Source organism: Enterobacter sp. JBIWA005 (assembly GCF_019968805.1).
GTDB classification, from domain to species: domain Bacteria; phylum Pseudomonadota; class Gammaproteobacteria; order Enterobacterales; family Enterobacteriaceae; genus Enterobacter; species Enterobacter vonholyi.
Genome location: NZ_CP074159.1, coordinates 4,549,447 through 4,606,720, shown reverse-complemented (window position 1 = coordinate 4,606,720; position 57,274 = coordinate 4,549,447). Strand labels below are relative to the sequence as shown.

52 protein-coding genes (2 of these 52 running past the window's edge) are annotated in these 57,274 nt (G+C 56.2%); 26 read left to right on the top strand and 26 right to left on the bottom strand.

Annotation, left to right across the window (positions count from 1 at the left end; all coding sequences use genetic code 11):
• From KGP22_RS21925 to yiiM, 4 genes are all read left to right on the top strand, one after another.
• Positions 1-478: the final stretch of an alpha-galactosidase gene (locus KGP22_RS21925; protein ID WP_223580777.1), read on the top strand. Its footprint begins 1,646 nt before the window's first position; only the last 478 of its 2,124 coding nucleotides appear in the window; its start codon lies off the left edge, out of view; its stop codon occupies positions 476-478.
• Positions 479-522: 44 nt separating this feature from the next.
• Positions 523-1,788, top strand: coding sequence for an MFS transporter (locus KGP22_RS21920; protein ID WP_223580775.1), 1,266 nt, complete (start codon positions 523-525; stop codon positions 1,786-1,788).
• A 162-nt stretch (positions 1,789-1,950) separates the two neighbouring features.
• The gene (sodA, locus tag KGP22_RS21915; RefSeq protein ID WP_003861999.1) at positions 1,951-2,571 is read left to right on the top strand and encodes a superoxide dismutase [Mn]; all 621 of its coding nucleotides are present in this window, start codon (positions 1,951-1,953) and stop codon (positions 2,569-2,571) included.
• Between the two features lie 71 nt (positions 2,572-2,642).
• Positions 2,643-3,317, top strand: coding sequence for a 6-hydroxyaminopurine reductase (yiiM, locus tag KGP22_RS21910; protein WP_149367368.1), 675 nt, complete (start codon positions 2,643-2,645; stop codon positions 3,315-3,317).
• Positions 3,318-3,369: 52 nt separating this feature from the next.
• On the opposite strand, the gene cpxA is transcribed toward yiiM, so the two are convergent.
• A complete protein-coding gene (cpxA, locus tag KGP22_RS21905; protein WP_045329509.1) occupies positions 3,370-4,743 on the bottom strand; it encodes an envelope stress sensor histidine kinase CpxA in 1,374 nt (457 codons plus the stop codon).
• Complete coding sequence (cpxR, locus tag KGP22_RS21900) at positions 4,740-5,438, bottom strand: envelope stress response regulator transcription factor CpxR (RefSeq protein ID WP_006179159.1); 699 nt, start codon at positions 5,436-5,438, stop codon at positions 4,740-4,742. Before cpxR ends, cpxA begins: the two co-directional genes overlap by 4 nt.
• 151 nt (positions 5,439-5,589) lie before the next feature.
• Here cpxR and cpxP point away from each other — a divergent pair, with 151 nt between their 5' ends.
• From cpxP to KGP22_RS21870, 6 genes are all read left to right on the top strand, one after another.
• Complete coding sequence (gene cpxP / locus KGP22_RS21895) at positions 5,590-6,096, top strand: cell-envelope stress modulator CpxP (protein ID WP_111963954.1); 507 nt, start codon at positions 5,590-5,592, stop codon at positions 6,094-6,096.
• Positions 6,097-6,249: 153 nt separating this feature from the next.
• Positions 6,250-7,143 carry a CDF family cation-efflux transporter FieF gene (fieF, locus tag KGP22_RS21890; protein ID WP_023309697.1) on the top strand — a complete coding sequence of 298 codons (894 nt, stop codon included), beginning with the start codon at positions 6,250-6,252 and terminating at the stop codon, positions 7,141-7,143.
• A 174-nt stretch (positions 7,144-7,317) separates the two neighbouring features.
• Positions 7,318-8,280, top strand: coding sequence for a 6-phosphofructokinase (gene pfkA / locus KGP22_RS21885; RefSeq protein ID WP_023309696.1), 963 nt, complete (start codon positions 7,318-7,320; stop codon positions 8,278-8,280).
• 234 nt (positions 8,281-8,514) lie between these two features.
• Positions 8,515-9,504 (top strand): sulfate ABC transporter substrate-binding protein, encoded by a 990-nt coding sequence (locus tag KGP22_RS21880; RefSeq protein WP_029741703.1) that lies wholly within the window; start codon positions 8,515-8,517, stop codon positions 9,502-9,504.
• A 107-nt stretch (positions 9,505-9,611) separates the two neighbouring features.
• A complete protein-coding gene (locus KGP22_RS21875; RefSeq protein WP_111963956.1) occupies positions 9,612-10,355 on the top strand; it encodes a CDP-diacylglycerol diphosphatase in 744 nt (247 codons plus the stop codon).
• Positions 10,356-10,428: 73 nt separating this feature from the next.
• Positions 10,429-11,733: an SLC13 family permease gene (locus KGP22_RS21870; RefSeq protein ID WP_223580773.1), complete on the top strand. Its 1,305-nt coding sequence runs from the start codon at positions 10,429-10,431 to the stop codon at positions 11,731-11,733.
• 81 nt (positions 11,734-11,814) lie between these two features.
• Here KGP22_RS21870 and tpiA read toward each other — a convergent pair whose 3' ends face one another.
• Both tpiA and KGP22_RS21860 read right to left on the bottom strand, forming a co-directional pair.
• Positions 11,815-12,582: a triose-phosphate isomerase gene (tpiA, locus tag KGP22_RS21865; protein ID WP_223580771.1), complete on the bottom strand. Its 768-nt coding sequence runs from the start codon at positions 12,580-12,582 to the stop codon at positions 11,815-11,817.
• Between the two features lie 111 nt (positions 12,583-12,693).
• Positions 12,694-13,290, bottom strand: a complete 597-nt coding sequence (locus tag KGP22_RS21860) for a DUF1454 family protein (RefSeq protein WP_111963958.1) — start codon at positions 13,288-13,290, stop codon at positions 12,694-12,696.
• 112 nt (positions 13,291-13,402) lie between these two features.
• Between KGP22_RS21860 and KGP22_RS21855 the strand changes: the two genes are divergently transcribed.
• Positions 13,403-13,822 (top strand): DUF805 domain-containing protein, encoded by a 420-nt coding sequence (locus KGP22_RS21855; RefSeq protein WP_023293600.1) that lies wholly within the window; start codon positions 13,403-13,405, stop codon positions 13,820-13,822.
• Here KGP22_RS21855 and fpr read toward each other — a convergent pair whose 3' ends face one another.
• The 4 genes from fpr to KGP22_RS21835 all read right to left on the bottom strand — a co-directional run bounded on the left by fpr (position 13,823) and on the right by KGP22_RS21835 (position 18,166).
• Positions 13,823-14,569 (bottom strand): ferredoxin--NADP(+) reductase, encoded by a 747-nt coding sequence (fpr, locus tag KGP22_RS21850; RefSeq protein WP_149367356.1) that lies wholly within the window; start codon positions 14,567-14,569, stop codon positions 13,823-13,825.
• Between the two features lie 96 nt (positions 14,570-14,665).
• Positions 14,666-15,676 carry a class II fructose-bisphosphatase gene (glpX, locus tag KGP22_RS21845; protein ID WP_115876985.1) on the bottom strand — a complete coding sequence of 337 codons (1,011 nt, stop codon included), beginning with the start codon at positions 15,674-15,676 and terminating at the stop codon, positions 14,666-14,668.
• Positions 15,677-15,790: 114 nt separating this feature from the next.
• Positions 15,791-17,299 (bottom strand): glycerol kinase GlpK, encoded by a 1,509-nt coding sequence (glpK, locus tag KGP22_RS21840; RefSeq protein WP_223580769.1) that lies wholly within the window; start codon positions 17,297-17,299, stop codon positions 15,791-15,793.
• Between the two features lie 21 nt (positions 17,300-17,320).
• Positions 17,321-18,166, bottom strand: coding sequence for an MIP/aquaporin family protein (locus KGP22_RS21835; RefSeq protein WP_047174104.1), 846 nt, complete (start codon positions 18,164-18,166; stop codon positions 17,321-17,323).
• Between the two features lie 410 nt (positions 18,167-18,576).
• Here KGP22_RS21835 and zapB point away from each other — a divergent pair, with 410 nt between their 5' ends.
• Positions 18,577-18,816, top strand: coding sequence for a septal ring assembly protein ZapB (gene zapB / locus KGP22_RS21830; RefSeq protein ID WP_010436935.1), 240 nt, complete (start codon positions 18,577-18,579; stop codon positions 18,814-18,816).
• Positions 18,817-18,897: 81 nt separating this feature from the next.
• Here zapB and rraA read toward each other — a convergent pair whose 3' ends face one another.
• From rraA to priA, 7 genes are all read right to left on the bottom strand, one after another.
• Complete coding sequence (rraA, locus tag KGP22_RS21825; protein WP_023309687.1) at positions 18,898-19,383, bottom strand: ribonuclease E activity regulator RraA; 486 nt, start codon at positions 19,381-19,383, stop codon at positions 18,898-18,900.
• A gap of 92 nt (positions 19,384-19,475) precedes the next feature.
• A complete protein-coding gene (gene menA, locus KGP22_RS21820) occupies positions 19,476-20,396 on the bottom strand; it encodes a 1,4-dihydroxy-2-naphthoate polyprenyltransferase (RefSeq protein WP_033146936.1) in 921 nt (306 codons plus the stop codon).
• Positions 20,397-20,464: 68 nt separating this feature from the next.
• Positions 20,465-21,799, bottom strand: a complete 1,335-nt coding sequence (gene hslU, locus KGP22_RS21815) for an HslU--HslV peptidase ATPase subunit (RefSeq protein WP_023309685.1) — start codon at positions 21,797-21,799, stop codon at positions 20,465-20,467.
• Positions 21,800-21,808: 9 nt separating this feature from the next.
• Positions 21,809-22,339 carry an ATP-dependent protease subunit HslV gene (gene hslV / locus KGP22_RS21810; protein ID WP_008501802.1) on the bottom strand — a complete coding sequence of 177 codons (531 nt, stop codon included), beginning with the start codon at positions 22,337-22,339 and terminating at the stop codon, positions 21,809-21,811.
• Between the two features lie 94 nt (positions 22,340-22,433).
• A complete protein-coding gene (ftsN, locus tag KGP22_RS21805) occupies positions 22,434-23,429 on the bottom strand; it encodes a cell division protein FtsN (protein WP_111963962.1) in 996 nt (331 codons plus the stop codon).
• A gap of 93 nt (positions 23,430-23,522) precedes the next feature.
• Positions 23,523-24,548 carry a DNA-binding transcriptional regulator CytR gene (gene cytR, locus KGP22_RS21800; RefSeq protein WP_024909190.1) on the bottom strand — a complete coding sequence of 342 codons (1,026 nt, stop codon included), beginning with the start codon at positions 24,546-24,548 and terminating at the stop codon, positions 23,523-23,525.
• A gap of 119 nt (positions 24,549-24,667) precedes the next feature.
• Positions 24,668-26,863, bottom strand: a complete 2,196-nt coding sequence (gene priA / locus KGP22_RS21795; protein ID WP_223580767.1) for a primosomal protein N' — start codon at positions 26,861-26,863, stop codon at positions 24,668-24,670.
• A 200-nt stretch (positions 26,864-27,063) separates the two neighbouring features.
• On the opposite strand from priA, the gene rpmE reads away from it, so the two are divergent.
• On the top strand, positions 27,064-27,276 hold the full coding sequence (gene rpmE / locus KGP22_RS21790; RefSeq protein ID WP_003862040.1) for a 50S ribosomal protein L31: 213 nt from the start codon (positions 27,064-27,066) through the stop codon (positions 27,274-27,276).
• A 48-nt stretch (positions 27,277-27,324) separates the two neighbouring features.
• Here the strand turns inward: rpmE and metJ are convergent, their stop codons facing one another.
• Complete coding sequence (metJ, locus tag KGP22_RS21785) at positions 27,325-27,642, bottom strand: met regulon transcriptional regulator MetJ (RefSeq protein WP_015966498.1); 318 nt, start codon at positions 27,640-27,642, stop codon at positions 27,325-27,327.
• 276 nt (positions 27,643-27,918) lie between these two features.
• Between metJ and metB the strand changes: the two genes are divergently transcribed.
• The gene (gene metB / locus KGP22_RS21780; RefSeq protein ID WP_045909121.1) at positions 27,919-29,079 is read left to right on the top strand and encodes a cystathionine gamma-synthase; all 1,161 of its coding nucleotides are present in this window, start codon (positions 27,919-27,921) and stop codon (positions 29,077-29,079) included.
• 2 nt (positions 29,080-29,081) lie between these two features.
• Positions 29,082-31,514 carry a bifunctional aspartate kinase/homoserine dehydrogenase II gene (locus tag KGP22_RS21775; RefSeq protein WP_223580765.1) on the top strand — a complete coding sequence of 811 codons (2,433 nt, stop codon included), beginning with the start codon at positions 29,082-29,084 and terminating at the stop codon, positions 31,512-31,514.
• 55 nt (positions 31,515-31,569) lie between these two features.
• Here KGP22_RS21775 and argH read toward each other — a convergent pair whose 3' ends face one another.
• The 3 genes from argH to argC all read right to left on the bottom strand — a co-directional run bounded on the left by argH (position 31,570) and on the right by argC (position 34,808).
• Entirely contained in the window at positions 31,570-32,943 is a 1,374-nt protein-coding gene (argH, locus tag KGP22_RS21770) for an argininosuccinate lyase (RefSeq protein ID WP_223580763.1), read from the bottom strand.
• Positions 32,944-33,020: 77 nt separating this feature from the next.
• Positions 33,021-33,797, bottom strand: a complete 777-nt coding sequence (gene argB / locus KGP22_RS21765) for an acetylglutamate kinase (protein WP_090420882.1) — start codon at positions 33,795-33,797, stop codon at positions 33,021-33,023.
• A 6-nt stretch (positions 33,798-33,803) separates the two neighbouring features.
• Positions 33,804-34,808: an N-acetyl-gamma-glutamyl-phosphate reductase gene (argC, locus tag KGP22_RS21760; RefSeq protein WP_111963965.1), complete on the bottom strand. Its 1,005-nt coding sequence runs from the start codon at positions 34,806-34,808 to the stop codon at positions 33,804-33,806.
• Positions 34,809-34,896: 88 nt separating this feature from the next.
• Here argC and argE point away from each other — a divergent pair, with 88 nt between their 5' ends.
• The 3 genes from argE to katG all read left to right on the top strand — a co-directional run bounded on the left by argE (position 34,897) and on the right by katG (position 39,526).
• On the top strand, positions 34,897-36,048 hold the full coding sequence (gene argE / locus KGP22_RS21755; protein WP_223580762.1) for an acetylornithine deacetylase: 1,152 nt from the start codon (positions 34,897-34,899) through the stop codon (positions 36,046-36,048).
• Positions 36,049-36,310: 262 nt separating this feature from the next.
• Positions 36,311-37,198 (top strand): methylenetetrahydrofolate reductase, encoded by an 888-nt coding sequence (gene metF / locus KGP22_RS21750; RefSeq protein ID WP_023309676.1) that lies wholly within the window; start codon positions 36,311-36,313, stop codon positions 37,196-37,198.
• Positions 37,199-37,345: 147 nt separating this feature from the next.
• Positions 37,346-39,526 (top strand): catalase/peroxidase HPI, encoded by a 2,181-nt coding sequence (gene katG, locus KGP22_RS21745; RefSeq protein ID WP_223580761.1) that lies wholly within the window; start codon positions 37,346-37,348, stop codon positions 39,524-39,526.
• 84 nt (positions 39,527-39,610) lie between these two features.
• On the opposite strand, the gene KGP22_RS21740 is transcribed toward katG, so the two are convergent.
• The 3 genes from KGP22_RS21740 to ptsP are packed head-to-tail and all read right to left on the bottom strand — an operon-like array spanning position 39,611 to position 43,905.
• Complete coding sequence (locus KGP22_RS21740) at positions 39,611-40,714, bottom strand: glycerol dehydrogenase (protein WP_111963968.1); 1,104 nt, start codon at positions 40,712-40,714, stop codon at positions 39,611-39,613.
• Between the two features lie 12 nt (positions 40,715-40,726).
• The gene (gene fsa, locus KGP22_RS21735) at positions 40,727-41,389 is read right to left on the bottom strand and encodes a fructose-6-phosphate aldolase (RefSeq protein WP_223580757.1); all 663 of its coding nucleotides are present in this window, start codon (positions 41,387-41,389) and stop codon (positions 40,727-40,729) included.
• A 14-nt stretch (positions 41,390-41,403) separates the two neighbouring features.
• Complete coding sequence (gene ptsP, locus KGP22_RS21730) at positions 41,404-43,905, bottom strand: phosphoenolpyruvate--protein phosphotransferase (protein WP_223580755.1); 2,502 nt, start codon at positions 43,903-43,905, stop codon at positions 41,404-41,406.
• A 305-nt stretch (positions 43,906-44,210) separates the two neighbouring features.
• On the opposite strand from ptsP, the gene KGP22_RS21725 reads away from it, so the two are divergent.
• The 5 genes from KGP22_RS21725 to KGP22_RS21705 are packed head-to-tail and all read left to right on the top strand — an operon-like array spanning position 44,211 to position 49,174.
• Positions 44,211-45,290, top strand: a complete 1,080-nt coding sequence (locus tag KGP22_RS21725) for a PTS fructose transporter subunit EIIC (protein WP_149367362.1) — start codon at positions 44,211-44,213, stop codon at positions 45,288-45,290.
• A 14-nt stretch (positions 45,291-45,304) separates the two neighbouring features.
• Complete coding sequence (locus tag KGP22_RS21720) at positions 45,305-45,625, top strand: PTS fructose-like transporter subunit IIB (protein WP_111963972.1); 321 nt, start codon at positions 45,305-45,307, stop codon at positions 45,623-45,625.
• A 51-nt stretch (positions 45,626-45,676) separates the two neighbouring features.
• Positions 45,677-47,974, top strand: a complete 2,298-nt coding sequence (locus KGP22_RS21715) for a formate C-acetyltransferase (protein WP_223580753.1) — start codon at positions 45,677-45,679, stop codon at positions 47,972-47,974.
• A complete protein-coding gene (locus KGP22_RS21710) occupies positions 47,940-48,815 on the top strand; it encodes a [formate-C-acetyltransferase]-activating enzyme (RefSeq protein WP_223580751.1) in 876 nt (291 codons plus the stop codon). The genes KGP22_RS21715 and KGP22_RS21710 overlap by 35 nt, the downstream gene beginning before the upstream one ends.
• A gap of 2 nt (positions 48,816-48,817) precedes the next feature.
• Complete coding sequence (locus tag KGP22_RS21705) at positions 48,818-49,174, top strand: PTS fructose-like transporter subunit IIB (RefSeq protein ID WP_223580749.1); 357 nt, start codon at positions 48,818-48,820, stop codon at positions 49,172-49,174.
• Here the strand turns inward: KGP22_RS21705 and KGP22_RS21700 are convergent.
• Together KGP22_RS21700 and ppc are read right to left on the bottom strand one after the other, a co-directional pair.
• The gene (locus KGP22_RS21700; RefSeq protein ID WP_223580747.1) at positions 49,161-50,009 is read right to left on the bottom strand and encodes an AraC family transcriptional regulator; all 849 of its coding nucleotides are present in this window, start codon (positions 50,007-50,009) and stop codon (positions 49,161-49,163) included. The genes KGP22_RS21705 and KGP22_RS21700 overlap by 14 nt on opposite strands.
• Before the next feature lie 94 nt (positions 50,010-50,103).
• Positions 50,104-52,755, bottom strand: a complete 2,652-nt coding sequence (ppc, locus tag KGP22_RS21695) for a phosphoenolpyruvate carboxylase (protein WP_047653049.1) — start codon at positions 52,753-52,755, stop codon at positions 50,104-50,106.
• 489 nt (positions 52,756-53,244) lie between these two features.
• On the opposite strand from ppc, the gene oxyR reads away from it, so the two are divergent.
• A complete protein-coding gene (gene oxyR / locus KGP22_RS21690; RefSeq protein WP_133295340.1) occupies positions 53,245-54,162 on the top strand; it encodes a DNA-binding transcriptional regulator OxyR in 918 nt (305 codons plus the stop codon).
• On the opposite strand, the gene sthA is transcribed toward oxyR, so the two are convergent.
• On the bottom strand, positions 54,145-55,545 hold the full coding sequence (gene sthA / locus KGP22_RS21685; RefSeq protein ID WP_008501785.1) for a Si-specific NAD(P)(+) transhydrogenase: 1,401 nt from the start codon (positions 55,543-55,545) through the stop codon (positions 54,145-54,147). The genes oxyR and sthA overlap by 18 nt on opposite strands.
• 196 nt (positions 55,546-55,741) lie before the next feature.
• Between sthA and fabR the strand changes: the two genes are divergently transcribed.
• Together fabR and KGP22_RS21675 are read left to right on the top strand one after the other, a co-directional pair.
• The gene (gene fabR, locus KGP22_RS21680) at positions 55,742-56,380 is read left to right on the top strand and encodes an HTH-type transcriptional repressor FabR (protein WP_008501784.1); all 639 of its coding nucleotides are present in this window, start codon (positions 55,742-55,744) and stop codon (positions 56,378-56,380) included.
• 9 nt (positions 56,381-56,389) lie between these two features.
• On the top strand, positions 56,390-56,749 hold the full coding sequence (locus tag KGP22_RS21675) for a YijD family membrane protein (protein ID WP_008501783.1): 360 nt from the start codon (positions 56,390-56,392) through the stop codon (positions 56,747-56,749).
• A gap of 53 nt (positions 56,750-56,802) precedes the next feature.
• Here the strand turns inward: KGP22_RS21675 and trmA are convergent, their stop codons facing one another.
• Positions 56,803-57,274, bottom strand: the end of a protein-coding gene (gene trmA / locus KGP22_RS21670; RefSeq protein WP_111963978.1) for a tRNA (uridine(54)-C5)-methyltransferase TrmA. The gene runs 629 nt beyond the window's last position; the window shows 472 of its 1,101 coding nt (coding positions 630-1,101); its start codon lies beyond the right edge, outside the window; the stop codon is at positions 56,803-56,805.

The following is a 57,274-nucleotide window of genomic DNA, read 5'->3' as shown; positions in this document are numbered from 1 at the left end:
CGGTCTGACGGCGCTGTTTGGCCATATGGGGCTGGAACTTGACCCCCTCACCGTCGATGAGAAGGAGCGCGAAGGCTATCGCCGTTACGCCGCGCTGTACAGGCAGTGGCGCGAGGTTATTCATCAGGGCACACAATGGCGCGTGGATATGCCGGATGCCAGTACGCTGGCACAGGGTATTGTGAGCGAAGATAAAACGCAGGGGCTGTTTATCGTCAGCCAGCTCGCCATGCCGGACTACACGCTGATGATGCCGCTGCGCATGCCGGGGCTTGAGCCCAGCGCGCAGTATCGTATTTCGCTGCTCGATCACCCTGATATTCACATTACCGGTGAAGGAGGCCATACCATGCGCAAGCTGCCGGCATGGATGGAAACACCGCAAACGGCGAGCGGCGAGTGGCTGATGCAGGCGGGCATTGCGCTGCCGATTCTGGATCCGGAAACCGCCGTTCTGATTGGCGTTGAACGCGTGTAAAGGTGACGGGCCGGACAGCCGGCCCTCCGTTGAGGATAAAAATAATGAACACAACAACCTGTACCCACAAAGACAACCCTAACTTCTGGATCTTCGGGCTGTTCTTCTTTCTCTACTTCTTCATCATGGCCACCTGCTTTCCGTTCCTGCCGATCTGGCTGTCGGATATCATCGGCCTGAACAAAACCCATACCGGCATCGTCTTTTCCTGCATCTCACTCTCGGCCATTGCCTTCCAGCCGGTGCTTGGGGTGATCTCGGATAAACTGGGTCTAAAAAAACACCTGCTGTGGATCATCTCCGTGCTGCTGTTCCTGTTTGCCCCTTTTTTCCTCTACGTCTTCGCGCCGTTACTAAAAGCCAACATCTGGCTGGGCGCGCTGAGCGGCGGCATGTATATCGGCTTTGTCTTTTCGGCGGGCTCAGGGGCCATTGAGGCGTACATTGAACGCGTGAGCCGTAACAGTTTTTTTGAGTACGGTAAGGCGCGCATGTTTGGCTGCCTCGGCTGGGGGCTATGCGCCTCCACGGGCGGGATCCTGTTCGGCATCGATCCGTCGTATGTTTTCTGGATGGGTTCGGCGGCGGCGCTGCTGTTGATGCTATTGCTGGTGGTCGCAAAGCCAAGACCCAACCAGACGGCGCAGGTGATGAATGCGCTGGGTGCCAACCAGCCGCAGATCACCGCGAAAACGGTCTTTAGCCTGTTCCGTCAGCGCAGGATGTGGATGTTTATTCTGTACGTGATTGGCGTGGCCTGCGTCTATGACGTCTTTGACCAGCAGTTTGCTACCTTCTTCAAAACGTTCTTCGCCACGCCGCAGGAGGGCACTCGCGCCTTTGGTTTTGCGACCACTGCCGGGGAAATCTGCAACGCGATCATCATGTTTTGTTCACCGTGGATCATTAACCGCATCGGCGCGAAAAACACGCTGCTCATCGCCGGGGTGATTATGGCGACGCGCATTATCGGCTCGTCGTTTGCCACCACCGCCGTAGAAGTGATTGCCCTGAAGATGCTGCACGCGCTGGAGGTGCCGTTCCTGCTGGTGGGGGCCTTCAAGTACATCACCGGGGTGTTTGATACACGTCTTTCGGCGACTATCTATCTGATTGGATTTCAGTTTTCCAAACAGTTGGCAGCGATTTTTCTCTCCGCGTTTGCCGGAAATATGTATGACCGGATCGGCTTCCAGGAGACGTATCTGATGCTGGGCTGTTTCGTGCTGGCGATTACGGTGGTGTCGGCGTTTACGCTTAGCAGCAGGGAGGAAATTGCGGCAGGCAATAAGGCGCTGGAAGTCCATTAACGCCCTGAACACATTCACTATTCCTGCGTTGGTCTAAAACCGAATAACCTTATAAAAACTACGGCATTGATAATCATTTTCAATATCATTTAATTAACTATAATGAACCAACTGCTTACGCGGCATTAACAGCTGTGCCGCCCGACAATAATGGAGAGGATTATGAGTTATACACTGCCATCCCTGCCGTATGCCTACGACGCACTGGAACCGCATTTCGACAAGCAGACGATGGAAATCCATCACACTAAACACCACCAGACCTATGTGAACAACGCGAACGCCGCGCTGGAAAGCCTGCCAGAGTTCGCTAACCTGCCTGTTGAAGAGCTGATCACCAAGCTGGACCAGCTGCCAGCGGACAAGAAAACCGTGCTGCGTAACAACGCGGGCGGCCACGCAAACCACAGCCTGTTCTGGAAAGGCCTGAAAACCGGTACCACCCTGCAGGGCGACCTGAAAGCGGCTATCGAGCGCGACTTCGGTTCCGTTGACAACTTCAAAGCGGAGTTCGAGAAAGCCGCTGCAACCCGTTTCGGCTCCGGCTGGGCGTGGCTGGTACTGAAAGGTGACAAACTGGCGGTTGTTTCTACTGCTAACCAGGACTCCCCGCTGATGGGTGAAGCGATCTCTGGCGCATCCGGCTTCCCAATCCTGGGTCTGGACGTGTGGGAACACGCTTACTACCTGAAATTCCAGAACCGTCGCCCGGATTACATCAAAGCCTTCTGGGACGTGGTTAACTGGGACGAAGCAGCAGCACGTTTCGCCGCTAAAAAATAAGGTTGCATTGACGCCTGTGAGAAGCGAGTCTGATGGCTCGCTTTTTTTGTATCTGCGTAATGGAGGCAGCGATGCATTATCCGGTGAATGTATTTACAGGCAAGGTAAGGGAGTACGACGGCAGCCGCCCGAGCGCCATCGCCAAAATTCAGGTCGACGGTGAGCTGACGTTAACCGACCTCGGGCTTGCGGGTGACGAGCAGGCAGAAAAGAAAATCCACGGCGGGCTCGAGCGCGCGCTGTGCCACTATCCGCGCGAACACTATCAGTACTGGAAAAACGAGTTCCCCGAACAGGCGGATCTCTTCGTTGCCCCCGCGTTTGGCGAGAATCTCTCCACTGAAGGGCTCACCGAAAAGAACGTGTTTATTGGTGATATCTACCGCTGGGGCGATGCCCTGATCCAGGTGACGCAGCCGCGCTCGCCGTGCTTCAAGCTCAACTTCCATTTCGGTATTCATGACATGTCGGCTCAGATGCAAAGCGTGGGTAAAACCGGCTGGCTGTACCGGGTGGTGCTGGCAGGGCAGGTCTCAGCAGATGCGCAGCTCGAGCTGGTATCACGCCTGAGTGAGGTGTCTGTTTACGACGCCTGCGCCATTGCCTGGCATATGCCGTTTGATGACGAGCAGTATCATCGCCTGCTGTCGGCGGCGGGGCTATCGACCAGCTGGACAAGAACGATGCAGAAGCGACGTTTAAGCAGCAGAATCGAAGATAACTCCCGGAGATTGTGGGGTAAGTAGTGTCCTTCATCCCGGCCCTCTCCCCTTCGGGGAGAGGGTTAGGGTGAGGGGGTTACGAACGCTTGTACAATGGTAGCCACAGCGTTAACCGTAGCCCACCCAGCGGGCTGTCGTCGGCTTTGACCCAGCCGCGGTGCTGTTGCATGGCGGTTTCCACAATCGCCAGACCCAGCCCCGTGCCGCCGGATTCCCGGTCGCGCGCCTCATCGGTACGATAGAACGGACGGAAAATCTGCTCGCGATCTTCCGGGCTGACGCCAGGACCGTCGTCGTCGACAATGACGGTGATCCCGTCTTTATCCACCGAGAACGCCACCTCAATCTTCGTATGCGAGTAGCGCAGGGCGTTACGCACGATATTCTCCAGCGCGCTTTCCAGCGCATTGGGGTTACCGTAGAGCGGCCACGGGCCCGGCGGGAAGTTGACGGTGAAGGATTTGCCCATCTGCTCTGCTTCGAATGCCGCGTTGTCCAGCACCTCGTGCCAGAGGTGATTCGCTTTCACCGTTTCGCTAACCAGCGCGTTTTTCTGCTGATTGCGGGACATGACCAGCAGATCGTTAATCATGCTGTCCAGGCGGTGAGCTTCCGTTTCAATCCGCTCCAGCTCTTTGCTTTCCCCGCTGCGACGGCGCAGCAGCGCGGTGCCAAGCTGTAAGCGCGTAAGCGGGGTACGCAGCTCGTGCGAGATATCCGACAGCAGGCGCTGCTGTGCAGTCATCATGCGATCGAGAGCGCTCACCATCTGGTTAAAACTGGTCCCGGCGGCAAGGAACTCCTGCGGTCCGGCTTCCAGTTCAGGGTGTTGTCGCAGGTTACCCTGTGCCACCTCATCGGCGGCGTTCTTCAGCTTACGCGCCGGTTTTGCCAGGCTCCACGCCAGCCACAACAGCAGCGGCGAGCTGACCAGCATGGTGACAATCAGCAGCAGGAGAGGGCGGTCAAACAGCAGGTTGATGAAGTCGGACTGAGAGCTGCTTGCGGGGCGAATCAGGTAGAGCTGGTAATTATCCTCTCCGTCTCTGACGGAGAAAGGCCCCACCATCTCTACGCGGCCATATTTCTTCTTCTGGGGATGATCGGCGTTATCCGCCTGGCCAATGAAGTTGCGGATAATCTGCATTTCATTACGATCGGCACCAATGACGCGGCCTTCGCTGGTCACCAGCAGCAGGCGTTGTCCGGGCGGGGCCCACTTGTCGATAGCGCGAAACAGCCTGCGCCACCACATTAAATCGTTCGGCGGATCGTTTGCCAGCTCGGCTTCAACATGTTGCTCGATCATCACGCCCTGACGTTGCTCGCTGTCGAGAAGCTCCGTCATCTGGCGTGAGTCAAGTTTTGGCAACATCAGTACGAGCATTAAAACCAGTGCCAGCGTCAGCCAGAAGATGGCGAAGATGCGGGCGGTTAAGCTTCCTATCATGAAGCGGAAACCATCAGATAACCGCGACCACGCAGGGTTTTAAACCATGGGTGACCGTCTTTACGCTCAGGCAGCTTACGGCGCAGGTTAGAGATGTGCATGTCGATGGCGCGGTCAAACGGGGTGAGGCGTTTGCCCAGCACTTCCTGGCTTAGATGTTCACGCGAAACCACCTGGCCGAGGTGCTGCGCCAGCAGATATAGCAGGGTGAACTCCGTGCCGGTTAGTTCCAGCGTCTGGCCATCAAAGCTCGCTTCCTGACGGCCCGGGTTGAGGCTCAGGGAGTCGACTTCTAGAGTAGGTGAGCTGTTGTCGGTATTTTGCTGCTGTTCGCTCCAGTGGGAACGACGCAGGATAGCGCGAATACGGGCAACCAGTTCACGGTCATTAAACGGCTTTGGTAAATAGTCATCCGCGCCCAGCTCAAGGCCGAGTACGCGATCAAGTTCACTGCCGCGCGCGGTCAGCATGATTACGGGAGTCTGGTGTGTCTGGCGAAGTTCTTTCAACGTATCAATACCGTTTTTCTTCGGCATCATCACGTCGAGCAAAAGTAAATCGATGCTGTCGTCAAGGAGACTCAGCGCCTGCTCGCCATCATGGGCAACCAGGACGTTGAAACCTTCCATGTCGAGCAACTCCTTTAAAAGGGATGTGAGCTCTCGGTCATCATCAACTAACAGGATTTTATTCATTGTTTAAATACCTCCGAGGCAGAAATTACGACATCAAGGCTGTCTAATCCATGACTTTACGTTGTTTTACACCCCCTGACGCATGTTTGCAGCCTGAATCGTAGACTGTCTCTCGTTGAATCGCGACACGAAAGATTTTTGGGAGCAAGTGATGCGCAAAGTTACCGCTGCCGTCATGGCCTCAACGCTGGCGTTCAGTGCGTTTAGCCAGGCTGCTGAAGCTATCATCAGCGATAACAGTCCCTTACAAGAGGGCGCAACGCAGAACAGCAGCCAAAGCCATATGTTTGACGGCATAAGTTTAACCGAACATCAGCGTCAACAGATGCGAGATCTGATGCAGAGGGCGAGACACGACCAGCCCCCTGTTAATGTTAGCGAAATGGAGACAATGCATCGCCTTGTCACCGCAGAAAATTTTGATGAAAGCGCTGTGCGCGCTCAGGCCGAAAAAATGGCACAGGAACAGGTTGCCCGCCAGGTAGAGATGGCGAAGGTCCGCAACCAGATGTTCCACCTGCTAACGCCCGAGCAGCAAGCGGTTTTGAATACGAAACATCAGCAGCGAATGGACCAGCTGCGTGAGGTTGCACGGATGCAGCGAAGCTCAGAAACGACGTTTTTCAGTAGCAATAGCAGTACCCGTAGTAACCAGTAAACCCTGTTTTCCTTGCCATAGACACCATCCCTGTCTTCCCCCACATGATGTGGGGGTTTTTTTTTGCCCCGCATCTCGTCTGTTAACCGTTTATTCATCCTTTGACTCCCCATGCTTCCGTTATACTAGCGGCATAACATGACAGGAGCGTTTATGAATCAATCCTATGGAAGACTGGTCAGCCGGGCCGCCATTGCGGCGACCGTCATGGCCTCCAGCCTGTTATTGATTAAAATCTTTGCGTGGTGGTATACCGGCTCGGTCAGTATTCTGGCGGCGCTGGTGGACTCGCTGATGGATATTGCCGCCTCGTTGACCAACCTGCTGGTGGTGCGTTACTCGCTGCAGCCAGCGGACGAAGAGCACACGTTTGGGCACGGCAAAGCGGAGTCGCTGGCCGCGCTGGCGCAAAGTATGTTCATTTCCGGCTCTGCGCTGTTCCTGTTTTTAACCGGCATTCAGCATCTCGTTTCGCCAACACCGATGAACGATCCCGGCGTGGGCGTCGTTGTGACGATAGTCGCGCTTATATGCACCCTTGTTCTGGTAACGTTCCAGCGCTGGGTTGTTCGCAAAACGCAAAGCCAGGCTGTACGGGCGGATATGCTTCATTATCAATCTGATGTTATGATGAATGGGGCTATTCTTATTGCGCTCGGTCTGGCTTGGTATGGCTGGCATCGCGCCGATGCGTTGTTTGCGTTAGGGATTGGTATCTATATTTTATATAGCGCCCTGCGGATGGGGTATGAAGCGGTGCAATCACTGCTTGACCGCGCCCTCCCGGACTCAGAACGTAATGAAATTTTTTCTATCGTGACCTCCTGGCCCGGCGTCAGCGGTGCACACGATCTTCGAACGCGGCAGTCAGGGCCGACCCGCTTTATACAGATTCATATTGAAATGGAAGACAACCTGCCACTGGTACAGGCTCACGTTATTGCTGAGCAGGTCGAGCAGGCGATTTTGCAGCGTTTTCCTGGTTCAGACGTCATCATTCACCAGGATCCCTGCTCGGTTGTACCCGGTCATGTTGGGCTTTCGTAATTCGTTGTAAAAAAGTGAGCCAGGCCAGCATTTTGTGTATAAATTACCGCCGTTTGGTCTGACCTGAATCAATTCAGCTGGAAGGGATTGATATACTATTTGCAGTATTCGTTGGTCGATAAGTTTCTTCCGGCAACAGATTTCAATTTTGCATTCCTAAGTTCAGAGGTAGTCATGATTAAGAAAATCGGTGTGTTGACAAGCGGCGGTGATGCGCCGGGCATGAACGCGGCAATTCGTGGTGTTGTCCGTGCAGCGCTGACGGAAGGCCTGGAAGTTTTTGGCGTTTATGACGGTTATCTGGGCCTGTATGAAGATCGTATGGTTCAGCTCGACCGCTACAGCGTGTCTGACATGATCAACCGTGGCGGTACTTTCCTCGGTTCTGCGCGCTTCCCGGAATTCCGCGACGAACACGTTCGTGAAGTGGCTATCGAAAACATGAAGAAACGTGGTCTGGACGCCCTGGTGGTTATCGGTGGTGACGGTTCCTACATGGGTGCAAAACGTCTGACCGAAATGGGTTTCCCGTGCATCGGTCTGCCTGGCACCATCGACAACGACATCAAAGGCACTGACTACACTATCGGCTTCTTTACTGCACTCGGTACCGTTGTTGAAGCGATTGACCGCCTGCGTGACACCTCGTCTTCTCACCAGCGTATCTCTATCGTTGAAGTGATGGGTCGTTACTGTGGCGACCTGACGCTGGCGGCTGCCATTGCGGGCGGTTGCGAATTTATCGTCGTGCCAGAAGTCGAATTTAGCCGTGAAGATCTGGTGGCTGAAATCAAAGCGGGCATCGCGAAGGGTAAAAAACACGCGATCGTCGCTATCACCGAGCACATCTGTGACGTTGACGAGCTGGCGAAGTACATCGAAGCCGAAACCAAACGCGAAACCCGCGCGACCGTACTGGGTCACATCCAGCGTGGCGGTTCCCCAGGCCCTTACGACCGTATTCTGGCGTCCCGTATGGGCGCGTACGCGATCGATCTGCTGCTGCAGGGCCACGGCGGCCGCTGCGTCGGTATTCAGAACGAAAAACTGGTTCACCACGACATCATCGACGCGATTGAAAACATGAAGCGTCCGTTCAAAGGCGACTGGCTGGACTGCGCGAAAAAACTGTACTGATCGGCTCTGTTGCCCGGTGGCGGCAAGGTAAATGCAAAACGGTAACCCTTGGGTTACCGTTTTTTTTTATGTTTGCTCCCTCTCACGTGGGAGAGGGATGGGGTGAGGGCATCATGCCGCTCATACCCCTCTTTTATTCCACTACGTTATAGCCAATCTTTTTTTATTCTTTAATCCTCGATTCGCTTTCTGGCACGCTGCATTCATCAAAACACTACACAAGAGAGCTGGGCGATGAATAAATGGGGCGTGGGTTTAACATTATTGCTGGCATCGACCAGCGTTCTGGCTAAGGACATTCAGTTATTAAACGTGTCATACGACCCGACGCGTGAACTGTACGAGCAATACAACAAAGCGTTTGCGGCGCACTGGAAGCAGGAAACCGGCGATAATGTCGTAGTTCGCCAGTCTCACGGAGGTTCTGGCAAGCAGGCGACCTCCGTCATCAACGGCATTGAAGCCGACGTGGTGACCCTGGCGCTGGCCTACGATGTCGACGCGATCGCCGAGCGCGGTCGCATCGACAAAAACTGGATCAAACGCCTGCCGGATAACTCCGCACCCTACACCTCGACCATCGTCTTCCTGGTGCGTAAAGGCAACCCGAAACAAATTAAAGACTGGAACGACCTGATCAAACCTGGCGTTTCTGTGATTACCCCGAACCCGAAAAGCTCCGGCGGTGCTCGCTGGAACTACCTGGGCGCATGGGGTTACGCGCTGCATCACAACAACGGCGACCAGGCCAAAGCGCAGGAGTTCGTGAAGGCGCTGTATAAAAACGTTGAGGTGCTGGACTCCGGCGCGCGTGGTGCCACCAACACCTTCGTCGAGCGCGGGATTGGCGACGTGCTGATTGCATGGGAAAACGAAGCGCTGCTGGCGACCAACGAACTGGGTAAAGACAAATTCGAGATCGTGACCCCGAGCGAATCGATTCTGGCTGAGCCGACCGTTTCCGTGGTCGATAAAGTGGTTGAGAAGAAAGATACCAAAGCGGTGGCGGAAGCTTACCTGAAGTATCTCTATTCGCCAGAGGGCCAGGAAATTGCGGCGAAAAACTTCTATCGTCCACGCGATCCGGCTGTTGCGAAGAAATACGAAAGCGTATTCCCTAAACTGAAACTCTTCACCATCGATGACGAGTTCGGCGGCTGGACGAAAGCGCAGAAAGAGCACTTCTCTAATGGCGGTACCTTCGACCAAATCAGCCAGCGCTAACCATTAGCCTGTGACACGGTGACCCGGCGTGAGAAATCCGCCGGGTTTTTTATTTGGTCATCATTTTGCGTTACTCTTTTGCCTCAATCGAAAACAGGGAACGCGTTGTGAAAAAAATTATCTTATTGATCCTCCTTGTCATCGCCCTTGCCGCTGGCGGTGTGTACTGGATGAAGGCGGGTAATCCGAATGCGTTAAGACATATCGTTCTCGACCAGTGTGTGCCGAATCAGATCCAGAATCGTAACCCGGCACCGTGTGCGCAGGTGAAAACGGATGCAGGCTATGTGATATTTAAAGACCGCAACGGGCCGCTGCAATACCTGCTGATGCCGACCTATCGCATCAACGGCACCGAGAGCCCGCTGTTGACCGAAGCGCATACGCCGAACTTTTTCTGGCTGGCGTGGCAGTCGCGCAGCTTTATGACCCTGAAGCGTGGAGCCGAGGTGCCTGACAGCGCCATTTCGCTGACGATTAACTCCCCGACAGGGCGCACGCAGAACCACTTTCATATTCATATCTCCTGCCTTCGCCCGGACGTGCGCGAGAAGCTCAACGCGGCACAGGGAGAAATCAGCACCCAGTGGCTGCCTCTTCCTGGGGGACTGGAAGGACATGAGTATCTTGCTCGTCGGGTGACGGAGAATGAACTGGTCCAGCGCAGCCCGTTTATGATGCTGGCAGAAGAGCTGCCGGAAGCGCGCGACCATATGGGGCGTTTCGCACTGGCGATGGCGCAGCAGTCTGATGGTTCGTTTGTGTTGCTGGCGACCGAGCGTAACCTGCTCACGCTTAACCGCGCGTCTGCGGAGGAACTGCAGGATCATCAATGCGCTATCCTGAAGTAACCCCACCATAAATCGCGTTTACTCGGGCTGCCTGTCACCGTAGACTTGCTGAAAAATTCTACAGGAGACAGGTATGTCGCTCTGGTCAACGTATCCTCTGCTGCTGCCCTCACTGATCGTTGGCGTCACCATCGTGCTGTGGGCGACGTCGCTATTGCCGGAATTCATCACCGCGCTGCTGTTCTTCACGGCGGCAATGACTGCGAAGATCGCCCCGCCGGAGGTCATCTTTGGCGGTTTTGCCTCGTCTGCTTTCTGGCTGGTCTTCAGCGGATTCGTGCTCGGCGTGGCTATCCGTAAAACCGGACTGGCAGACAGGGCCGCCAGGGCGCTGTCGGCAAGGCTCACCGACTCCTGGGTGTTGATGGTGGCGAGCGTGGTGCTGCTGAGCTACGCGCTGGCGTTTGTGATGCCGTCGAATATGGGACGTATTGCGCTACTGATGCCGATTGTCGCCGCGATGGCGAAACGCGCCGGTATCTCAGACGGCTCCCGCGCGTGGTTTGGTCTGGCGCTGGCGGTAGGGTTTGGGACTTTCCAGCTTTCGGCGACGATTCTGCCTGCTAACGTCCCTAACCTGGTGATGAGCGGTGCGGCGGAAGGCTCGTACGGCATCCATCTGAACTATGTCCCTTATCTGCTCCTGCACACGCCGGTGCTGGGCGTTCTCAAAGGCCTGATTCTAATTGGCCTCATCTGCTGGCTATTTCCCGGCAGCCCAAAACCGCCTAAGGAACAGGCGCCGTCTGAGCCTATGGGGCGGGACGAAAAGCGTCTTGCCTGGCTGCTGGCGGTGGTGCTGGGGATGTGGGTTACGGAGAGCTGGCACGGCGTGGGGCCCGCGTGGACGGGGCTGGCGGCGTCGATCATCGTTATGCTGCCGCGCATTGGTTTCATTACCGGGGAAGAGTTTTCTGCGGGGGTGAATATGCGCACCTGTATCTACGTTGCCGGTATTCTGGGGCTGGCGATCGTCGTGACGCAAACCGGTATCGGAACGGCGGTGGGCGAGGCGTTGCTCCGCATTATGCCGCTGGATGCAGACCGACCGTTCACCAGTTTCCTGGCGCTGACCGGTATTACCACCGCACTCAACTTCATTATGACCGCCAACGGCGTTCCGGCGCTGTATACCACTCTGGCGCAGAGTTTTTCGGACGCGACCGGTTTCCCGCTGCTGTCGGTGATCATGATTCAGGTGCTGGGTTATTCCACGCCGCTGTTGCCCTATCAGGCGTCGCCGATTGTGGTGGCGATGGGGTTAGGAAAGGTGCCTGCCAGGGCGGGGATGGTGCTTTGTCTGGCGCTGGCTATTGCAACGTATCTGGTGCTGCTGCCGCTGGATTATCTGTGGTTTAGCCTGCTGGGACGGCTGTAAAAAAGCCCGGTGGCGCTGACGCTTACCGGGCCTACAGAACCGTAGGGCGGGTTAGCGAAGCGCCACCCGCCACAAAGGCAATTACGCCTGTTTAGCCGCTTCTGCCGCTTTAACGATCACCGCGAAAGCGTCCGCTTTCAGGGATGCACCGCCAACCAGCGCGCCATCGATGTCTGGCTGGGTGAACAGCTCAGCAGCGTTGGAAGCGTTAACGGAACCGCCGTACTGGATAATCACTTGCTCAGCGATTTTGGCGTCAGCTTTCGCAATGTGGTCACGAATGAATTTGTGAACAGCCTGAGCCTGTGCAGGGGTTGCTGATTTGCCGGTACCGATCGCCCAGACTGGCTCGTAAGCGATAACCGCGCCTTCGAACGCTGCCGCGCCCTGGGTTTTCAGCACTGCGTCGATCTGACGTGCGCACACTTCTTCAGTTTTGCCCGCTTCGTTTTCTGCTTCGGTTTCACCGATGCACAGAACCGGGATCAGACCCTGCTCTTTCAGCACGGCGAATTTCTTCGCGATGAACTCGTCGGATTCTTTGTGATAGGTGCGACGCTCGGAGTGGCCGATGATGATGTATTTCGCGCCGATATCTTTCAGCATTTCAGCGGAGGTTTCACCGGTGAACGCGCCAGACAGGTTAACGTCAACGTTCTGCGCGCCCAGAATGATGTGGCTGCCGTCAGCGGCACGTTTAGCCAGATCCAGGTACATATCCGGCGGAGCGATAGCAACCGCGCAGCCGGTCACGCCAGCTAGCTCTTTACGCAGGTTCGCAACCAGTTCGTTTACCATGTGGCGGCTGCCGTTCAGTTTCCAGTTACCCATCACTAAAGGATGTCGCATTTCAATTCTCCACGCTAAATAAGCGAATTAAGGAATATGGCCACCCTGTCGGGCAGCATGGTCTGTGAATCAGTATAGAGATTTTCCCTCGAAAGGCTTTGCTTTTTGTCATTAATTCGCCCCGCCGAGAGTGTCAGATAGTGCCAGCTTAATCGGTTCAACAGCGAAGGTCAGTCCTTTTTCGCCGTTGTCCGCCACAACATAGCGGATCGCGCCTTCGGTATCGGCGTAGTAACGCTTGTTTTTCCCGGCGGTAAGGAGTTTCTGCAGCTTTTGCTGGCTTTGCTTTTTCGTCAGTGCCGGGGTAAACGCCTGCAGGACCGCGCTCATATACTCAAGCGCTTTCGCCTTAGCGGCTTTCTGCTCTGGCCCCTGTATCGGCAGCCAGGTGATTTGCATGCTTTTGATTTTTAACGTTCCGCGCTCCAGCGCCGTCGAGGCATACAAATTCTCATTAATCTTGCTTGCCGCACGAGTCAGTGTGGGGGTATCGCGGGAGCCATCAATGGCGCGAAACTCATCCAGCGGCAGCGTGGGGTTGGCCTGATTGAAGGCTTCACGAAACTGGCTGATGGACTGATCGAACGACGGGGCGCCCGCCAGCAGATACGGCGCTGTGGTGGGGGCAGTGGTTTCGGCGGCGTGCAGGGGAAAACCCGCGCTGAGCACCGCTAAACACAGGAAAAGAGAATGTGCCGAACTTTTCATCAACATTGTCCCTGGCCGTAAGTGCTCATGATTAAAACGATATCTGGTCGGCTTGTCAAAAGGTCACAACTCCAGGGTAAAATGCGCGCTATACGATAATAAGGAACCTTACATGACCATACAGCAGTGGCTGTTTTCATTCAAAGGGCGTATTGGACGCCGTGATTTCTGGATCTGGATGGTGACGTGGGTTGTCGCCATGCTGCTTCTGTTTTTCGTTGCTTACAACGCATGGCTGAGCACGCAAACGGCGGCCTTCGCGCTGGTCTGCCTGCTATGGCCAACGGCGGCTGTTGTTGTTAAACGCCTGCACGACCGCGGTCGTTCCGGCGCGTGGGCATTTCTGATTATTCTGGCGTGGATGCTGGTTGCGGGGAACTGGGCGATGCTTCCGTCCATCCTGCCGTGGGTTGTGGGCAGGCTGCTGCCTTCGGTCATCTTCGTGATGATGATTGTCGATCTGGGTGCGTTTATCGGCACCCAGAGCGAAAACAAATACGGTAAAGATACCGTTGAGGTGAAATACCGCTGATCACCAGTAGTGTTCAGCGGTCATATGGCCCGGCCGGCGGCGAAGATGTTTCGTCATCTGCCGGGTATCCTTCAGAAGCTGCTGCGTGTCCCGTACCATCTGCGGGTTGCCACACAGCATGACGTGGCTGGTTTCAGCGTTCAGCGGCAAACCCACCGCCTCTTCCAGGGCTCCACTCTCAATTAACGCCGGCACGCGACCGGTCAGCGTTCCAGCTACGGTTTCGCGGCTGACCACCGTCTGAATCTTTAACTTGCCGCCGTACTGCTGCTCCAGCGCCTGCATCTGCGGCAGGTAGCTCAGGTCTGCAGCGTAGCGCGCAGCGTGCACCAGCACGATGTTTTTAAAGCGCTCCAGATCTTTGCCGTACTGCAAAATAGAGAGATAAGGGCCGATGGCCGTACCGGTTGCCAGCATCCAGAGCGTGTCACAATCCGGGATCTCTTCGAGTACAAAGAAGCCTGCCGCTTCACTCACAATTTGCACGTCGTCGCCGGGCTTAAGGGCGGCAAGGCGCGGGCTGAGTTTACCGTCAGGAACGGTGACCAGATAGAATTCGAGATCCGGGTTATCAGGCGCGTTAACGTAAGAGTAGGCGCGCTGCACGCGCTCTCCGTCGACATCCAGTCCCAGCTTCGCAAATTGCCCGGCTTTAAACGGGTGAACGGGAGCATGTACGGTGAGACTAAATAGCGCATCGGTCCAGAACTGTACCTTTGTGACTTTACCTGTTACCCAGTCCGCCATGATCTTCTCCTGTGCTGTTTCTCTGTTCTATCTTCCGTACTTGTGGTGACAATTTCCAGCCCGCCAGGGCCGGAAAGCTCTATCGATCAAACGGTTTTACAGAATGTGCGTCTGCACGTCCGGGTCTTTGCGGTCGAGATAGTGGATAGACTGGATGCGACGAATGGTGCGTGATTTACCGCGGATCAGCAGCGTTTCGGTGGTCGCCATATTGCCCTTGCGGGTGATGCCGTCCAGCAGATCGCCTTTGGTGATGCCGGTCGCCGAGAAGACCACGTTATCGCTACGGGCCATCTCGTCCAGCGCGAGCACTTTATTGGCCTCGATGCCCATCGCTTCGCAGCGCGCCAGCTCATTTTCTCCGATACGGCGGTTCTCTTCGCTGTCGCCTTTCACCTCGTGGCGGGGCAGCAGACGGGCCTGCATATCGCCATCGAGCGCGCGGATCACTGCCGCAGAGACCACACCTTCCGGTGCGCCGCCGATGCCGTACAGCACGTCTACTTCGCTGTCCGGCATGCAGGTAAGGATCGAGGCGGCAACGTCACCGTCCGGAATGGCAAACACGCGCACGCCGAGCTTTTGCATCTGCGCGATGGTGGCGTCGTGGCGCGGTTTCGCCAGAATCGTCACGGTGAGTTCGCTAAGGGGTTTGCCCAGGGCTTTGGCGACGTTGTGCAGGTTCTCTTCCAGCGGCAGGCTAAGGTCGATTGCGCCTTTCGCGCCAGGACCGACAATCAGCTTTTCCATGTACATATCCGGCGCGTTAAGGAAGCAGCCTTTATCGCCCACGGCCAGCACCGCCAGGGCGTTGGCCTGACCCATTGCGGTCATGCGGGTACCTTCGATCGGGTCGACGGCAATATCCACGGCATCGCCTTTGCCGGTACCGACTTTTTCACCAATATAGAGCATTGGCGCTTCGTCGATCTCGCCTTCGCCGATCACGATGGTGCCGTCGATGTTGACCTGATTAAGTACAATGCGCATGGCATGGACGGCTGCACCGTCTGCGGTATTTTTATCGCCACGACCCAGCCACTTATAGCCTGCAAGGGCTGCCGCTTCGGTGACGCGGGAAAACTCGATAGCAAGTTCACGTTTCATGAGGTACTCGTGCAATCAAAAGGAATTGCACGAAGTTTATCACAGAGTGGGGAGGGGTGTTTTAAGTCCCCTCTCCCCTTTGGGGAGAGGGTTAGGGTGAGGAGAAAGTATGTCTTACTCCTCGTGTTCTTCCCACGCCAGGGCGCGTTTCACCGCTTTCTTCCAGCCGCTGTAGCGGAAGTTACGCTCGGTGGTTTCGATGCCCGGGCGGAACTCGCGTTCGATAACCGCTTTTTCCTGCAGCTCGTCCAGGTTCTGCCAGAAGCCTACCGCCAGACCGGCAAGGTACGCCGCACCCAGCGCCGTCACTTCGCGCACTTCAGGGCGCTCAACGCGGGTGCCCAGAATGTCGGACTGGAACTGCATCAGGAAGTTATTCGCTACCGCACCGCCGTCCACGCGCAGGGCGTGCAGACGAATGCCGGAGTCCGCCTGCATCGCTTCCAGCACGTCTCGGGTCTGGTAGGCGATGGATTCCAGAGTGGCGCGAATAATGTGGTTAGAGTTCACGCCACGCGTCAGTCCGAAAATCGCGCCGCGTGCATACGGATCCCAGTAGGGGGCGCCCAGACCGGTGAATGCAGGCACCACGTACACGCCGTTGGTGTCTTTCACTTTGGTGGCGAAGTACTCGGAGTCGAATGCATCGCTGATCAGCTTCATCTCGTCACGCAGCCACTGGATAGACGCACCGGCCATGAACACAGCACCTTCCAGGGCATAGTTCACTTCGCCGCGCGGGCCGCAGGCGATGGTGGTCAGCAGACCGTTTTCTGATTTCACCGCTTTCTCACCGGTGTTCATCAGCATAAAGCAGCCGGTGCCGTAGGTATTCTTCGCCATCCCTTCCTTGACGCACAGCTGGCCGAACAGCGCCGCCTGCTGGTCACCGGCGATACCGGCAATAGGAATACGGGTGCCACCTTTACCGCCGATGTTGGTCTGGCCGTAAACCTCAGAAGACTTGCGCACTTCAGGCAGCATCGCGCGTGGGATATCCAGCGCGTCCAGCATCTTGTCATCCCACTCCAGGGTGTTGATGTTGAACAGCATGGTACGCGAGGCGTTGGTGTAATCGGTGACGTGGACGCGTCCCTGGGTCATCTTCCAGATAAGCCAGGTGTCAACGGTACCGAACAGCAGCTCGCCGCGTTTTGCACGCTCGCGTGAACCTTCCACGTGGTCGAGGATCCACTTCACTTTGGTGCCGGAGAAGTATGGGTCAACCACCAGGCCGGTGGCGCTGCGCACGTAATCTTCCATACCGTCGCGCTTCAGCTGTTCGCAGATCTCAGAGGTACGGCGGCACTGCCAGACGATGGCGTTGTAAATCGGCTTACCGGTTTCGCGTTCCCAGACGATCGTCGTTTCACGCTGGTTGGTGATACCAATCGCGGCAATCTCGTCGGAACTGATATCGGCTTTCGCCAGCACTTCGACCAGCGTGGAGCTTTGTGACGCCCAAATCTCCATCGGGTCGTGTTCTACCCAGCCTGGACGAGGATAAATTTGCTCAAATTCGCGCTGTGACACGCTGACGATGTTCGCGTCATGATCCATTACGACAGCGCGGGAGCTGGTAGTGCCCTGGTCGAGCGCAACGATATATTTTTTTTCGGTCATGGTATGTGTCCCGTAGTCAGATTACAGCGAAGCTTTTTGTTGTGCGGTAGAAGTCGTTTCCTTCTCATCTTCCACACAGGTGTCGCACGGTAAGTGGCGACCAATTAATTTGCGGTAGCTAAACGCACCCAGCGCAGCCCCGACAACCGGCGCAAACAGCGGCACCAGGAAGTAAGGAATGTCTTTGCCACCTGTGAAGGCGACATCGCCCCAGCCTGCGATAAAGGCGAACGCTTTTGGTCCGATATCACGTGCCGGGTTCATCGCGAAGCCGGTCAGCGGGCCCATGGATGCGCCAATTACCGCAATCAGCAGGCCAATCAGCAGGGGGGCCAGCGGGCCGCGCGGAATGCCGTTTCCGTCGTCGGTCAGCGCCAGGATAACGCCCATCAGAATAGCGGTAATCACCATTTCAACTGCGAACGCCTGCACAAAATTGATGTGCGGGTTTGGATAGGTTGAGAAGATGCCTGCCAGATCCAGACTTTCGACGCTACCGCGCACCATATGATGCGTCTGTTCGAAGTCGATGAAAAGATTGTAATAAAGCCCGTAAACTAACGCCGCTGCGCAAAACGCGCCGGCAAATTGAGAAAGAATGAAAGGAACAACTTTGCGTCCGTCAAAGCACGCGAACAGCCACAGTGCGATTGTCACCGCCGGGTTAAGATGTGCACCAGAAACCCCTGCAGTCAGGTAGATGGCCATCGCCACGCCCAGACCCCAGATGATACTGATTTCCCACTGACCAAAACTGGCACCCGCCACTTTCAGTGCAGCGACACAGCCCACTCCGAAGAATATCAACAACCCGGTACCAAGGAACTCGGCAATGCACTGGCCTTTTAAGGTTGATGTCTGACTCATAATCGGAATCCTGAAGAAATTGATGTTTATTGTTAGCATGGCCACCCGTGACAGCCACGATGCCCTGTAGACATAGTGTTAATTTATCGTTAACGAGCAAAAACGAGAAATATCGAAATCAAAATGTGTGGTCTGCGTCAATAAAATGAGCGTTTTCGCGCCATAAAGCACATTTTTGCAGCAGTACAGGATCAGTGCAGGAATGTGAGCTGAATCATTTCATTAACGAATCAGTTAACAATTTAGGGGTATATGACGCGAACACACCAGGACCAGACCTAAAAGTGTTGCAAACCGCGATCTGCGCGGTGTGTCGCTGGACACAGAGCGCCGCGCTCCATACAATCGACGGTATATGTCGTGCGCGTTTATGTTAAAGCGTCGCCTTGCAATTCAGGAGAGGTAGCATCATGTCTTTAGAAGTGTTTGAGAAACTGGAATCGAAAGTACAGCAGGCGATTGACACCATCACCCTGCTGCAGATGGAAATTGAAGAGCTGAAAGAGAAGAACAACAGCCTGGCGCAGGAAGTTCAGAACGCGCAGCACGGCCGCGAAGAACTGGAGCGCGAAAACAACCAGCTGCGCGAGCAACAGAACGGCTGGCAGGATCGCCTGCAGGCGCTGCTGGGACGTATGGAAGAAGTGTGATCCCCGCTGGGATAAACCAGGGACAAAAAAACCGCCACATTGCTGTTGGCGGTTTTTTTATGGTTCACGCTGACGGTTTAATTACTCGATATCCAGCGGATCTTCGGAAAGGATAATGCCGGTATTATCAGCGTAGAGATGGTCGCCTGAGAAGAAGGTCACGCCGCCGAAATTGACGCGCACGTCGCTTTCGCCGATGCCGTCACCCGCCGCCCCTACCGGTATGGCCGCTATGGCCTGAATCCCGATATCCAGATCTTCCAGATCGTCCACCTGGCGCACGGAACCGTACACCACAAGGCCTTCCCACTCATTCTGAACGGCAATGCCGGCCAGTTCAGCATCAATTAATGCCCGGCGCACGGAACCGCCGCCGTCGACCACAAGAACGCGGCCGCGGCCGTTCTGTTCGAGCAGATCGTACAGCAACCCGTTGTCCTCGAAACATTTCACCGTGACGATTTGACCGCCAAATGATGACCGCCCACCAAAGTTGGAGAACAGCGGTTCAACGACGTTGACATCTTCCTGGTAGATGTCACAAAGCTCGGAGGTATCGTATTTCATAGGTTTAACGCTCAGTTGCTGCGAATGTGTTCAGTATATCGTGCGAAATGCGTTGTTGGCAAAATCATCAATTGTTAATTGATATTTGTCAGCTAACGCAGCGTCTGGCTTAACACAATCCCGATGACGAACAACAGGTTAGTCAGCAGCGCACCTTTTACCGTGCGCTCCAGCATCGGCGGCATGGCGGACGGGCTGAGTTCACGCATCACAAAGCGGGCCTGCTTAATCAGCAGCGGCGCGGCAAGCACAAACAGCCAGCCCCACAGGCTTTGCAAGGAAATCAGGTTAAACAGCGCCAGGCAAACCAGCGCGCCAATGAGCAGGCAGGCATGATAGCGGCGGGCATTAACCGGCCCCAGACGAACCGCCAGGGTATTTTTGCCGTTCTCGCGATCGCTGTCGATGTCGCGCAGGTTGTTGATGTTGAGCACAGCCGTCGCCAGCAGACCGCAGGCGGTCGCAGGCAGGAACAGGGCAGGGATCACCGTATGCGCCTGCAGGTACCAGCTTCCCATCACGCTCAGCCAGCCGAAGAACACCAGTACGGAGATATCCCCGAGTCCAATATAACCGTAAGGGCGCGTGCCGACGGTGTAGGTGATGGCCGCGATAATGGCTAATAAACCCAACACCAGGAAACCAATAAAATCGCTGGTGGTTTTAGACGCCACCGTTACCAGCGCCAGGCCGGATACGCAGATCAGCACCACGGTGATAATCAGCGCGCGTTTCATCTGCGCCTGGGTAATTACCCCTTTCTGCATTCCGCGCAGTGGCCCTATGCGGTCCGGCTTGTCGCTGCCTTTTACCGCGTCGCCGTAGTCGTTGGCGAGATTGGAGAGAATTTGCAGCAGGCCGGCGGTAATCAGTGCCAGCGCGGCAACCAGCGGATCGAAATAACCCTGCCACCAGGCAAGGGCGGTGCCGACGATAATCGCGGCAAAGGCCAGAGGAAGTGTTTTAGGGCGCAGACTTTCGAGCCACGCCTGCGTACGGCTGATGTCAGTCATAAGTATTTAGCCAATAAAAATGGGGGCATTAGCCCCCATTAAACGTGATGAGAATCCAGTAACCGCGATTATAGGATAAAACGGCTCAGATCTTCATCTGCCACTAACGCATCCAGATGTTTACTCACATATTCTGCGTCAATGGTAACGGTTTGACCGTTCAGGTCGCTCGCGTCATAAGAGATATCTTCGACCAGTCGTTCCAGCACGGTATGCAGACGACGCGCACCGATGTTTTCGGTGGTTTCGTTCACCTGCCATGCGGCCTGGGCAATACGTTTGATACCGTCTTCGGTGAACTCGAGGTTCACGCCTTCGGTCGCCATCAGCGCTTTGTACTGTACTGTAGCAGAGGCGTTTGGCTCGGTCAGGATACGTTCGAAATCTTCGGTGGTCAGCGCCTGCAGCTCAACGCGGATAGGCAGACGGCCCTGCAGCTCCGGGATCAGATCCGACGGGCTGGCAACCTGGAAGGCACCTGATGCGATAAACAGGATGTGGTCCGTTTTCACCATGCCGTGCTTGGTGGAGACGGTGCAGCCTTCTACCAGCGGCAGCAGGTCGCGCTGAACGCCTTCGCGGGACACATCCGGGCCGGAGCTGTTGCCACCGCGCTTACAAATTTTGTCGATTTCGTCGATAAACACGATACCGTGCTGCTCAACCGCGTCGATAGCGTCCTGCTTCAGCTCTTCCGGGTTCACCAGCTTCGCCGCTTCTTCTTCAATCAGCAGCTTCATCGCGTCTTTGATTTTCAGCTTACGCGCTTTCTGCTTCTGGCCGCCCAGGTTCTGGAACATGGACTGCAGCTGGCTGGTCATCTCTTCCATGCCCGGAGGCGCCATGATTTCCACACCCATTGGCGCGGCAGCGAGATCGATCTCAATCTCTTTGTCGTCCAGCTGGCCTTCACGCAGCTTCTTGCGGAATGCCTGGCGCGCAGCGGACGGTTCAGCCTGCTGCTCTGCCTGGCCCCAGTTGTTTTTTGCCGGTGGGATCAGCACGTCGAGAATGCGCTCTTCGGCCATCTCTTCCGCGCGATAGCGGTTTTTCTCGATCGCCTGGACGCGCACCATCTTGATCGCCGAGTCGGTCAGATCGCGGATGATGGAGTCCACTTCTTTACCCACATAGCCCACCTCGGTGAACTTGGTGGCTTCAACTTTGATGAACGGCGCGTTAGCCAGCTTCGCCAGACGACGGGCGATTTCGGTTTTACCGACGCCGGTCGGGCCGATCATCAGAATGTTTTTCGGGGTCACTTCGTGGCGCAGCTCTTCATCAAGCTGCATACGACGCCAGCGGTTACGCAGAGCGATAGCCACGGAACGCTTGGCGTTATCCTGGCCGATAATGTGTTTGTTCAGTTCGCTGACAATTTCGCGTGGGGTCATTTCAGACATGGGAGATCCTTACGCTTTGGAGGTCAATTCTTCGATGGTGTGGTTGTGGTTGGTATAGATGCAGATATCACCTGCAATATCCAACGCCTTCACCGCGATATCACGCGCGTTCATGTCGGTATTCTCCAACAGCGCGCGGGCTGCAGCCTGGGCATAAGGGCCGCCAGAGCCGATGGCAATCAGGTCATTTTCCGGCTGAATGACGTCACCGTTACCGGTGATGATAAGCGAAGCGGTTTCATCGGCCACGGCCAGCAGCGCTTCGAGCTTGCGCAGCATGCGGTCGGTACGCCAGTCTTTTGCCAGCTCAACGGCTGCTTTCACCAGATGCCCCTGGTGCATTTCCAGTTTGCGTTCAAACAGTTCAAACAGCGTGAAGGCATCCGCCGTGCCGCCTGCAAAACCGGCGATCACTTTGTCGTTGTAGAGACGGCGTACTTTCTTCACGTTGCCTTTCATGACGGTATTACCCAGCGTGGCCTGGCCATCACCGGCGATTACCACATGGCCGTTACGGCGTACACTTACTATTGTTGTCACGAGCAGACCCCCTGGTTACAGAATCGGGAAACAGAAGCCCTGAGCCTGTGCTCAGGGCTGAATTAAATGATAGATGGGGGGGATTTTGGGGGTTTCAACCCCCGGAGGCGAGTCGAATGCAGTTTGTGTGACCGGCGATTTTCAAACGCGAAATGGTGCCATCGGCATTTTCTTTGCCTTTGACCGGCCCAATCACCACGCGATTCCAGCCGTTATTGGTGGTAATACGCGAATCAAACCCTTCGAAGGCCAGCTGCGCACGCACCGTTTCCGCCTGCTCCGCGCCTTTGAACGAACCGCACTGCACCATCCAGCGGCGCTCGTCTTTTTTCTCAGCCGTCTGCTTCGGCGCTTCGGTCTCTTTGGTCACCGGCGCAGCCTGCTGAGTTTTCGGCTGCTGCGCGGTGGTATGCGCTGGCGTCTGAAGCAGATCCTGATACGGCTGAGCCGCCTGTTTCTGCGGCTGAGTTTTCGGCTGCTGCTGGACAGGCTGAGACTGCACCGTACGCGTCGGCTGCTGATACGGCTGTTCCGTTACCCGCGGCTGTGCCTTAGGCTGCTGCACCGGCTGGGTTTGTGCCCACTGCTGCTGTTGTTGCTGCTGGATCTGCTGTTGCGCCTGACGTCGCTGCAGCGTTTGCTGGCGCTGTGCCGGGGTCTGCTCATTCCACGGCACTTCGTTCAGTTGCGTAGGCTGCTGGCGCATATCGGCCTGCATTTGTGCCAGCAGCTGACGCTGTTCATCCGTTAGCTGATTCGCATTCTGCACTTCACCACCCGCAGAAGGTTCAGTTGGCGCACGTACCCCAGGCTGACGGCTTTCCAGCTCTTTGATATAGCGCCAGCGCTCTTCAGGCTTCGGAGGAAGGCCATTTCCGGCCACTTTGCTTGCCTGAAGCGCCTCAGACTCTTCTTTTTTATGGTGCGTGATAAAGTACAGGCCACCAATAAAGGCGACGACTACAGCCGCAGCAATAGCGACCATTGCTGGCGAGACAGCAGGCAGGTTACGTTGCTTTTTCCTTGAGCTACTCTTTTTGCGTCGCGAAGGTGCCGGCTGGCCGCGACGTACATAATCTCGTTGTGCCACTATCGTTTCGCTGTATTTATTCGTTCGTCAGTCCGCCATGTTACTTAAGCGGCGGGGCTTTGACCAGATAAGGGTATCCGAAAGACGTTTACTTTAAGTCAATGCCTGGGTAGTGCCGCGGACGATCAGTTCACAGTCAAGCAACCGCGAGCCGCTGCTAACTGTTTGACCGTGAAGCTGATCCAGCAGAAGAAGCATCGCTTCGCGGCCGATTTGGTAGCGCGGCTGAGCGACCGTTGAGAGCGGCGGATCGCAAAATTCCGAAAGCGAAATATTATCGAAACCGATGATCGATAAATCTTTAGGTATACGAAGGCCGCGGCGTTTGGCATACGATAATGCGCCCAGCGCCATCACGTCGCTGTGACAAAATACGGCGGTTGGCGGCTCAGGCAGGTCCAGAAGTTTCTCCAGCGCCTGTCCACCTGCAGCGAAGGTAAAATCGCCGCGCGCAATGTAGTGCGGATCGACGGTAGCGCCGGTACGGCGCAGCGCCTGAACGTAGCCCTGCAGACGGTAATGACACAGCGGCATCTCTTCCGGTCCGGCGATGCAGCCAATACGCTTATGCCCCAGCTCCTGGAGATAATTTACGGCGTTGAACGCGGCGGTGAGGTTATCGATATGGACCGTCGGCAGCTCCAGCTCTGGCGCAAACTCGTTGGCCATGACCATCGGCGGTAAATTACGCTGCTCTTCAATGCTGGCATCAAACGGCAGACGAGAGCCAAGCAAAAGCATGCCGTCGATCTGCTTGGTGATAATGAGGTCGATGAAGGTTTTTTCCTGCTGATTCTGATGAGCACAGTCGCCAATCAGCACCAGGTAACCCTGTTCCGCCGCGGTGACTTCAATACCGCGGATAATCTCGCTGAAGAAGGGGTCACAGATGTCCGGCACAATCACCAGAATGGTGCGCGACTCGTTGCGTTTAACGTTACGCCCCATCGCCTGTGGGAAATAGCCCACTTCCAGCGCAGCCTGCTCCACCCGGTTACGGGTCGCCTGGGAGACTTTATCCGGGTTCATTAATGCGCGGGATACCGTTGCCGTAGAGACTTGTGCTTTCTGGGCAACGTCTTTCATGGTCGCCGGTGCAACCTCTTTCCTGGACTTCAACGTCTTCTCCTCGCCTGAACACCGAACTTCTGAGATCACCATTTTTACAGATAGTTAATGGAATCGGTTACAGAATTTTCATAAAAAATGTGAGGAGAGTTAAATTTTTCGATCCAGCTTCAGCCTTCGATGGGGTCGACGTCCAGCACCCACTTCACTTTTCGCGCTTCGGGCAAGGTATTAATCAGCACCAGCGCGCCGCTGACGATATGCTGAAGACGAATACGCGAAGGGTGCTGGAGCAAAATCTGCCATCGGAAACGGCCGCCGCGTTTTGGCGCGAGGGCGGGCACCGGGCCCAAAATCCACAGCTGATTATCCACCAGCGGGCTGGCCTGCAGAAGGTTTCTCAGCTGCTGCAGGAAAAGTGGCGCCTGCTGGTTGTTATGATCTTCCGCGCGGATGATGACGTGACTGGTCCACGGCGGTAGCTGCATGGTCTGGCGCTCGGCCAGCGCCTGCTCGGCAAAGGCGTCATAGCCTTTGTGCAGCAAGGTTTGCAGCAGCGGGTGCTCCGGGTGGTGCGTTTGCAACACCACTTCGCCTTGTTTACCGGCGCGTCCTGCACGTCCGGCTACCTGGGTATAAAGCTGGGCGAAGCGCTCGGCTGAACGAAAATCTGCCGAGAACAGCGCGCCGTCCACGTCCAGCAGGGCGACCAGCGTGACGTCCGGAAAATGGTGACCTTTAGCCAGCATCTGGGTACCAATCAGGATGCGCTCGCCGCCGCGATGCACTTCCGCCAGCTGCTGTTCGAGCGCGCCTTTGCGGCTGGTGGTGTCCCGGTCGATACGCGAAATCGGCACGTCCGGGAAAAAGGGCCCAAGCGCCTGCTCCAGCTGTTCCGTCCCCAGACCGACCGGCACAATATGCGTTGAGCCACACGACGGGCACTGGCGCGGCACCGGACGCTGGCTGTCACAGTGGTGGCAGCGCAAATGCCGCTGGGCCTGGTGGAAGGTATAGTAGTGGTCGCAGCGCGGGCATTCGGCAATCCAGCCGCAGTCGTGGCACAGGAGGGCGGGGGCGAATCCGCGGCGGTTCAGAAACAGAATAACCTGATTCCCCGCCTGCAGGTGCTGGCGCATGCGGGTAATCAGTGCAGGCGCAAGCCCGGCCTGAACCTGCTGACCTTTCAGATCCAGCACGTGCTGAATGGCCGGACGAGCATTCCCCGCCCGACGCGTCAGGCGAAGCATGTGGTATTTACGCTGGCGCACGTTGTGCAGCGTTTCGAGCGCCGGCGTGGCGGAACCCAGAATAATGGGAATTTGCTCGCTGTGCGCGCGATAGACCGCCAGATCGCGGGCATGGTAGCGCCAGCCTTCCTGCTGTTTATAGGAGCTGTCGTGCTCTTCGTCGATCACGATAACGCCAAGATTTTTAAACGGCGTAAACAGCGATGAACGGGTGCCGATCACAATCGCCGCTTCGCCGTTTTTCGCTTTCAGCCAGGCGCTGAGGCGTTCGCTGTCGTTCAGGCCGGAGTGCAGCACCTCAACCGGCGCGTTAAAGCGTTCGCGAAATCGGGCGATGGTTTGCGGCGTCAGGCCAATTTCCGGCACCATCACCAGCGCCTGTTTCCCCTGAGCGAGCACGTTTTCCAGCACGCTCAGGTAGACTTCGGTCTTGCCGGAACCGGTGACCCCCGCCAGCAGCCAGGCAGAGAAACGATCGGAGGCGCTATGAATCGCGCCTACCGCGGTGGCCTGTTCGGTATTCAGACGCAGGCGATCCCCTGAAACGGAGAAACTCTCCCGCCAGTCGTTCAGAGCAGGCGCTTCGCTGGCCAGTTCGCTTAGCCCTTTCTTTCTTAATGCCTGTAGCGCCGTTTCGCTGACCTCAAGCTCGTCGACCTGATGCCGCCAGATTTTCCCCTGACGCAGCGCCGCCAGCGCCTGCTGCTGCTTCTGCGAGCGCTTCAGGCTGTTGATGTCGACGGCCTGGCCTTCCTCCGTGGCAAACCAGTACCACATTGGCGCATGGCTGGCGCTCTTGCCCTGACGCAGCATAATTGGCAGAGCGTGGAACAGGACGTCGCCGATCGGGTGATGATAATAATCCGCCGCCCACAGCAGCAGTCGCCATATGCTGGTGGAGTAAACCGGCTCGCTGTCCAGCACCTCAACGACTGATTTCAGCTCATTAAGCGGTAGCTCGCTTTTATCGCTGACGGAGACGACGATCCCCACGCGCTGCTGTTTGCCAAACGGCACGGTCACGCGGCAGCCCGCTTTGGCGCTCATGCTGTCGGGCAGCAGATAGTCAAAGGTGCGGGGAAGCGGAACGGGCAGGGCAACGTGAGCGACGGGCATCGAATCTTCCTGACTTGAAAAGTGGCGCGTTAGTATACACATTAGTAAAAGCGGCGTGCGGATCAGTTTGCATACGTTGGTCAAATTCTGTATGATTCGCCGCCTTTGGTGTACTTTACGCCAAAGAACTTACAATCAACATCGCGTGGTGTCTGGCGTTAGGGCTGGAAGAGCGACGCGGCCTTAACTGAGGTTCTCCCATGAAAAAAGATATTCACCCGAAATACGAAATGATTACTGCAAACTGTTCTTGCGGTAACTCTATCCAGATCCGCTCTACCGTGGGTCACGATCTGAACCTGGACGTGTGCGGCAAATGCCACCCGTTCTACACTGGTAAGCAGCGTGACGTTGCAACCGGTGGCCGTGTTGACCGCTTCAACAAGCGTTTCAGCATCCCGGGCGCTAAATAAGTTTCCCGAAAAAAAGGCACCGCAAGGTGCCTTTTTTGTATCCGCTTCTCAGTATTCCCACGTCTCCGGGTCAATACCCAGTTCACGCATGATCACCTTCGCCTCTTCCGGGATTTCATCACTACGCTCTTTGCGCAGATCTTCATCGTTCGGCAACGGTTGACCGGTAAACGCATGCAGAAACGCTTCGCACAGCAGTTCGCTGTTGGTCGCGTGGCGCAGGTTGTTCACCTGACGACGCGTACGTTCATCGGTGAGGATCTTCAACACCTTCAGAGGAATGGAAACCGTAATTTTCTTTACTTGCTCACTCTTCTTACCGTGCTCAGCGTATGGGCTGATATATTCGCCGCTCCATTCAGCCATGAGATACCTTTAATCCTCTCAGTCATTTATCTAAAGGTGCAAAACCTGTAACCACCCGTTTTGAACCGCAATCTTGTCTAGTTTACCGTAGAGACGATACCGTGGCACGGATATTGCCGCTGCAGCGTGCACTAAAGCATATAATTTTAACGGCTATTTGCGCATTGCTCAATCTATACGCAAAGAAGTTTAGATGTCCAGATGTATTGACGTCCATACTTTCAATGTTTACTCTGGTGCCTGACTTTTCACCTCATTCGCCAGGAAGCCCTCACCATGACGCGTAAACAGGCCACTATTGCAGTGCGTAGCGGATTAAATGATGACGAGCAGTACGGCTGCGTTGTCCCGCCGATTCATCTTTCCAGTACCTACAACTTCACCGGATTTAATGAACCCCGCGCGCATGATTACTCGCGTCGTGGCAACCCTACGCGTGACGTGACCCAGCGCGCGCTTGCGGAACTGGAAGGGGGCGCAGGGGCAGTATTAACCAATACCGGGATGTCCGCCATTCACCTGGTGACCACCGTGTTCCTGAAACCGGGCGATCTGCTGGTTGCCCCACACGATTGCTACGGCGGCAGCTATCGCCTGTTTGATAGCCTGGCAAAACGCGGCTGCTATCGCGTGCTGTTTGTCGATCAAAACGACGAACAGGCGCTGAAACAGGCTCTGGCAGAGAAACCAAAGCTGGTTCTGGTGGAAAGTCCAAGTAATCCATTGTTGCGCGTTGTCGATATTGCGAAAATTTGTCAGCTCGCAAGGGATGCGGGAGCGATAAGTGTAGTGGATAATACGTTCCTCAGTCCGGCCCTTCAGAACCCACTCGCACTGGGTGCCGATCTGGTATTGCATTCATGCACTAAATATCTGAACGGCCATTCTGACGTGGTGGCAGGCGTGGTGATTGCCAAAGATCCGGATGTTGTCACCGAACTGGCATGGTGGGCCAATAACATTGGCGTCACCGCGGGCGCCTTCGACAGCTATCTGCTGTTGCGCGGCATCCGCACGCTTTCGCCGCGCATGGACGTAGCGCAGCGCAATGCCCAGGCGATTGTCGATTTCCTGAAAACCCAGCCGCTGGTGAAAAAGCTTTATCACCCGTCGCTGCCGGAAAATCAGGGGCACGAGATTGCCGCGCGCCAGCAGAAAGGGTTTGGCGCGATGTTAAGTTTTGAACTGGATGGTGACGAGCAAACGCTGCGTCGCTTCCTGAGCGGGCTGTCATTGTTTACGCTGGCGGAATCCTTAGGTGGGGTTGAAAGCTTGATCTCCCACGCCGCAACCATGACGCACGCAGGTATGGCACCGGAAGCACGTGCCGCCGCCGGGATTTCTGAGACGCTGCTGCGTATCTCAACCGGCATTGAAGATTCTGAAGATTTAATTGCCGATCTGGAAAATGGCTTCCGGATCGCAGCCAAGGGGTAATCATGAGTGTGATAGCGCAGGCAGGGGCGAAGGGTCGTCAGCTGCACAAGTTTGGTGGTAGTAGTCTTGCTGATGTGAAATGTTACCTGCGCGTTGCAGGGATCATGACGGAATATTCACAGCCGGGTGACATGATGGTTGTCTCGGCAGCGGGCAGCACCACCAACCAGTTGATTAGCTGGCTGAAACTGAGCCAGACCGATCGCCTTTCTGCGCATCAGGTGCAACAGTCCTTACGTCGTTACCAGAGCGAGCTGATTGCCGGCCTGCTGCCTGCGGACGTGGCGGACGGGCTGATCGGTGCCTTCACCCATGACCTTGAGCGTCTGGCTGCCCTGCTGGACAGCGGTATTACCGATGCGGTGTATGCCGAAGTGGTGGGCCACGGTGAAGTGTGGTCCGCACGCCTGATGGCCGCCGTGCTGCAACACCTGGGCGTGGAAGCGGCCTGGCTCGACGCGCGTGATTTCCTGCGCGCCGAACGCGCCGCGCAGCCGCAGGTGGATGAAGGGTTGTCCTACCCGCTGCTGCAACAGCTGCTGGTGCAGCACCCGGGCAAACGTATTGTCGTCACCGGCTTTATCAGCCGCAGCAACGCGGGCGAAACCGTGCTGCTGGGCCGTAACGGATCGGACTACTCGGCAACGCAGATTGGTGCCCTGGCGGGCGTGTCCCGCGTCACCATCTGGAGCGACGTGGCCGGTGTTTACAGCGCGGACCCGCGTAAAGTTAAGGATGCCTGTCTGCTGCCGCTGCTGCGCCTGGATGAAGCCAGTGAACTGGCCCGTCTGGCGGCGCCGGTACTGCACGCGCGCACGCTGCAGCCGGTTTCCGGCAGCGATATCGACCTCCAGCTGCGCTGCAGTTACACCCCGGATCAAGGCTCCACGCGCATTGAGCGCGTGCTGGCGTCCGGTACCGGGGCACGTATTGTCACCAGCCATGACGACATCTGCCTGATTGAGTTCCAGGTGCCTGCGGGGCAGGACTTCAGGCTGGCGCATAAAGAGATCGACACGATCCTGAAACGTGCTCAGGTGCGTCCGCTGGCCGTGGGTGTTCACAATGACCGCCAGCTGCTGCAGTTCTGCTATACCGCAGAAGTGGCGGACAGCGCGCTGAAAATTCTGGATGAAGCAGGCCTGCCGGGCGAACTTCGCCTGCGTCAGGGGCTGGCGCTGGTGGCGATGGTGGGCGCGGGCGTCACCCGTAACCCGCTGCACTGCCACCGCTTCTGGCAGCAGCTGAAAGGCCAGCCGGTGGAGTTCACCTGGCAGTCGGAAGAGGGCATCAGCCTGGTTGCCGTTCTGCGCAAAGGGCCAACCGAAAGTCTGATTCAGGGTCTGCATACCTCCCTGTTCCGCGCGGAAAAACGCATCGGCCTGGTGCTGTTCGGGAAAGGTAATATCGGTTCCCGATGGCTTGAGCTGTTTGCCCGCGAACAGGTGACGCTCTCGGCGCGTACCGGGTTTGAATTTATTCTTGCGGGCGTGGTAGACAGTCGCCGCAGCCTGCTGAACTACGAAGGGCTGGACGCCAGCCGCGCGCTTGCCTTCTTTAACGATGAAGCGGTTGAGCAGGATGAAGAGTCGCTGTTCCTGTGGATGCGTGCGCACCCGTATGACGATCTGGTGGTGCTGGACGTTACCGCCAGCGAACAGCTTGCCGATCAGTACCTTGATTTCGCCAGCCACGGTTTCCACGTCATCAGCGCCAACAAGCTGGCGGGGGCGAGCAGCACCGATAAATACCGTCAGATCCACGACGCGTTTGAAAAAACTGGCCGTCACTGGCTGTATAACGCCACCGTGGGCGCGGGCCTGCCGGTTAACCACACCGTGCGTGACCTGATTGAAAGCGGCGACAGCATTCTGGCGCTGAGCGGTATCTTCTCCGGCACGCTCTCCTGGCTGTTCCTGCAGTTTGACGGCACCGTACCGTTCACCGACCTGGTGGATCAGGCGTGGCAGCAGGGCTTAACGGAACCCGATCCGCGCGTTGACCTTTCCGGTAAAGACGTGATGCGTAAGCTGGTAATCCTAGCGCGTGAAGCTGGTTACGACATCGAACCGGATTCCGTACGCGTCGAATCTCTGGTGCCTGCCGGCTGTGAAGAAGGTTCTGTGGACCATTTCTTTGAAAATGGTGAAGAGCTTAACGAGCAGATGGTTCAGCGTCTGGAAGCGGCGAACGAGATGGGGCTGGTACTGCGCTATGTGGCGCGTTTTGAGGCTAATGGAAAAGCGCGAGTCGGCGTCGAGGCGGTGCGTCCTGAGCATCCGCTGGCGGCGCTGCTGCCGTGCGATAACGTCTTCGCCATCGAAAGCCGCTGGTATCGCGATAACCCGCTGGTGATCCGCGGTCCTGGCGCGGGCCGCGATGTCACCGCAGGAGCCATTCAGTCCGACATCAACCGTCTGGCTAAGCTGCTGTAACTCGTCACCCTGGCCCTCTCCCCGCATAGGGGGAGAGGGCACCAGTCAGGACAGATTAAACCATACGGTTTTTCGCATCCGCTATCGCCTGCGCCACCTGCTTAGGCGACACGCCGCCTTTCGCGGCACGTTTATCCAGGCAAGACTGCAGCGCAAGAATCGGATACACATCATCCCCGATAACCGCGCTGAACTTCTGCAGGTCGGCCAGCGCCAGATCTTCCAGCGGTTTACCCTGACGAATAGCTTCCACTACCGCTTCACCCACGATATGGTGCGCTTCACGGAAAGGTACGCCTTTCGCCACCAGATAATCCGCCAGCTCGGTAGAGTTCGCATAGCCCTGCTGCGCCGCTTCCTGGCAGCGCGGACGTTTCACCTGAATGCCGTCCAGCACCAGCGCGCCCATATGCAGACAGTCCAGCCAGGTGTCGAGCGCGTCGAACAGTCCTTCTTTGTCTTCCTGCATGTCTTTGTTATACGCCAGCGGCAGCCCTTTCAGGGTCATCATCATGCCGGTCAGCGCGCCCTGCACGCGGCCACATTTACCGCGAATTAGCTCCAGCGCGTCCGGGTTTTTCTTTTGCGGCATCAGGGATGAGCCTGAGGTCACGCGGTCGGACAGTTCGACGAAGCCCGCTTCGCCAGAGTTAAAGAAGATCAGGTCTTCGGCAAAGCGCGACAGATGCACCATCCCGATCGAGGCATTGGAAAGCAGCTCCAGCACGTGGTCGCGGTCAGACACGCTGTCCAGGCTGTTACGGGTGGCGGAGGCAAAGCCCAGCCAGCCTGCCAGCTGTTCACGGTCGATTTCGTAAGCGGTACCGGCCAGCGCGCCGCTGCCCAGCGGGCTGACGTCCAGACGTTTAAGGGTGTCCTGCAGACGGCTTTCATCACGCGCCAGCATCTCGACGTAGGCCAGACACCAGTGCGCAAAGGTCACCGGCTGGGCGCGCTGCAGGTGGGTATAACCCGGCATCACCGCGTCCTGGTTGTTCTGCGCGGTCTCCACCAGTGCGCTCTGCAGCTGACGATTAGCCGCCAGCAGTTCGCCAACGGTATCTTTACACCACAGCTTCAGATCGGTGGCGACCTGGTCGTTACGGCTGCGTCCGGTGTGCAGCTTTTTGCCCAGTTGGCCGACTTTGTCGATAAGTTTGCCTTCCACCCAGCTGTGAATATCTTCAGCATCGCTTTCGAGGATCTGCTGCGGGTTAAGACGCACCTCTTCCAGCAGATTGTTCAGCGCTTCTTCCAGCTGTAATTGTTCGTCTGCGGTCAGTACGCCAACCGTCACCAGCGCTTTGGACCAGGCCACAGAGCCGACAATATCCTGTTCGGCCAGGCGGTAGTCGAAGCGCAAAGAGTCGTTGAACTGTTTGAACCGCTGATCCGCTGCCTGTGTAAAACGCCCACCCCAAAGTGCCATAACATGCTTCCTTAATATCTTTGAATTTCATTGCCCGGTGGCGCTGCGCTTACCGGGCCTACAAAACGTTAAATTGATTACGCCAGAATACGCGTGCCAATCGGCGTGCCGTTAAACAGCGCAGGCAGTTGTTCCGCGTGACGCCAGGAGGCGATATCCACCGGGCGGCCCAGCGTGCGTGCGGCATCCAGCGCGGCGTTCACTTTGACGATCATGCCGTCGGTAATAATGCCCTGGGCAATCAGCTGCTCGGCTTTCTCAGCCGTCATTTCCGCAATGCGCTGGCCTTTTCCGTCCAGAATGCCGCTCACGTCGGAGAGAAGGATCAGATCCGCGCCCAGCGTTGCCGCGAGCGCGGTTGCTGCCTGGTCAGCGTTGACGTTCATCAGCTCGCCCTCTTCGGTCACGCCGATTGAGCTCACCACCGGCAGGAAACCCCCTTCCAGCAGCGTATTAATCAGCTTAGGCGAACCAGGCTGCGCCAGTCCAACGTGGCCGAGCTCTTCGTCGAGCTGGGTCACTTTTACGCTGTCGCCATCGCCCAGATAGAGGCCAACGGACGCGATGTGGTGTTTCTTCGCCCACGCCAGCAGCGTTTTGTTCGCCGTACCCGCCAGCGCGCCGGTAATGATGTCAATCTGGTCAGCAGGCGTCACGCGCAGGCCGTTTTTCTTTTTCACCGGCAGGTTGAGCCCTTTCATCAGCTCATCCACCACGCAGCCGCCGCCGTGCACAATCACCAGCGGACGTTGATGTGACTCGCGATAGTTCACCAGCGCGGTAAACAGACGCTCCAGCGCTTCTTCGCTATCCAGCAGTACACCACCGAGTTTGATAATTAATGGGTTCATCATCACACCTTAAATAAGAGCCTGCGTTTCCGGGAAACCGAAACGAATATTTGCACACTGCATTGCCTGTGCGGCAGCGCCTTTCAGTAAGTTATCTTCTGCGGCCACCACGATGAGATGCTCACCCTGAACGGCAAAGCCGATATCGCAGAACGGCAGACCGACTACGTTTTTCAGCGCCGGCACGCCTTTGTCGTACAGGCGCACCAGCGGTTTGTCCGCATACGCCTGCGTGAAGGCCTCGTTCACCTGCTCTTTGGTCACGCCCGGTTTCAGGCGGCAGGTGATGGTTTCGAGGATCCCACGCGGGAAGCTGCCCAGGTGCGGGGTGAAAATGACGTCCGCGCCCAGATGCGTCGTGATTTCAGGGTGATGACGGTGATTAAACACGCCATACGGCTGAAGGCTCACTTCGCAGAAGCTGTTGGAGATCGCCGCCTTGCGGCCTGCACCGCTCACGCCGCTGGTGGCGTTGATCACCGGCCACTGGCTCAGATCCAGCAGGCCTGCGTCGATCAGCGGCTTCAGGGAAAGCTGCGCTGCAGTCGGGTAGCAGCCCGGAACGGCAATCAGGTCAGCTTCTTTCAGTTTGTCTGCGCTCCACTCCGCCAGGCCGTACACCGCTTTTTCCAGCAGATCCGGATGCTGATGGGTGAAACCGTAATATTTTTCGTAGAACGCGCCGTCGTTAACGCGGAACGCGCCGGAGAGGTCGAAGACCACGCAGCCAGCCGCCAGGAACTGCGGCGCCAGGTCGTGGCTGACCTCGTGCGCGGTGGCTAAAAACACCACGTCGACGCCGTCGGTAAACTCGCTGATGTCAGACATGGGCTGCAGCGGCAGATCGACCTGGCCCTTAAGCTGCGGATGCAAATCGGAAATTAACTTTCCTGCATCATTGCTTTGCGCTGACACGGTCAAAGCGGTTATGGTCATATGTGGATGGCGATTCACGTAGCTTACAAGCTCTGCGCCCGCATAACCGCTAGCGCCTACAATCAGCGTATTCAACATCGGGTTCCTTTATGCTCAACGTTAATGTATTTTTATTCACATTTATTGCATGAATATTGATACTATCACGACCTAAGGTGTGTCAACAATGAAAATGAACTTACCGCCATTTATCGAGATCTACCGCGCCCTGATTGCCACACCGTCCATCAGCGCAACGGAAGAAGCGCTGGATCAGAGCAATGAGTCTTTAATCAATCTGCTGGCGGGTTGGTTTAGCGATCTTGGGTTTAACGTTGAGGTTCAGCCCGTTCCCGGAACCCGCCACAAATTTAACCTGCTCGCCCGCACCGGAACCGGTGCGGGCGGCCTGCTGCTGGCCGGTCATACCGACACCGTCCCGTTTGACGATGGCCGCTGGACGCGCGATCCGTTCACCCTGACCGAGCACGACAACAAGCTCTACGGTTTGGGCACCGCCGACATGAAAGGCTTCTTCGCCTTTATCCTCGACGCGCTGCGTGACGTGGACGTGACGAAGCTGAAAAAACCGCTCTACATTCTGGCGACCGCTGATGAAGAGACCAGCATGGCGGGCGCGCGCTACTTCTCTGAAAACACGTCGATTCGCCCGGATTGCGCGATCATCGGCGAGCCGACGTCATTGCAACCTATTCGCGCGCACAAAGGCCATATCTCTACGGCCGTGCGCGTGCTCGGCCAGTCTGGCCACTCCAGCGACCCGGCGCGCGGCGTGAACGCCATTGAGCTGATGCATGACGCCATCGGTCGCATCATGGCCCTGCGCGACGATCTGAAAGAGCGCTATCACTATGACGCGTTCACCGTGCCGTATCCGACTCTGAACCTCGGCAGCCTGCACGGCGGCGATGCCTCGAACCGTATCTGCGCCTGCTGCGAACTGCATATGGACATCCGCCCGCTGCCGGGTATGACCCTCAGCGATCTCGACGGCCTGCTGAATGAGGCGCTGGCCCCGGTGAGCGAGCGCTGGCCGGGCCGCCTGACGGTCTCCGAACTGCATCCGCCGATCCCGGGTTACGAATGCCCGCCGGACCATCAGCTGGTTGAGGTGGTGGAAAAGCTGCTCGGTGAGAAAACCGACGTGGTGAACTACTGCACCGAAGCGCCGTTTATTCAGACGCTTTGCCCTACGCTGGTCCTTGGCCCCGGCTCCATCAACCAGGCGCACCAGCCGGATGAATATCTGGAAACCCGCTTCATCAAGCCAACCCGCGAACTGATTACTCAGGTTGTGCATCATTTCTGCTGGCATTAAAACCGCACCGTACACCCCATAGGGAGAAGACTGCCTGGTGCGGTCTTTTCCCCTTTACCCAAAGGGCAGTAAGGTCCTGGGCAGGGGATGTCTCACTCCCCATCATGAACTTTCTTCATCTTGTCTGAGCAAACCTCACCGTTATTGTTGATTATTTATGTTGACGTCCCTCTGCTTTTCCGTCATTTTTACATCTGGACGTCTAAACGTATAGAAGTTCACAAGACAACAGACAACGACATGTGATTGATAGAGGTAAGGTATGAGCTTTTTTCACGCCAACCAGCGGGAAGCACTGAATCAGAGCCTGGCCGAAGTAAACGGTCAGATTAACGTCTCTTTTGAATTTTTCCCGCCGCGCACCAGTGAAATGGAGCAAACCCTGTGGAGCTCTATCGATCGTCTCAGCAGCCTGAAGCCGAAGTTCGTTTCCGTGACTTACGGCGCTAACTCCGGCGAGCGCGATCGTACGCACAGCATTATCAAAGGCATCAAAGATCGTACCGGTCTGGAAGCTGCGCCGCACCTCACCTGTATTGACGCGACCCGCGACGAGTTACGGGCTATCGCCCAGGATTACTGGAATAACGGCATCCGTCATATTGTCGCACTGCGCGGTGATCTGCCGCCGGGCAGCGGTAAGCCGGACATGTATGCCGCCGATCTGGTCGCGCTGCTGAAAGACGTGGCTGATTTTGATATCTCCGTTGCCGCTTATCCTGAGGTGCATCCGGAAGCGAAAAGCGCCCAGGCCGATCTGCTTAACCTCAAGCGTAAAGTGGACGCCGGCGCGAATCGCGCCATTACACAGTTCTTCTTCGATGTTGAAAGCTATCTGCGCTTCCGCGACCGCTGCGTCTCCGCGGGCATCGACGTTGAAATTATCCCTGGCATTCTGCCGGTCTCTAACTTCAAGCAGGCGAAGAAATTCGCTGATATGACCAATGTCCGTATTCCGCTGTGGATGTCCAAAATGTACGAAGGGCTGGACGATGACCCGGAAACCCGCAAGCTGGTGGGGGCTAATATCGCGATGGACATGGTGAAAATTTTAAGCCGTGAAGGAGTAAAAGATTTCCACTTCTACACGTTAAATCGCGCGGAGATGAGCTACGCCATTTGCCATACCCTGGGCGTTCGCCCCGCGTAAAACACCAAAAGCCCTCTTATATTGAGGGCTTTTTAATAGGTCAAAAAGTTAAAAGGTATCAGCTATCGAATCTGTGGATTAATTCAACTATAACTTATTGCTAGTGGTGTATATCGTAACGGTAACACTGTAAAAGGGAGCATAGCGATGAGCACGTCAGACGAGACCAATAAAGCGGCATCAGTCGGCAAATGCCCGTTCCACCAGGGCGGCGTCGATCACAGCGCGGGCGCAGGTACAGGCAGCCGCGACTGGTGGCCAAAACAACTCCGCATCGATCTTCTTAACCAACATTCCAATCGTTCGAACCCGCTGGGTGAAGACTTCGACTACCGCAAAGAATTCAGCAAACTTGATTACTCCGCCCTTAAAGGCGACCTCAAAGCACTCTTAACCGACTCTCAACCGTGGTGGCCTGCCGACTGGGGCAGCTATGCGGGCTTGTTTATCCGTATGGCCTGGCACGGCGCGGGTACCTATCGCTCCGTTGACGGGCGCGGTGGGGCTGGACGCGGTCAACAGCGCTTTGCGCCGCTGAACTCCTGGCCGGATAACGTAAGCCTGGATAAGGCGCGCCGTCTGCTGTGGCCAATCAAGAAAAAATACGGACAAAAAATTTCCTGGGCTGACCTGTTTATCCTCGCGGGTAACGTGGCGCTGGAAAACTCGGGTTTCCGCACCTTTGGTTTTGGTGCCGGACGTGAAGACGTTTGGGAACCGGATCTGGACGTGAACTGGGGTGATGAGAAAGCCTGGCTGACCCACCGTGACCCGGAAGCGCTGGCGAAGCGTCCGCTGGCTGCCACCGAAATGGGCCTGATCTACGTCAATCCGGAAGGGCCAAACGCCAGCGGCGAACCGCTGTCAGCGGCGGCAGCGATTCGCGCCACCTTTGGCAACATGGGTATGAACGACGAAGAGACCGTGGCGCTGATTGCAGGCGGCCATACCCTCGGCAAAACCCACGGCGCGGGTGAAGCCACCCACGTGGGTACTGACCCGGAAGCCTCACCGATTGAAGCGCAGGGCCTCGGCTGGGCGAGCACGCACGGTACGGGCGTGGGCGCTGATGCCATTACCTCCGGTCTGGAAGTCATCTGGTCACAAACCCCGACCCAGTGGAGCAACTACTTCTTCGAGAACCTGTTTAAATTCGAATGGGTGCAGACCCGCAGCCCGGCGGGAGCGATTCAGTTTGAAGCCGTGGATGCGCCGGAAATCATGCCTGACCCGTTCGATCCGTCCAAAAAACGTAAGCCAACGATGCTGGTTACCGACCTGACGCTGCGTTTTGACCCGGAATTCGAAAAGATTTCCCGCCGTTTCCTGAACGACCCGCAGGCCTTTAACGAAGCCTTCGCGCGCGCGTGGTTCAAACTGACCCACCGCGATATGGGACCAAAATCGCGTTACCTCGGCCCGGAAGTGCCGAAAGAAGATCTGATCTGGCAGGACCCGCTGCCGGAGGCGGTATTCAATCCGACCAAAGAGGACATTGAAAGCCTGAAGGCGGAAATTGCGGCCTCTGGCCTCTCCGTGAGCGAGCTGGTTTCTGTGGCCTGGGCGTCGGCATCGACCTTCCGCGGTGGCGATAAGCGTGGCGGCGCCAACGGTGCGCGTCTGGCGCTTGCTCCTCAGCGTGACTGGGACGTGAACGCCGCAGCGGTTCGTGCGCTGCCGGCTCTGGAAGCTATCCAGCGCACCACCAACAAAGCCTCTCTGGCCGACATTATCGTGCTGGCGGGCGTGGTAGGCGTTGAGCAGGCCGCAAAAGCGGCAGGCGTTTACGTCAACGTTCCGTTTACGCCGGGCCGCGTGGATGCGCGTCAGGATCAGACGGATATCGAGATGTTTAACCTGCTCGAACCGGTTGCTGACGGCTTCCGCAACTATCGTGCGCAGGTGGATGTGTCCACGACGGAATCCCTGCTTATTGATAAAGCCCAACAGCTGACGCTGACCGCACCGGAGCTGACGGTGCTGATCGGCGGCCTGCGCGTGCTGGGTGCCAACTTTGATGGCAGTAAGAACGGCGTGTTCACCAACCGCGAAGGCGTGCTGAGCAATGATTTCTTCGTGAACCTGCTGGACATGAATACCCAGTGGAAGGCGACCGACGAATCTAATGAGCTGTTTGCCGGAAGCGATCGCGCCAGCGGTGAAGTGAAATATACCGCCACCCGCGCCGATCTGGTCTTCGGTTCAAACGCCGTCCTGCGCGCGCTGGCAGAGGTTTATGCCAGTGATGATGCACACGAGAAGTTTGTCCGCGACTTCGTTGCAGCATGGGCGAGGGTGATGGATCTGGACCGGTTTGACGTGAAGTAACCCTTGTGCCGGGTGGCGGCTACGCCTTACCCGGCCTACGGGCAAAAAAATCCCCGCCGATGCGGGGATTTTTATTCATGCCAGTTACTCCCACTCCTGCAGGAACCGCTGCCCATACTGATCAGCCACCAGCAGCGCCGCGTAAACCTGATCCGGCGACACGCCGCCAGGCATATTGTGGATGGTTTCTCCTTCCGCACAGGATGCCTCTGCGATCAGCCGCATTTTGGCCGGAATATCTTCTTTAATATTTAGCTGTGCCAGCGTAATCGGCAGCCCAACGCTGTGGCAAAGCGCCGCGACGGTCTCTATTTCTTCTACCGGCGCGTTTTCCAGCACCAGCTGCGTCAGCGTACCAAACGCCACTTTTTCACCGTGATAGAAGTGGTGCGCGTCCGGTACCGCCGTCATACCGTTATGAATAGCGTGTGCCGCCGCCAGTCCGCCGCTTTCAAATCCTACGCCGCTAAGATAGGTGTTGGCTTCGATAATGCGTTCCAGCGCCGGTGTAACTACATGCTGTTCCGCTGCAAGCATGGCCTTTTCACCCTCTTCAATCAGCGTGTTGTAGCAAAGCTCGGCCAGCGCGAGTGCAGCCTGCGTACATTTGCCGCCTGCCATGGTGGTCGCACCGCTGCGCGAGCAGGCGCGTGCTTCAAACCAGGTCGCCAGCGCATCGCCAATCCCGGCGGCCAGCAGACGTGCCGGCGCACCTGCTACCACTTTGGTATCCACAATGACCATGTTCGGGTTGTGCGGCAGCATCAGGTAGCGATCGAACTCGCCGCTGTCGGTGTAGATAACGGAAAGGGCGCTGCACGGCGCATCGGTGGAGGCAATAGTCGGTGCAATGGCGACGGGCACGTCCATAAAGTGAGCCAGCGCTTTGGCGGTATCCAGCGTTTTACCGCCGCCGATGCCCAGGACTGCCAGGCAGTCGGCGCCGTCGGCCAGTTTTTTCAGGCGATCGATTTCATTTTGTGAACACTCGCCGCCAAATGGCGCTATTTCGGCATAGAGTTCCGCATTTTTAAAACTCTGACGCAGGGTCTCTTCGGCAAAACCCAGCACAAATTTATCGCCGACAACCAGCCAGCGATTGGCCAGGGGTTTCAGATAGTCGCCGAGACGGGTAAGCACATCAGCGCCCTGGATATATTTTCCCGGCGATTGAATGATACGGTCCATAACAGTTCTCCCTTAGAGATTGAGGCTACCAAACGCGTTTTTCCAGTCTTGCTCGAACTTCTCTACGGCTGACTCTACCGCCGGTGTGCCGAGCATTTGTTGCGCTACGTCTAAGGGAAGCGTGATTGCCTCGCATCCTGTCAACAAGCAGTCCAGCGCCTGACGCGGCGTTTTGAAGCTGGCGGCCAGCACTTTGCTTTCCGGCGCGTGCAGTTCCAGCAGGGATTGCAGCTCCTGGACCATGCGAATGCCATCACTGCCCTGAGCGTCAACGCGGTTTACATACGGCGCGACATATTTCGCGCCTGCCAGTGCGGCAAGCAAACCCTGCGCAGCGCTGTAAACGGCAGTCCCCAGCGTGGTTATCCCCTCTTTTTTCAACGCTTTAATCGCGATAAGCCCCTGAGCGGTCACCGGGATTTTCACCACGATGTCCGGGATGGCGTTACTCAAACGTTTGGCTTCCTCCACCATGCCTTCTGCGTCGCGGCTCATGGTTTGAGCAAACAGCGTGCCTTCCGGCCCGATGGCTTTTTGCAGGCGCGGCAGCACGTCCCAAATGGATTCACGGCTGGCGGCAATGATGCTCGGGTTGGTGGTGACGCCCGCTATGGGAAAAATGCGCGCCAGGCGTTCAACTTCCGCCACGTTGGCGGTATCCAGGTACAGTTCCATCACTCTTCCTCGTTTTACAGTTCTAATTCGTGTTGTAGCAGGGAAGCAATCGCCTCCCCTGAGCTGGCGTTAACCAGCGCATTGCGAAAATCCTCATGCATGATGCGGCGTGCCAGGCGGGAGAAAATACGCATATGCTGATCGCCCGCGGCGTGTTTGTTCAGCGTTAGCATGATGATGAATTGTGCTTCTTCATCTCCCCACATGACGGGGGCTTTCAGGCGTGCAACGCTGATGGTGGATTGCTCAATGTGCTCTGATTTGCTGTGCGGAATAGCAAAGCTAAAGCCGAGCCCGGTGGAGAAGACCGCTTCGCGCGCCCAGAGATCGGACTCCAGTTTACGGGGGTATCGGCAACGTCCTGCGAGCAGCAGGTTATCGGTCATTCCTTTCATGACCTCTTCTTTGCTGTTCCAGTCATTGTCCAGTGAAATACAGCGAGGTGTAACCAGAGGTGTGTCCTGCTGATTCATGCGGAACTGCGCCAGCAGGTGCTCAACTTCAAGTGAGGTGCGACACGCCATGGCCTGATTCAGCAACTGGCGGCAGGCGCGGCTATCAAGCTGTGCCAGGCGCGCTTTGGTTGCCGGAATGGCGGGCGACCCCATGCTCAGCTCATCCAGACCCAGACCCACCAGCAATGGCAACACCGAACCTTTTGCACCCAGTTCGCCGCACAGGCCAATCCATTTACCCTGGCGATGGACGGCTTGCACCGCGTAATCCAGCGCCCGCAGGAAGGCCGGGTTAAGGCTGTTGTAATGGCGTGTGACTTTGGCGTTGTCGCGGTCAACGGCCAGCAGATACTGCGTCAGGTCATTGCTACCGATGCTAAAGAAATCAATCTCTTCGCAGCACTGATCGATGATAAACATTACAGAAGGCACTTCCAGCATGATGCCGAGCGGGATTTTCTCATCAAACGGAGTATGTTCCGCGCGGAGCTGTTGTTTCGCTTCGGCAAGTTTCTCTTTCACCCACAGGATCTCTTCCATGGAAGAGATCATCGGGATCATTATCTTCAGGCTGCCGTGAGCAGAGGCGCGCAGGATCGCCCGAAGCTGGGTGGAGAAAAGCACTGCATATTCTTCGTAAATACGTACGGCGCGGTAGCCGAGGAACGGGTTATTTTCGGCCGGGATATTCAGATACTCCACCGGTTTATCGCCGCCGATATCCATGGTCCGCACGATGATGCTGCGCCCGTTTGCGCTTTCCAGCGCCTGGCAGAAAATGTTGTAGAGCTCGTTTTCACCGGGCGCGCTGCTGCGGTCCATATAAAGCATTTCGGTGCGAAACAGGCCAACGCCTTCGGCGCCGTTCGCAAATGCTGCCTGCGCTTCCACCGCATGGGCGATGTTAGCGGCAAACTCAACGCGCAGGCCGTCTGCGGTTCTGGCTTCCCGGTCAAGCCAGATGCCCTGCTGCTCGCGTAGTGCCTGTTGTACCCGTGCTTCCTGTCGGTAGTAGCGTGTTACCGCATCGCTGGCATTGACCACGACCGCACCGGCATTGCCATCGATAAATACGGGCTTATTGCGCCACTGCAGCAGGCTTTCGCTGTCGACGCCCACCAGTGTCGGAATATTAAAGGAGCGTGCAAGAATAACGGTGTGCGAGGTTGTTCCACCGCTTTTTAGCAGTAGCCCCTTAAGCAAAGTTTTATCGAGTTCCAGGAACTGGCCGGGCGTGAGGTCGTCGGCAAGGCAGACGCTCGGCTGAGTGAGTTGTCCCGGTGCCGGAAAGCGTTGTTCACCATAAATTTGTTGTAAAAGTTGATAGCAAACATCGCGCACATCCAGCACACGTTCCTGTAAGTAGCTGCTGCTGGAGCGAGAGAACGCATCGCAGAAATGGTTGGCTGTGGCGATTATCGCTTGCGCGCAGCTTAGCCCCTGGCTCACGCCAGCAAGAAGATGCTGATGCAGAGAGGTATCCGTCGCCAGAGATCTGTGCGCGTCGAGAATTGCGCTGGCGGTGCTGTCGCTGTCCAGCGCACGAAGTTCAATGTTTTTCACCAGCAGGGTGAGTCCGTTGTCCAGCGCTGACTGTTCATCTTCCACGCTTTTCCCGTCGGGTAAATCCGTCAGTGCATTGAGATCCAGCGAGGTCAGCAACGTCAGCACGCCCTGGGCACTACCGCTGCACACAGGCAGGGCGCGAAAGAGCGTTGGATTAAGGCGTGCGAGAGATTCTGGCAGCGGATCGCGCTCAGTATTGATGGCTTCTGCGAGCGGTGCATCACAGTGTGGAAATTCTTCCCGGAGCCATTGTTCCAGTTGTTGATGGGCGTTCTGCTCATCTTCACCGTGGATCACCAGACGACAGGCGTCGCCTGCCAGCGTATCGGTACCAATGAGTGCCAGTGCGCTCTTGGCGTTCCCTTTACGGTCTGTGCGCAGGTTGTGCCATTCGATTTGCGAGATAAACGTATTGCACAGCGTCTCCACATGACTTGCCGGACGCGCGTGAACACCGTTGGGTAATTCACAGGTAAATTCCACTACGAGAGCCATACACACTCCTGAAATCAATCCTCATTCATTGGGCAACAGCATACGAGTGTGTTGATGACGCGCGCCATGTGACAAATCTGCCAAAAGCTGGACAAATGTAATATCACGTGAAAAGTGAGATTTGACTCACAGGTTGTGGTGTTTTGTCTTATGCGTACCATTGATCAGAAATGTGGAGGCGGATCTCATTTTTATTTCGACATTACAAAAATCCAGTAAATGGCCTTTTTGTCTCCTGTTAGCCATCTTCCTGATTGCCTATTGTTTGCCACAGCATCTTTATGGTTTTAGGCCAGGAGCGACATATGAAAGAGTTGGTGCATATTCTCAAGAACACGCGGCAGCATCTGATGACCGGGGTATCACACATGATCCCGTTCGTGGTCGCAGGCGGTATTTTGCTGGCGGTCTCGGTCATGCTGTACGGCAAGGGTGCGGTCCCGGATGCAGCAACCGATCCCAACCTCAAAAAGCTATTCGATATCGGCGTAGCAGGGTTGACGCTGATGGTGCCTTTCCTGGCCGCCTATATTGGCTATTCCATTGCCGAGCGCGCAGCGCTGGCGCCTTGCGCTATTGCCGCGTGGGTCGGTAACAGCTTCGGTGCGGGTTTCTTCGGCGCCATTATTGCCGGGATCCTCGGCGGGATTGTCGTCTGGTATCTGAAAAAACTGCCGGTCCCGAAAGTGCTGCGATCCGTCATGCCTATCTTCATCATCCCTATCATCGGCACCTTTGTTACCGCAGGCATCATGATGTGGGGTCTGGGTGAACCAGTTGGCGCGTTGACGACGGGCTTAACCCAGTGGCTGCAAGGGATGCAGCAGGGCAGCATCGTAGTGTTGGCCGTCATCATGGGGTTGATGCTGGCCTTCGACATGGGCGGCCCGATTAATAAAGTCGCCTATGCCTTCATGCTGATCTGCGTTGCACAGGGCGTCTACACCGTGGTGGCGATTGCGGCAGTCGGTATCTGTGTGCCACCGCTGGGATTAGGCCTGGCGACGCTGATTAATCGCAAGAATTTTACCGGTGAAGAGCGTGAAGCGGGTAAGGCCGCATTAGTGATGGGCTGCGTGGGGGTCACCGAAGGGGCCATTCCGTTCGCCGCAGCCGATCCTCTGCGTGTCATTCCCTCCATCATGCTGGGTTCCGCATCTGGCGCAGTGACGGCCGCCGTGATGGGCGCGCAATGCTATGCCGGCTGGGGCGGGCTCATCGTTCTCCCTGTGGTGGAGGGCAAAATCGGCTACATCGCGGCGGTTGCCGTGGGGGCTGTGGTGACGGCCATTAGCGTTAACGTGCTGAAGAGTATTGCCCGCAAGAATGCAAAACAGGTCGTGGAAAAAGAGGACGACCTGGATCTGGATTTCGAAATTAACTGAGTGAGGAAGAGAACATGACCCGAATTATTGCAGTAACAGCATGTCCGTCAGGCGTTGCTCATACCTACATGGCGGCCGAAGCGTTGGAAAGTGCCGCCAAAGCTAAAGGTTGGGAAGTGAAGGTTGAAACGCAGGGGTCGATTGGCCTGGAGAACGAACTGACGGCAGAAGACGTTGCCGCCGCAGATATGGTGATCCTGACCAAAGATATTGGCATTAAGTTCGAAGAGCGCTTTGCCGGGAAAACCATTGTACGCGTCAATATCAGCGACGCGGTAAAACGCGCTGACGCCATCATGAACAAAATTGATGCCCACCTGGCGCAAACCGCCTGACGCTTTCCCGCCCTTAGGGGCGGGCTCGTTTTCCGTTACAGGAGTTCTCTCATGACGAATCGTACCCAGCATTTGAAAGACGCTCTTTTTGCCAGTCCACGTGAAATCTCGCTTGAGCGTGCTTTGCTCTATACCGCCAGCCATCAGCAGACGGAGGGCGAGCCGGTTATCCTCAGGCGAGCAAAAGCCACGGCGTACATTCTGGACCATGTGAACATCGCGATTCGTGATGAGGAACTGATTGCGGGAAACCGGACCGTTAAACCGCGTGCGGGCATTATGTCTCCTGAGATGGATCCGTACTGGCTGCTTAAGGAGCTGGACCAGTTTTCCACACGCCCGCAGGACCGCTTCGAGATCGGCGAAGCGGATAAGCAGATTTACCGTGACGTGCTGTATCCCTACTGGGAAAAACGGTCGATGAAGGATTTCATCAACAGCCAGATGACGGATGAGGTGAAAGCCGCCGTGGGGACGCAAATTTTCAGCGTCAATCAGACGGACAAAGGGCAGGGGCATATCATTATTGATTATCCGCGCCTGCTGAATAACGGGCTGGGTGCGCTGGTGGCGCAAATGCGAGAATATTGTGCCCGCGATGCCCAGAACATGTTCTATGCCGCCGCGCTGATTCTGCTTGAAGCATCCCAGCGTCATATTCTGCGCTATGCCGCGCTGGCTGAAAGGCTTGCGTCCGGCTGTGATGAAGCTTCACGGCGTGAAGAACTATGTAAGATTGCCGAAATCTCGCGTCATAACGCGCAGCATAAGCCGCAAACGTTCTGGCAGGCGTGTCAGCTGTTCTGGTATATGAACGTCATTTTGCAATACGAATCTAACGCCAGCTCGCTTTCTATCGGGCGCTTCGACCAGTATATGTTGCCGTTTTATCAGGCTTCACTCTCGCAGGGGGACGATCCCGAATTTCTGAAAGAGCTACTGGAATCGCTGTGGGTGAAATGCAATGACGTGGTGCTTTTACGTTCGACCAGTAGCGCACGTTATTTTGCTGGTTTTCCGACGGGTTATACCGCGTTGTTGGGCGGCTTAACGGAGAGCGGTCGGAGCGCAGTGAATGTACTTTCCTTCCTGTGCCTGGATGCTTACCAGAGGGTTCAGCTTCCGCAGCCGAACCTCGGCGTACGGGTTAACGAACTTATCGACCGACCTTTCCTGCTTAAAACGGCGGAGACGATCCGCCTGGGCACCGGTATCCCGCAGATTTTCAATGATGAAGTGGTGGTGCCTGCTTTCCTTAATCGGGGGGTGTCGCTGGAAGACGCGCGCGACTACGCGGTGGTTGGCTGTGTAGAACTGTCGATTCCGGGTAAAACCTACGGTCTGCATGATATCGCGATGTTTAACCTGCTGAAGGTAATGGAAATCGCGATGCAGGAGAACGAAGGTAACGCAGCGCTGAGTTATGAAGGCCTGCTGGACCATATCCGCGCCAAAATTAACCACTATATTGCGCTAATGGTTGAGGGGAGCAATATCTGCGATATCGGCCATCGCGACTGGGCACCGGTGCCGTTACTCTCTTCATTCATAAGCGATTGTCTGGAATCAGGGAAAGATATTACCGAGGGTGGCGCGCGCTATAATTTTTCTGGCGTTCAGGGGATCGGGATAGCCAACCTGAGTGATTCACTGCACGCCCTGAAAGGGCTGGTTTTTGAACAGCAGCGCTTAAGTTTTGATGAGCTGTTAGCCGTATTGAACGCTAACTTTGCCACGCCAGAGGGCAAAAAAATCCGCGCACGGTTGATTAATCGTTTCGAAAAATACGGCAATGATATCGATGATGTCGACAACATCAGCGCTGAACTGCTGCGCCATTACTGTAAAGAGGTCGAAAAATACCGGAACCCGCGCGGCGGGCAGTTCACTCCGGGGTCTTATACCGTGTCGGCACACGTGCCGCTCGGGGCGGTGGTGGGGGCAACGCCCGATGGCCGCTTTGCCGGCGAACAGCTGGCAGATGGTGGGCTTTCGCCGATGCTTGGGCAAGATATGCAGGGCCCAACGGCGGTACTTAAATCGGTAAGCAAGCTGGATAACTATCTGCTATCTAACGGTACGCTGCTAAACGTTAAATTTACCCCTGCGACGCTGGAAGGCGATGCCGGGCTGCAAAAGCTGGCTGATTTCCTTCGCGCTTTCACCCAGCTTAAGTTGCAGCATATCCAATTCAACGTGGTGAACGCGGAGACATTGCGTGAAGCGCAACAGCGTCCACAGGATTTTGCCGGGCTGGTGGTACGCGTTGCTGGCTACAGCGCCTTCTTTGTTGAGTTATCGAAGGAGATCCAGGATGACATTATCCGCCGCACAGTGCATCAGCTGTGACGTGGTTGAAGCGCGCGCCGAGGTGGCGCGTATTTTCAATATTCAGCGCTACTCATTGAATGACGGACGCGGCATCCGTACGGTTGTCTTTTTTAAAGGCTGCCCTCACCGCTGTCCGTGGTGTGCGAATCCAGAGTCGATTTCGCCGAAAATCGAGATGGTGCGCAGAGAGAGTAAATGTCTTAACTGCGCCCCCTGTTTACGGGACGTTGATGAGTGCCCCTCCGGCGCATTTGAGCCTATCGGGCGGGACGTTACGCTGGATGAGCTGGAAAAAGAGGTAATGAAAGACGATGTATTCTTTCGTTCCTCGGGAGGCGGAGTGACGCTTTCGGGTGGGGAAATATTGCTGCAGGCATCTTTCGCGACACGGCTACTACAAAGGCTGCGTCGATTCGGCGTGCATACGGCCATCGAAACGGCAGGCGATGCCCCTTTGTCCCGATTAATGCCGCTGGCTCGACAGTGTGATGAAGTGCTGTTTGATTTGAAGATCATGGACGCGGATCTGGCCCAATCGATTGTGGCAATGAATCTTCCCAGAGTGCTGGATAATTTCCGCCAGCTGGTGGCTGACGGGATAAACGTGATTCCCCGCGTGCCGCTTATTCCGGGCTATACCCTCAACGAAACGAACATGACGCGCGTACTGGATTTCCTGCTACCTTCAGGAATACGACAGCTGCATTTATTGCCCTTTCATCAGTATGGGGAGCCAAAATACCGCCTGCTGGGACAGAAGTGGGGCATGCGGCAAGTTATCCCTCCGACAGAAGATGAGGTGTCAGCGATGCGTCAACGGGCAGAGCGAGAAGGTTTCAATGTTACCCTGGGAGGCTGAATATGACAGTGATAACGGGACGTCATCTGGTGGCGGTGACCGCGTGCGTCAGTGGCGTCGCGCATACCTATATGGCTGCCGAACGGCTGGAAAAGCTCTGCCAGCAGGAGAGGTGGAGTGTTAACATCGAGACGCAGGGAGCGCTGGGCATCGAGAGCGAGCTTACGGAAGACGACATTCAGCGTGCCGATGTCGTATTGCTGATTACCGATATAGAACTGGCGGGCAGTGAGCGTTTCGAGAATGCGCGCTACGTGAAGTGCGGTATTAACGCCTTTTTACGTGATCCACAAAAGGTGATGGGAGCGGTGCGTAAGATATTATCTGCTCCGCAGCATACTCAGGTCATTCTGGACTAATGGCTTTCCCGGTGAGCTGGCTGTGATACTGACGACGGTATTCTGACGGCGAACGCTCGGTATTTTTACGAAACAACCGGCAGAAATAGTTGCTGTCAATAAATCCGCAGGCATGCGCCACCTCTTTCACTTTTAAATCATACCCTTTCAGCAACTGGCGAGCGTGTTCCAGCCGGGTATGCGTCAGGTATTCATTGAAACCCACTGCGCCCGTTTTCTGAAACAGATGCGACAGGTAGTTTGGGGAGATATAAAAAGCCTGCGCGACGGATTCCCGGGTAAGCGGGGTGGCGTAGTGTTCGTCAATATAGACCCGAATCGCTTCAAATAAAGCCTGACTGCGGGAGGCGGTTTGGATCTGGCTACCCAGTAGGTCGACGCAGTGGCTAAGCAGGCTGGCGATAATCAGCCGCGCGGTTTGTTGCTCATGGGGCTGCATCTGTATTTCATGAAGCGTCTGTAAGAGTAGCGATCCAATACGCGGACCACGCCGGGCAACGTTCTGCTTTGCCAGGTTACGAACGTCTACGCCATCCCAGTGTATAAGGCTAAACCCAAGCTGCTGTTTGCCAAACAGGATGCTCAGCGTTGTTGCGGGGGCTTGCCATTGTGGATTATTCCAGCCGCCAGCCGGGACGTATAAAACATCCCCCTGCTGTAATACGCAGCCAGCCAGGTCTTTCATAGATCCTTCGATCGCGATCTCCAGACGTGGAAAATCGACCTGCAAGGCAAGTTCGGGGGCGGAGGTCGCGGGGTTTGCAAAATGCACCTCATGCAGCGGCGTTGTGCCGTTGATCAGGTCATTCAGGATGTAGGTAATGTCGTGGTGCATGGTGTTGATACCAGGTATTGCCGGGTGGCGCTAACGCTTACCCGGCCTACTTATCGTAGGCCCGTGCAAGCGCAGCGCCGCCGGGCGTAAAGCATTAGCCGGTGTTACGCATACCCGCCGCAACGCCCGCAATCGTCACCATCAGCGCCTGTTCAACACGCGGATCCGGCTCTTTCCCTTCTTCTTCCGCCAGACGCGAACGGTGCAGCAGCTCTGCCTGCAGGACGTTCAGCGGGTCGGTGTAAATGTTACGCAGTTGAATAGACTCGGCAATCCACGGCAGGTCCGCCATCAGGTGTGAGTCGTTGGCGATGTCCAGAACCACTTTGATGTCGCCTTCAAGCAGTTCGCGCAGCTCTTTGCCCAGCGCCCACAGCTCAGGTTTCACCAGACGCTGATCGTAGTATTCCGCCAGCCACAGGTCAGCTTTCGAGAAGACCATCTCCAGCATGCCCAGACGGGTAGAGAAGAATGGCCAGTCGCGACACATGGTCTCCAGCTCGCTCTGTTTACCGTCTTCCACCACTTTTTGCAGCGCGGCACCGGCACCCAGCCAGGCGGGCAGCATCAAACGGTTTTGCGTCCAGGCGAAGATCCACGGGATCGCGCGCAGAGACTCTACGCCACCGGTCGGGCGACGCTTCGCAGGACGTGAGCCCAGCGGCAGTTTACCCAGCTCCTGCTCAGGCGTGGCCGAGCGGAAGTAAGGAACGAAATCTTTGTTTTCACGCACGTAGCCGCGGTACAGATCGCAGGAGATGTCAGACAGCTCGTCCATGATATGGCACCAGGACGCTTTCGGCTCCGGCGGCGGCAGCAGGTTTGCTTCCAGGATAGCGCTGGTATAAAGCGACAGGCTGCTGATGGTCACTTCCGGCAGACCGTATTTGAAGCGGATCATCTCGCCCTGCTCGGTGACGCGCAGGCCGCCTTTCAGGCTTCCCGGCGGCTGTGACAGAAGGGCTGCATGTGCAGGTGCGCCGCCACGGCCAATTGAGCCACCGCGTCCGTGGAACAGGGTCAGCTCAATACCGGCTTTCTCGCAGGTTTTGATCAGGGCATCCTGCGCCTGATACTGCGCCCAGGATGCCGCCATCACGCCTGCATCTTTCGCGGAGTCGGAATAGCCGATCATCACCATCTGTTTGCCCTGGATAAAGCCGCGGTACCAGTCGATATTCAGCAGCTGGGTCATGACGTCGTTGGCGTTATTCAGGTCGTCGAGGGTCTCAAACAGCGGGGCGACCGGCAGGGCGTAGTCGATTCCCGCTTCTTTCAGCAGAAGGTGAACGCCCAGCACGTCGGAAGGGGTCTTCGCCATTGAGATCACATAGGCGGCCACCGATCCTTTCGGTGCGTCCACGATCGCTTTACAGGTGTTGAGCACCTCGCGGGTTTCGTTGCTTGGCTCCCAGTTGCGCGGCAGCAGAGGGCGCTTCGAGTTCAGCTCGCGGATCAGGAAGGCCTGTTTGTCGGCTTCGGACCAGCTTTCATAGTCGCCGATGCCGAGGTAGCGGGTCAGCTCGCCCAGCGCTTCGGTATGGCGGGTACTTTCCTGACGTACGTCGATACGCACCAGCGGCACGCCGAAACACTTCACGCGGCGCAGGGTGTCGAGCAGTTCGCCGTTAGCGATGATGCCCATCCCGCAGGCCTGGAGTGATTTATAACAGGCGTACAGCGGCTCCCAGAGCTGTTCGTTCTGGCTGAGCAGGCCTTCTGGTTTTGGGAGGCGCTGACCTTTCAGACGCGCTTCCAGCCACGCCTGAGTGGCCATCAGCTGACCGCGCAGTTTTTTCATCAGGAAACGGTACGGTTCGCTGGCACCCTCTTCACCTGCCAGCGCGCGTAGTTCCGGCGTCGCTTCAACCATCGACAGCTCGGAGATCAGCACCTGAATGTCTTTCAGGAACAGGTCGGTCGCTTTCCAGCGGCTCAGCAGCAGGACGTGACGGGTAATTTCCGCGGTCACGTTCGGGTTGCCGTCGCGGTCGCCGCCCATCCATGAGGTGAATCGAACCGGAACGAAATCGACCGGGAGGCGGTAGCCAAGGTTCTCTTCCAGCTGTTCGTTCAGCTCGCGCAGGTAGTTCGGCACCCCTTCCCACAGACTGTTTTCCACCACCGCAAAGCCCCATTTAGCTTCGTCCACCGGGCTTGGGCGATGCTTACGAATTTCATCGGTGTGCCAGGACTGGGCAATAAGCTGGCGCAGACGGCGCATCAGCTGGTTGCGTTCGTAGTCGGCAATGTCTTTGTTATCCAACTGCTTCAGACAGTTGTTCACTTCCACCATTTTGTGGATCAGGGTGCGTCGGGTAATTTCGGTTGGGTGTGCGGTCAGCACCAGCTCCAGCGAAAGCGACTCCACCGCTTTTTTGATGGTGGCCTCGTTGAGGTCTGGCTGGTCTTTCAGTTTACGAAGGGTGCGGGCAATGACTTCCGGGTTGCTTGCCGCTTCGCCATTCGGCGAAATACTGTGGTATTGCTCAGCGGTATTGGCCAGGTTCAGGAACTGGCTGAATGCGCGCGCAACGGGCAGCAGCTCATCGTTAGAGAGGTTCTGCAAGGTGGTGAGCAGCTCCTGACGACTGGCCTCGTTACCGGCACGGGAAGATTTAGACAGCTTGCGGATGGTTTCAACGCGGTCGAGGATGTTCTCCCCTAACGCATCTTTGATGGTATCTCCAAGCACTTTGCCGAGCATACTGACATTACTACGCAACGCGGAATATTGTTCGTTCATAAAAACCCAGTCACCCCATCATTTTTGTTTATGCCCAGGCAAAAATTTTCTGGACATTATTTTGTCATCTCCCTTTATAAAGCCACGTAAAACCCCCGTCGTCAATTGCTGCGAAAACGGTTCAGCAAACGAATAAATGTGGGCAATTTACGAAATTTAATTCGCATTGCGTCAGATAAGAGATGCTTATGAAAATGTATGGGGGAAAGGGAGTAAAACATTAAAAATGATCGCTTCGGTTGCCATTTTGTTTTTATATCCGGCCTTTTTTACGCAAAAAAAAGCGGACCACGGGGTCCGCAAAAGTTCACGTTGGCTTTAGTTGTTCGAGTTTTGAGAGAAACTCGCTGACGGAGCGGGGACGTCAAGGGTCAAACACGTGCCGCCTCGTCTATGTGGTGTATTATTCAACAGAATGCTTGATAGGGATAATCGTTCGTTGCTATGCTATCTATCGCCATGAACTATCGTGGCGACGGAGGATGAATAATGAATATTCGTGATCTTGAATACCTGGTAGCGTTAGCCGAGCATCGTCACTTTCGCCGCGCGGCAGACTCCTGCCACGTCAGCCAGCCCACGCTGAGCGGCCAGATCCGCAAGCTGGAAGACGAGCTGGGCGTGATGCTGCTGGAGCGCACCAGCCGTAAGGTTCTGTTCACACAGGCAGGTCTTCTGCTGGTGGATCAGGCGCGCACCGTGCTGCGCGAGGTCAAAGTGCTCAAGGAAATGGCAAGCCAGCAGGGGGAGGCAATGTCCGGCCCGCTGCATATTGGCCTGATCCCAACCGTTGGCCCGTACCTGTTGCCGCACATCATTCCGATGCTGCACCAGACGTTCCCGAAACTCGAAATGTACCTGCACGAAGCGCAAACCCATCAGCTGCTGGCGCAGCTGGACAGCGGCAAGCTCGACTGCGCTATTCTGGCACTGGTAAAAGAGAGTGAAGCCTTTATTGAAGTACCGCTGTTCGATGAGCCGATGATGCTGGCGATCTATGAAGATCACCCGTGGGCGAACCGCGATCGCGTGCCGATGGCCGATCTGGCCGGTGAAAAGCTGCTGATGCTGGAAGATGGCCACTGCCTGCGCGACCAGGCTATGGGCTTCTGCTTCGAAGCGGGTGCCGATGAAGATACCCATTTCCGGGCAACCAGTCTGGAAACGCTGCGTAATATGGTGGCGGCGGGAAGCGGTATTACGCTTCTGCCCGCGCTGGCGGTGCCGCACGAGCGTAAACGTGATGGCGTGGTCTATCTGCCGTGCATTAAGCCGGAACCGCGTCGTACGATTGGCCTGGTTTATCGTCCGGGTTCACCGCTGCGCAGCCGCTATGAGCAGCTGGCAGAGGCCATCCGTGGTTCGATGGATGGCCATTTCGACAGCGCGTTAAAACAGGCGGTTTAAGCCGTTAAGCGCAGCTACCCGATAGGCTTCCGCCATGGTCGGGTAGTTAAAGGTGGTGTTAACAAAGTATTCAATGGTGTTACCACCGCCTTTCTGCTCCATTATCGCCTGGCCGATATGAATGATTTCCGCCGCGCGTTCACCAAAGCAGTGAATACCGAGGATCTCTTTCGTCTCGCGATGGAAGAGGATCTTCAGCGTTCCCACGCTCATCCCCACGATTTGCGCCCGCGCCAGATGTTTAAACTGCGCACGACCCACCTCGTAAGGCACCTTCATTGACGTTAGCTGCTGCTCGGTTTTCCCGACTGAACTGATTTCCGGGATGGTATAGATGCCCGTCGGAATATCTTCAATCAGGTGCGCCGTTGCTTCACCCTTCACCAGCGCCTGAGCGGCAATTCGGCCCTGATCGTAGGCGGCAGAGGCCAGGCTCGGGTAGCCAATCACGTCGCCAACCGCGTAGACGTGCGGCAGGGCGGTCTGATACATGCTGTTGACCTTAAGCTGACCACGGCTGTCGGTCTCGAGCCCGATGTTTTCCAGCTGCAGGGAGTCGGTGTTGCCGGTACGGCCGTTGGCGTACAGCAGGCAGTCTGCTTTCAGCTTCTTGCCTGACTTCAGGTGCATGATCACCCCGTCGTCACAGCCTTCAATTTTCTCGTACTCTTCGTTGTGGCGAATCACCACGCCGCTGTTCCAGAAGTGGTAGGAGAGGGAGTCCGACATCTCCTGATCGAGGAACGCCAGCAGGCGGTCGCGGGTGTTGATCAGGTCAACTTTGACGTCCATTCCGCGGAAGATCGACGCATATTCGCAACCAATGACCCCTGCGCCATAGATAATGACGTGGCGGGGTTCATGGTGCAGGCTCAGAATCGAGTCGCTGTCGTAGACGCGCGGGTGAGAGAAATCGACGTCGGCGGGATGGTACGGGCGTGAACCGCAGGCAATCACAAATTTTTCAGCCGTGATGGTTTCAACCGAACCGTCGTGGCATTCGAGTGCCAGGGTATGTTCATCCACAAAATGCGCGTTGCCCTGCAAAATTTCACAGTGGTTACGCTCATAAAATCCCTGACGCATGCGTGTCTGCTGGTTAATAACGGTATCCGCGTGATTCAGGATGTCAGCAAAAGAGGAACGAAGAAGTCGGGAGTGGTCGCTGTAAAGAGGGTTCTGGTTAAATTCGATAATGCGGCTAACGGCGTGGCGGAGGGCTTTCGAAGGGATGGTGCCCCAGTGGGTGCAACCGCCGCCGACATTATGGTAGCGCTCGATGACCGCTACTCTGGCTCCCTGTTTCACCAGACCCATAGCAGCACCTTCGCCGCCGGGGCCGGAACCAATAACTATTGCGTCGTAATCGTAGGAATGTGGCATGGTAAGGCTTACCTGTTCTTATACATAAAAGCAACAGAATCATAACATCATTGCCGGAGTAACCCAATTATCGTTGTGCTTTTTTCCGGCAGTGGAGCACAAACCGCACGTAAACAATCATTCACAAAGCCAGACAAACAGATTAATTTTATTCTCTGGTATAGTGCCATCAGGCCTTTGGAAGGATTCAACTATCGTGATGGGCGTAAGAGCACAACAAAAAGAGAAAACCCGGCGTTCGCTGGTGGAAGCCGCATTCAGTCAACTGAGTGCTGAGCGGAGTTTTGCCAGTTTGAGCCTGCGCGAAGTCGCACGCGAGGCCGGGATTGCGCCAACGTCCTTCTATCGTCATTTCCGTGATGTGGATGAACTGGGCCTGACCATGGTCGACGAGAGCGGTCTGATGCTGCGTCAGCTGATGCGCCAGGCGCGTCAGCGTATCGCCAAAGGGGGCAGCGTGATCCGTACCTCCGTGTCGACATTTATGGAATTTATCGGCAATAACCCCAACGCATTTCGTCTGCTTCTGCGCGAACGTTCGGGCACGTCGGCGGCGTTTCGTGCCGCCGTCGCGCGTGAAATTCAGCACTTCATCGCGGAACTTGCCGACTATCTTGAACTCGAAAACCATATGCCGCGTGCCTTTACTGAAGCACAGGCTGAGGCGATGGTGACGATAGTGTTCAGCGCGGGTGCCGAAGCGCTGGACGTCAGCATTGAACAACGCAAGCAGCTTGAAGAGCGACTGGTATTGCAGCTCAGGATGATCTCCAAAGGCGCGTACTACTGGTATCGCCGTGAACAAGAGAAACTGGCACATCAAACCGAAGAGTGAAGGTGAGTAATGAAACAGTCAGGTCAGGATAAAGGGACGCTGTTGCTGGCATTGATCGCTGGCTTATCCATTAATGGTACGTTCGCCGCTATTTTTAGCTCCATCGTGCCGTTTTCGATTTTCCCGCTTATTGCGCTGGTGCTGACGGTTTACTGCCTGCATCAACGTTACCTGAACCGCACCATGCCGGTGGGGTTACCGGGGCTGGCCGCCGCCTGCTTTATTTTGGGCGTATTGCTGTATAGCACGGTGGTGCGCGCGGAGTATCCGGATATCGGCTCTAACTTCTTCCCTGCGGTACTGTCTGTGGCGCTGGTGTTCTGGATTGGCTCGCGCATGCGTAGCCGCAAGAGCCAGTTACCGGAGTAGAGAATTTTGTAGGGCAGGTAAGCGAAGCTCCACCTGCCAAAAATGCCGGATATTTACTTAGCCGTCAGAAGTACGCCGCACTCCATATGGTGCGTATACGGGAACTGATCGAACAGTGCCAGACGTTCAACCTTGTGCGTCTGGCCTAACGTTTCCAGGTTCTTGCACAGGGTCTCCGGATTACAGGAGATGTACAAAATACGCGGGTACGCCTGCACCATCTTCTCGGTTTCGCTGTCCAGGCCACTGCGCGGCGGGTCGACAAAAATCGTCTCACACTGGTAACTCTTCAGATCGATCCCTTCCAGGCGGTTAAACTGGCGTACGCCGTTCATCGCCTGCGTGAATTCTTCCGCGGCCATACGAATGATCTGCACGTTGTCGATATGGTTAGCGGCAATATTGTACTGCGCGGCGGCTACCGACGGCTTGGCGATTTCCGTTGCGAGGACGCGGTCGAAATTACGCGCCAGCGCCAGCGAGAAGTTGCCGTTACCGCAGTAGAGCTCAAGCAGATCGCCCGTT

What these genes read in the sequence shown, in the direction of transcription:
- KGP22_RS21920 (WP_223580775.1), top strand. Translation starts at nt 523, where the DNA reads ATGAACACAACAACCTGTACCCACAAAGACAACCCTAACTTCTGGATC.
- sodA (WP_003861999.1), top strand. Translation starts at nt 1,951, where the DNA reads ATGAGTTATACACTGCCATCCCTGCCGTATGCCTACGACGCACTGGAA.
- yiiM (WP_149367368.1), top strand. Translation starts at nt 2,643, where the DNA reads ATGCATTATCCGGTGAATGTATTTACAGGCAAGGTAAGGGAGTACGAC.
- cpxA (WP_045329509.1), bottom strand. Translation starts at nt 4,743, where the DNA reads ATGATAGGAAGCTTAACCGCCCGCATCTTCGCCATCTTCTGGCTGACG.
- cpxR (WP_006179159.1), bottom strand. Translation starts at nt 5,438, where the DNA reads ATGAATAAAATCCTGTTAGTTGATGATGACCGAGAGCTCACATCCCTT.
- cpxP (WP_111963954.1), top strand. Translation starts at nt 5,590, where the DNA reads ATGCGCAAAGTTACCGCTGCCGTCATGGCCTCAACGCTGGCGTTCAGT.
- fieF (WP_023309697.1), top strand. Translation starts at nt 6,250, where the DNA reads ATGAATCAATCCTATGGAAGACTGGTCAGCCGGGCCGCCATTGCGGCG.
- pfkA (WP_023309696.1), top strand. Translation starts at nt 7,318, where the DNA reads ATGATTAAGAAAATCGGTGTGTTGACAAGCGGCGGTGATGCGCCGGGC.
- KGP22_RS21880 (WP_029741703.1), top strand. Translation starts at nt 8,515, where the DNA reads ATGAATAAATGGGGCGTGGGTTTAACATTATTGCTGGCATCGACCAGC.
- KGP22_RS21870 (WP_223580773.1), top strand. Translation starts at nt 10,429, where the DNA reads ATGTCGCTCTGGTCAACGTATCCTCTGCTGCTGCCCTCACTGATCGTT.
- tpiA (WP_223580771.1), bottom strand. Translation starts at nt 12,582, where the DNA reads ATGCGACATCCTTTAGTGATGGGTAACTGGAAACTGAACGGCAGCCGC.
- KGP22_RS21860 (WP_111963958.1), bottom strand. Translation starts at nt 13,290, where the DNA reads ATGAAAAGTTCGGCACATTCTCTTTTCCTGTGTTTAGCGGTGCTCAGC.
- KGP22_RS21855 (WP_023293600.1), top strand. Translation starts at nt 13,403, where the DNA reads ATGACCATACAGCAGTGGCTGTTTTCATTCAAAGGGCGTATTGGACGC.
- fpr (WP_149367356.1), bottom strand. Translation starts at nt 14,569, where the DNA reads ATGGCGGACTGGGTAACAGGTAAAGTCACAAAGGTACAGTTCTGGACC.
- glpX (WP_115876985.1), bottom strand. Translation starts at nt 15,676, where the DNA reads ATGAAACGTGAACTTGCTATCGAGTTTTCCCGCGTCACCGAAGCGGCA.
- glpK (WP_223580769.1), bottom strand. Translation starts at nt 17,299, where the DNA reads ATGACCGAAAAAAAATATATCGTTGCGCTCGACCAGGGCACTACCAGC.
- KGP22_RS21835 (WP_047174104.1), bottom strand. Translation starts at nt 18,166, where the DNA reads ATGAGTCAGACATCAACCTTAAAAGGCCAGTGCATTGCCGAGTTCCTT.
- zapB (WP_010436935.1), top strand. Translation starts at nt 18,577, where the DNA reads ATGTCTTTAGAAGTGTTTGAGAAACTGGAATCGAAAGTACAGCAGGCG.
- rraA (WP_023309687.1), bottom strand. Translation starts at nt 19,383, where the DNA reads ATGAAATACGATACCTCCGAGCTTTGTGACATCTACCAGGAAGATGTC.
- menA (WP_033146936.1), bottom strand. Translation starts at nt 20,396, where the DNA reads ATGACTGACATCAGCCGTACGCAGGCGTGGCTCGAAAGTCTGCGCCCT.
- hslU (WP_023309685.1), bottom strand. Translation starts at nt 21,799, where the DNA reads ATGTCTGAAATGACCCCACGCGAAATTGTCAGCGAACTGAACAAACAC.
- priA (WP_223580767.1), bottom strand. Translation starts at nt 26,863, where the DNA reads ATGCCCGTCGCTCACGTTGCCCTGCCCGTTCCGCTTCCCCGCACCTTT.
- rpmE (WP_003862040.1), top strand. Translation starts at nt 27,064, where the DNA reads ATGAAAAAAGATATTCACCCGAAATACGAAATGATTACTGCAAACTGT.
- metJ (WP_015966498.1), bottom strand. Translation starts at nt 27,642, where the DNA reads ATGGCTGAATGGAGCGGCGAATATATCAGCCCATACGCTGAGCACGGT.
- metB (WP_045909121.1), top strand. Translation starts at nt 27,919, where the DNA reads ATGACGCGTAAACAGGCCACTATTGCAGTGCGTAGCGGATTAAATGAT.
- KGP22_RS21775 (WP_223580765.1), top strand. Translation starts at nt 29,082, where the DNA reads ATGAGTGTGATAGCGCAGGCAGGGGCGAAGGGTCGTCAGCTGCACAAG.
- argH (WP_223580763.1), bottom strand. Translation starts at nt 32,943, where the DNA reads ATGGCACTTTGGGGTGGGCGTTTTACACAGGCAGCGGATCAGCGGTTC.
- argB (WP_090420882.1), bottom strand. Translation starts at nt 33,797, where the DNA reads ATGATGAACCCATTAATTATCAAACTCGGTGGTGTACTGCTGGATAGC.
- argC (WP_111963965.1), bottom strand. Translation starts at nt 34,808, where the DNA reads ATGTTGAATACGCTGATTGTAGGCGCTAGCGGTTATGCGGGCGCAGAG.
- argE (WP_223580762.1), top strand. Translation starts at nt 34,897, where the DNA reads ATGAAAATGAACTTACCGCCATTTATCGAGATCTACCGCGCCCTGATT.
- metF (WP_023309676.1), top strand. Translation starts at nt 36,311, where the DNA reads ATGAGCTTTTTTCACGCCAACCAGCGGGAAGCACTGAATCAGAGCCTG.
- katG (WP_223580761.1), top strand. Translation starts at nt 37,346, where the DNA reads ATGAGCACGTCAGACGAGACCAATAAAGCGGCATCAGTCGGCAAATGC.
- KGP22_RS21740 (WP_111963968.1), bottom strand. Translation starts at nt 40,714, where the DNA reads ATGGACCGTATCATTCAATCGCCGGGAAAATATATCCAGGGCGCTGAT.
- fsa (WP_223580757.1), bottom strand. Translation starts at nt 41,389, where the DNA reads ATGGAACTGTACCTGGATACCGCCAACGTGGCGGAAGTTGAACGCCTG.
- ptsP (WP_223580755.1), bottom strand. Translation starts at nt 43,905, where the DNA reads ATGGCTCTCGTAGTGGAATTTACCTGTGAATTACCCAACGGTGTTCAC.
- KGP22_RS21725 (WP_149367362.1), top strand. Translation starts at nt 44,211, where the DNA reads ATGAAAGAGTTGGTGCATATTCTCAAGAACACGCGGCAGCATCTGATG.
- KGP22_RS21720 (WP_111963972.1), top strand. Translation starts at nt 45,305, where the DNA reads ATGACCCGAATTATTGCAGTAACAGCATGTCCGTCAGGCGTTGCTCAT.
- KGP22_RS21715 (WP_223580753.1), top strand. Translation starts at nt 45,677, where the DNA reads ATGACGAATCGTACCCAGCATTTGAAAGACGCTCTTTTTGCCAGTCCA.
- KGP22_RS21710 (WP_223580751.1), top strand. Translation starts at nt 47,940, where the DNA reads ATGACATTATCCGCCGCACAGTGCATCAGCTGTGACGTGGTTGAAGCG.
- KGP22_RS21705 (WP_223580749.1), top strand. Translation starts at nt 48,818, where the DNA reads ATGACAGTGATAACGGGACGTCATCTGGTGGCGGTGACCGCGTGCGTC.
- KGP22_RS21700 (WP_223580747.1), bottom strand. Translation starts at nt 50,009, where the DNA reads ATGCACCACGACATTACCTACATCCTGAATGACCTGATCAACGGCACA.
- ppc (WP_047653049.1), bottom strand. Translation starts at nt 52,755, where the DNA reads ATGAACGAACAATATTCCGCGTTGCGTAGTAATGTCAGTATGCTCGGC.
- oxyR (WP_133295340.1), top strand. Translation starts at nt 53,245, where the DNA reads ATGAATATTCGTGATCTTGAATACCTGGTAGCGTTAGCCGAGCATCGT.
- sthA (WP_008501785.1), bottom strand. Translation starts at nt 55,545, where the DNA reads ATGCCACATTCCTACGATTACGACGCAATAGTTATTGGTTCCGGCCCC.
- KGP22_RS21675 (WP_008501783.1), top strand. Translation starts at nt 56,390, where the DNA reads ATGAAACAGTCAGGTCAGGATAAAGGGACGCTGTTGCTGGCATTGATC.